Here is a 57,671-nt window from a genome sequence, read left to right on the forward strand (position 1 = left end):
AAATATAATGACTGACTAGTACCGTGCTTTCGTGCGTTTGAAGCGAACGCTCTGCCAACATGGCATAAAGCGTATCCAGCATCAATTGTGGTACAATAAGCTGTTCGGATTCTTCTTTTGTCGTCGCTACGTCATCATCTTCATTTGCAGAAAAAGCAAACGTGAGTTGGCGAATAACATTGCGCACCGCATGTTGCTGCCAATAATTAACCGAGTATGATGATGAAGAAGAAGAACGCTGAGAATTTTGCTGCGCAAATAAGTTATCAAATGCATTAACCGCTTGGTTTTGGCGGTTCGCAGGTGATGAGTTAACTTGCGTAAGCTGAGATTCGGAAAGAGCATTTAAAATTGTAGGCAAGCCGACACCCGTGGCAACCACACCAAATAATAGGTGGGACCAAAAGTATTTTCTACCAAGTTGTCGCCAAAAATTTAAAATGCCCATTAAACTCTTTTATAATGAATAAATGACAATATTATTATCTGTACATTAGTTTTCATCATTGTTAGCCGGAGCCAAAAATGAGAGATAGTCATCCACAAGCACTTTTCGATGTTCTTGAGGGATCATTGGCAAATTCATCAAATACTTTACAAACTATTCAGCGAAATGCAAAAGCCATTATCAAGCTGAACCGCACTGTAAAGGGCTTATTGCCGGCTGAAATTAAGCCAATGTGCCGTGTTGCAAACTACCGTAATAATATTATGGTCATTGAAGTGGCAAATGCCAGTTGGATGACCCGTCTTAATTATGAAAAATTAAACTTACTTTCCGCATTAAGAACTTCTATTCTACCATCATTATCGTCTATCGACATCAGAATCAATCCTGATTTAATGCGAAAAACCAAACAAAATAGCTCAGTAAATAACCGAACAGCTGCATCAACACAAAAAATGAACGAAAGGCAGATAAGTACACAAACAGCACAAGTATTATTAAAATTAGCGGAAAATAGCCCGAAAGGATTAAAAGAAAGGTTTGAGCGGCTGGCTGCACTAGCCGGAGAGAGTACTAGTGCAACCAACAGAAAGCGCTAACCCAGATTTGGGCTAGCCGCATAATAGTTATGCGTATACAGCTGAAGGCGCTTTGAATGCCACAGGCAATTCAGCTTCATCTTCAAAGGTGACCAGATCCCAAGCTGACTCTTTAGCAAGAACCGCTTGCAGAAGTTTGTTATTCAGTGCATGGCCAGATTTGAACGCAGTGAATGCGCCAATAATGTTGTGCCCACACATAAATAAGTCACCAATTGCATCCAACATTTTGTGACGAACGAATTCATCTTCAAAACGTAAGCCATCTTCATTGAGGACTTTATAGTCATCAACAACGATAGCGCAGTCGAAACTACCGCCTAAGCATAAGCCTTGGGATTGCAGATATTCGATATCACGCATAAAACCAAACGTACGTGCACGGCTGATTTGGTTCACAAATGATTCCGCAGAGAAATCAAGTGAATAGCGCTGAGTGCTGCTATCAATCGCCGGGTGTTGGAAATCGATAGTGAAATCCAGGCTGAAACCATTGTAAGGTCGCATTTCTGCCCACTTATCGCCATCTTCAACACGAACAGTTTCTTTAATACGTAAAAATTTCTTCGCACAATTTAACTCTTCAATACCGCCATCAAGCAGTAAGAAAACAAACGGTGCAGCACTGCCATCCATGATCGGGATTTCAGGCGCATTGACTTCAATAACAATGTTATCGATACCTAACCCTGCTAATGCAGCATTCAAATGCTCAACGGTCGAAATACGTACGTTATCTTCATTGACTAAGCAAGTACATAACATCGTATCGCGAACGGATTTCGCATCTGCCGGAAAATCAACCGGTGGATTAAGGTCAGTACGACGGTAGATGACCCCGGTGTTTGCCGGCGCTGGACGTAAAGTCAGCGTAACTTTTTTGCCGGTATGTAAACCAACACCAGTCGCTGTAATAATACGTTTTAATGTCCGTTGTTTGATCATCGTCTATTTCTCGCAATGTTATAAGTCCTACTGATCATCATACAAAATAATCAGTAGGAAATTTTAGCACAAAAAGCGGAGAATCCAATATAAATAAAATTAATCGGCTTGCTTACGCAAGAACGCAGGAATATCGAGATAATCTGGTTCTTTGTTTGTTTGCGTATTTTGGTCATTGACCGCTTTAGCCGCTGCTGGTTTCTCTTCGGTTAATGAAGACATGCTATTTTGCATTTGCTGATAGCGTTGTTCCATTGACGCCTGCTGTGACATTTTGTTGCTAACTAAGGTAATTTCAGGGCGTTTGTCCATACCAATACCTGTTGCAACAACTGTAACGCGCAGCTCTTCATGCATTTCTGGGTCGAGAGAAGTACCGATTACCACAGTCGCATTATCAGATGCGAATGCACGAATAGTGTTACCTACCGTTTCAAACTCATCCAAACGCAGGTCGAAACCAGCGGTGATGTTGACTAACACACCACGAGCGCCTGACAGGTCGATGTCTTCCAGTAATGGGCTAGAAATTGCCATTTCAGCAGCTTCTTCGGCTCTATCTTCACCGCGTGCCACACCAGACCCCATCATCGCGTAGCCCATTTCTGACATAACGGTACGCACGTCAGCAAAGTCCACGTTCATTAAACCTGGGCGAGTAATCAGCTCTGCAATACCTTGTACTGCGCCTTTAAGTACGTCGTTTGCCGCACCAAAAGCATCCAGTAATGAGATACCACGACCAAGAACTTTTAATAATTTGTCATTTGGGATGGTGATCAAGGAGTCAACGTGTTTTGATAACTCAGTGATACCCGCTTCTGCAAATGCCATACGCTTTTTGCCTTCAAAATTGAAAGGCTTAGTCACGACCGCAACTGTCAGAATACCCAATTCTTTCGCCACTTCGGCAACGACTGGCGCTGCACCTGTGCCTGTACCACCGCCCATACCTGCTGCGATGAAAACCATGTCAGCACCATCTAATGCATTACGTAGCGCTTCGCGATCTTCTTCCGCAGCATTGCGGCCGACTTCAGGGTTTGCACCTGCACCCAAACCTTTTGTAATACCCGTACCGATCTGGATAGTTTGTCCGACTGCGGTTTTACGCAGTGCTTGTGCGTCCGTGTTGACGGCGAAGAATTCGACGCCTTCAATACGTTCACGCACCATGTGTTCAACGGCATTACCGCCGCCGCCACCAACACCGATGACTTTAATCACCGCATCGTTAGTGAGCTCCATTGGTTCAAACATAATGTCTCTCCGTTTTGTGCTTACTACTTTTGAAGCTAATAATAGGCTTCTTTATTAAAATTAGAATTCTTTTTTCAACCAACTGGTGATTTTACTGAACCAACCTGTGACTGAGGCACGCTTTTCTGTCTCGGTATCATCGCCAAGATGGCTTTCTTTACCGTAATGCAGAAGCCCTACCGCGGTAGAATAATATGGCTCCTGCGCGTAATCTGTTAACCCCGTAATATTTAACGGCGTACCAATCCTTACTTGGGTGTGGAATACTTTCTGGGCACATTCAACTAAACCGTCAATCTGTGCAGCGCCGCCCGTTAAGACAATACCAGCCGCTAAATGGTGTTTGACACCTTGTTGACGTAACTGTTCCTGTAAATTTAAAATTTCTTCATTTACTAAGTTTAACAGCTCAGTATACCGCGGCTCGATGACTTCTGCTAAGGTTTGACGTTGTAAACTTCTCGGTGGTCGACCACCAACGCTCGGCACTTCAACCGTTTCATCTTTACTCACAATCGAACCGACAGCACAACCGTGGCGAACTTTAATCGCTTCTGCATCACTTGGTGGCGTACCGAAGGCATACGCGATATCGCTGGTAACCACATTCCCTGCGTAAGGAATCACTTTCGTGTGGCGTAACGCACCGCCAGTATAAACGGCCATATCCATAGTACCACCACCGATATCCACCACGCACACACCTAATTCACGTTCATCTTCAGTTAATACGCTATAACTTGCTGCGAGACCAGCAAAAATCAGCTGGTCAACTTTTAGTCCACAACGTTCAACCGCTTTAACAATGTTTTTCGCCATATCATTATGGCAAGTAATTAAATGAACTTTTGCTTGCATGCGCACACCCGACAAACCTACTGGGTTTTTAATCCCTTCTTGGTAGTCGATCGCAAATTCTTGCGGGATTACGTGCAGAATTCGATGTTCATCACGCACACGCACTGATTTCGCCGTATGCACCACACTATCAACGTCTTCTTGTGTCACTTCTTCTTCAGAAACTGGCACCATACCAATTTCATTTTGGCAGCTAACGTGTTTACCTGAAAGCGCCAAATAGACAGAGGAAATTTGGCAATCTGCCATCAGTTCTGCTTGGTCGATAGCCCGTTGAACACATTTTACAACAGACTCTAAGTCGTTTACGCCGCCTTTATCCATTCCACGAGATGGGCAGCTTCCCACCCCGATAATATTAACCATACCATCGGGCAGAATTTCGCCAACAAGGGCTGATACCTTGGAAGTTCCAATTTCAAGGCCTACCACTAATTTTCTGTCCGTTGCTTTAATCATTTCTTCTGCCTAATTTGAGTTATTAGCAATATTTTTTATTGTAACCCCGGTGGTGCATCGACCAAAACTGGCGCCCAGCCCACCGCAGCACCACTGGTATAACGTAAGTCAACGTAGTCGACGCGTTTGTCCGTTGTTTGCTGCAAGATCGGATAAAGTTCAAGGAACCGATTTAACCGCTCTGAAACATCTTTTTTACCCAGTTCGATTCGGGTGTCGTTATCCAAAATGATCTGCCATGCATGACGGGCTGTCATTGATAACGATTTAAGCTTTAACTTATTTGTCGCAAGCGTATTTTTAAAGTTAGCGAGCTCTTTTAGTACCTCTTTTTGGCTACCTTGTGGGCCATAAAGCAATACATAATCCCCTTTACCATTTTCGCTTGCTGGTAAGTTAAACACCCTACCTTCTACATCCACCATATTTTGATCGTTCCATCTGGCGAATGGTTGATACTCAACAATATGAATTTTTAATTCATCTGGCCATTGTTTACGCACAGTAACTTGGCGTATCCATGGCATCATACTTATTTGGTTTTGGATAGCGTTGACATCGACAGTCATAAACGTACCCGGTTGCCCTAACGATAAAATCGCCTTTCTTACATCATCGTTCTTGGTGTAATGCCGCTCACCTGTTAAGACGAGCTTTGACATCGGTAGCCTGTCAGCATCTTTCATCCACGTCATCACCATCCAACCACTCCAAACGATGGTACCGACAACGATGAGAAAGAAAAATAATCCGCCTAAAAATGCCCCATTACTTGGGCCTGAACGTGGGTCATCATCATTGTGATGATTATGATGCCTGACGTTTAACGCTGCTTGTGACATATCAACGAGCCAATTCTAAAATTCGCACAACTAACTGCGAAAAATCTAAACCTGCCTGACGCGCGGCCATTGGTACTAAGCTGTGGCTTGTCATACCTGGCGAAGTGTTCACTTCCAACAAGTAAAACTGGCCATCGCTATCTTGCATCACATCAACACGCCCCCAACCATCACAACCGACCGTTAAATAGGCGTTCATCGCTAACTCAGCAAGCTCAGACTCACGTTGTGTATCTAAACCACTTGGGCAGAAATATTGGGTCTCATCAGACAAATATTTTGCTTCGTAGTCATAAAATATTCCTGGCGGCTGGATACGAATCGACGGTAGAGTTTTATCACCTAATACCGCGATGGTGTATTCAGGACCACTGAGCCATTTTTCAATTAATACGGTTTCGTCGAAACGAAACGCTAATTCAAGTGCCGCAGGTAATGCATCTAAGCTGTCCACCTTACTCATACCAACACTCGAACCTTCTAAGCTTGGTTTTACAATTAATGGCAAATCCAGAGCCTTAACTTTTGCAGTGATTTGTTCACTGCTCATCTGCAAATGTTGCTGTTTAGTTAAGTATATATAAGGAGATACACTTAGTCCCGCACCTTGCCATAATTGTTTTGTTCTGAGTTTATCCATACTCAGTGCCGATGCCATTACGCCACTTCCAGTATAAGGCAAACCAAGGTATTCAAGCATCCCTTGGATCGTACCATCTTCACCACCTCGACCATGTAATGCGATGAAAACTTTATCAAAACCTGCTTCTTTTAGTGTAATAACAGGGAAAGTTTTGGTATCAATAGGATGCGCATCAACTCCGCCTTGGCGAAGCCCTGCCAATACGGCATTTCCTGACTGAAGTGACACTTCACGTTCAGCTGATGTCCCACCAAATAGCACCGCAATTTTCTCTGCCATGTTTATTCCTCGACCATTGGCGGCTGTAATTTCGTTTCCGCGAGCGTTTTGGCTATTTTACCAATATTTCCTGCGCCTTGAACTAAAATTAAATCATTTTCATCAAGAGTTTGAGCTAAAAGGTGAGAAATTTGTTCCGGTTCTGAAACATAAATCGGATCAATCTGACCACGACCTCGAATTGTGCGGCACAATGAGCGGCTATCAGCCCCTGCAACATGCTTTTCACCCGCTGAATAGACATCCAACATCAGCAATACATCCACTTGCCCTAATACATTGACGAAATCGTCGTATAAATCACGGGTACGTGTATAACGATGAGGTTGAAAAATCATCACAATGCGTTTATCTGGCCAACCTGCTCGTGCTGCTTTAATGGTGGCATCCACTTCTGTTGGGTGGTGACCATAGTCATCCACTAACATGACCTCACCTTCTTTGCCGTTGACATTGCGTAATGCAAAATTACCCAAGAAGTCAAAACGGCGCCCTGTACCTTGGAATTCCACCAATGCAGACAAAATGTGTAAGTCATCAATGCCTTCTTCCGTCGCAACCGCAACCGCAGCTGTGGCGTTTAATGCATTATGGCGACCTGGTGCGTTCAACACGACCGTCAATTCCGGCATATTTTCACGTGCAATAGTGAAAAATCCTTGATTGCCTTTTTGTTCGTATTTGGTGATGCGCACATCGGCGTCCTCACTAAAACCATAAGTGGTGATGTAGCGGCCAATTTTTGGTAGCAATGTACGAATAACAGGATCATCAATACACATCACTGCTCGGCCATAAAATGGCAAGTTATGCAGAAAATTAATGAAAGTGTCCGTTAAATTATCAAAGTTACCTTGGTAAGTATCCATGTGGTCAGCTTCGATATTGGTCACTACTGCGACTAATGGCTGCAAATGCAAGAACGATGCATCACTTTCGTCCGCTTCTGCAATCAGATAACGGCTACTCCCTAAGCGTGCATGTGTTCCCGCTGATTTCACTAACCCGCCGTTAACAAACGTAGGGTCTAAACCTGCTTGTGCATAAATGCCTGAAATCATCGCCGTCGTGGTCGTTTTACCATGTGTTCCCGCAACAGCGATACCGTGACGGTAACGCATTAATTCAGCCAACATTTCTGCACGACGAATAACTGGAATACGGAGTTCTTTCGCCGCTTGAATTTCAGGGTTTTCACTTGAAATCGCCGTTGAAACGACAACCACACTGGCATTCTCAACATTTTCTGGACGGTGATTAAAATAAATCGTTGCACCTAATTCAGTTAATTGTTGAGTCACAGCATTGGGTGCCAAGTCTGAACCACTAATTTCATAGCCTTCATTTGCCAACACTTCAGCGATACCACCCATGCCTGCACCGCCGATGCCGACAAAATGGATGTGCCTGACTCTTCTCATTTCTGGCACTGATGTTCTTAATTTCGCTAATTGTTGTGTATTCACTCTGTTTTCGCTTCTTTATAAAATCGGTATCAAATGTGACTAAAACTATTTAGCCACTTCGCAAATCACGGCTGCAACACGTTCAGTTGCATCACTAATTGCACAATCATGGGCTTTTTCAGCCATCGACAACAATTCTGCTCTATCCCACTGCTCAAGCAAGTTTGCTACCGCTTCAGCGGTAAATTGTGGTTGCTCTAAGATCTTCGCAGCGCCCGCTTTTTCCAGTGGTAATGCATTCCAATATTGTTGGCGGTCTTTGTGCTGAAAAGGAACAAAAATAGCAGGTAAACCTGCGGCTGCAACTTCACTGACGGTCAATGCGCCAGAACGGCATACAACAATATCTGCCCAAGCATAAGCTTGCGCCATATCGTCAATAAATTCAGTAACTTTATACTCAGAATTGCCTGAAACTTGCAGCTGTTCATTATACAACGCTTCAGTGGATTCCTTACTGCCTTTTCCCGCTTGGTGCCAGATATTTAACTGTTTGCCTACTTTTGCAGCAACTTGCGGCATCACTTGGTTTAAAATCCGTGCGCCTTGGCTACCACCGACAACTAACACGCGTATCGCGCCTTCTCGGCCTGCTAAGCGAACCGCTGGCGTAGGAAGTGCCAGTACATCTTCACGAACAGGGTTACCAACTACAGGCGCATCAGGGAAAGCCCCCGGAAACGCTTGCAAAACCCGTTTTGCGATGCGTGATAACCATTTGTTCGTCAAACCCGCGATGCCATTTTGCTCATGCAGAACAACCGGAACACCACACTGCCATGCCGCAATACCGCCAGGCCCTGAAACATACCCGCCCATGCCTAATACCGCATCGGGCTGATAACGCTTGATGATTGTTTTCGCTTGTCGTATCGCTTTATAAATACGCCATGGCGCGCCTAACTGTGCGGCAATACCTTTGCCTCTTAAACCTGAAATCTGAATAAACTCAATATCTATGCCATGTTTTGGCACTAAGGTCGCTTCCATTCTATCGGCAGTACCTAACCAGCGAATTTCCCAGCCCTGAGCCTGCAAATAATGCGCCACAGCGAGCCCTGGAAAGACATGCCCTCCTGTTCCACCTGCCATGACGAGTAATTTTTTGGGCTGACTCATTTGGTACTCCTTACAAACGCCTGCGCTTTTTCTAGGCGTGTTTCAAAATCAATTCGCAGTAATACCGCTATCGCTGCGGCCATCACTAATAAACTGGAACCACCATAACTAATTAGGGGTAACGTTAACCCTTTCGTTGGCAGCATACCTGAGGCTGCACCAACGTTAACCAAAGCTTGGAAAGTAAACCAAATACCAATAGAGCAGGCCATATAGCCGCCAAATAATTGGTTAGACATCAACGCACGACGCCCAATCATCATCGCCCTAAATGCCAACATGAACACCATTAACAGGACTAATACAACTCCGACATACCCCAATTCTTCCGCTAACACGGAGAAAATAAAGTCAGTATGCGCTTCAGGGAGGTATTCCAGTTTTTGAACTGAATTTCCTAACCCTTGGCCTAACATTTCACCACGACCAAATGCCATTAATGACTGTGTTAACTGGTAGCCACTACCAAATGGGTCATCCCATGGGTTTAAAAACGAGGTCACACGGCGCAAACGGTAAGGCTCAAACCAGATCAGCGCTAATACCCCCACCGCACAGGTGGCAATACCGATAATAAACGGTGCCAGCCTTGCGCCCGCTAAAAACAGTAAGCCTAATGTTGTGACGACTAATACAATGACTGTACCTAAGTCAGGCTGTAAAAGCAGTAATGATGCCATCACAATCAAAATACACATCGGTTTGATAAACCCGAGAAAGCGAGTACGAACTTCTTCTGACTTGCGTACTAAGTAGCTTGAAACATAGCAAAATAGAGTGAATTTCGAAATTTCAGCTGGCTGAATTTTCACTAACCCGACGTCAATCCAACGAGATGCCCCGTTAACCGAACTCCCTGCCACTAATACCACGACTAACATGCCCAGTGAGCCCATCAAAAATAGGAAATTATACTTTTCCCAAAAAGCCATCGGTATGCGCATGACCGCTAATGATAAGGCGAAAGCAATAACGAGATAGACCATGTCGCGTTTTGCAAAGTAAAACGGGTCTTCTGTCAAACGCTGCCCTACTGGCATCGACGCCGAGGTCACCATAATGAAGCCGATAGCCGCTAAACCGAATGCCAACCAGACCAATGTACGGTCGTACAGCGTTGAGCCTGAAATTACGCCATTTTTTTCACCAATGACCCAATTTTTTAAACGCATCGCACCCGGTATGGTCATTACCCAAGCTCCTTCGCTAATTGAGCAAAAATAGCGCCACGCTGCTCAAAGTTTTTAAACTGATCTAAACTGGCGCAAGCTGGCGATAATAACACCATATCCCCTGCTTTTAATTGCGGTGCAATTTGACGTAAGCTTTGCTCCATCGTGTCAGTTAATACTGATTTTTCAGGGGCTAAAGCGGCTAATGATTTACCATCACGACCAAAGCAATATAAATGGTAGTTATCCGCGGCAATATATTGTTTTAACGATGAAAAATCAGCCGACTTACCATCACCACCTAACAATAGATAGACTGAGCCGTCAACATGCAACCCATTCAATGCGGCTTCAGTACTGCCCACATTAGTGGCTTTGGAGTCATTAATCCAACGTACTCCATTGTTAAATAATACCAATTCAAAACGATGTGCTAACCCAGCGTAGGTTTTCAACACCTCAATACAAGCAGGGCGCGGAATATTTACCGCATCCGCAAGGGCTAACGCAGCCAGTGCGTTCAAATAGTTATGCTGGCCCGTCAAGCGCATCTCATTCACGTCTAACAATGTTTTACCGTTGACCACCAACGCACGATTTTTCGTGTCAAAGCAATACTTGCCACTGTTCACCCCAAAACCAATACATTCATCAGCGGATTGGTTTTCAGGCAGCGTTAACGCATCTTGCATATTCACGATACAGTTCTGTGCACCATGATAAATTTTTAATTTCGCACCGCGGTATTGTGATAAGCCCAGCGGATATCTGTCCATATGGTCTTCGCTGATATTCAGTACCGTTGCTGCTGCCGCTTTTAGGCTTGATGTGGTTTCGAGTTGGAAACTGGATAACTCTAGAACGTACAATGCATGGCCTGAATTGAGTAAAGACAGCGCTGGCGTGCCAATATTGCCACCCACACCGACAGAAATCCCTGCCGCGCTCGCCATCTCCCCGACTAATGAGGTAACAGTGCTTTTCCCGTTTGACCCTGTAATCGCCACAATTGGCGCATCCGCTTCACGACAAAACAGCTCGATATCACCGACGATTTCAATACCGTTTTGCGCAGCTTCCTGCAATTGTGGTGTCGCTAATGCAATCCCTGGACTTGCAACAATCAAATCGGCTTCTTGAAGCCATGCGTTGTTCAAACTTCCGCTATGGCACTGCACATTTTCAGGCAGTTTATCCACACCCGGAGGTGTTGCACGGGTATCCATCACGCGTGGCACAGCACCACGCTCAATGAAAAATTGAACGCACGATAGACCTGTGACGCCCAGACCTATAATGACAACGTTCTTACCCTGATAATCAACCATATTAACGCACCTTCAACGTTGCTAGCCCAATCAGCACTAGCATCAAGGAAATAATCCAGAAGCGCACGATAACACGAGGTTCTGGCCAGCCTTTCAATTCATAATGGTGGTGAATTGGTGCCATGCGGAAGATCCGTTGACCACGTAATTTAAACGAACCGACCTGTAAAATAACGGATAAGGTTTCAACCACAAACACCCCACCCATAATCACTAATAGGAATTCTTGGCGCAGTAAAACGGCGATTGTACCTAATGCACCACCGAGCGCCAGTGAGCCTACATCCCCCATAAAAACTTGTGCTGGGTATGTGTTAAACCAAAGAAAACCTAAACCTGCCCCAACAATAGCCGTGCAAACAATCACCAACTCACCTGCGTGTGGTAAGAATGGAATATGCAAGTAGCCCGCAAAATTGACGTTACCTGTCGCCCATGCCACTAATGCAAAACCAGCTGCAACAAATACCGTTGGCATGATGGCTAAGCCATCAAGGCCATCCGTTAAATTCACCGCATTACTGGTACCGACAATCACAAAATAGGTCAGTAAAATGTATAACATGCCCAGTTGTGGCATCACATCTTTGAAGAATGGCACAACAAGTTGAGTGGCTGGCGTGTCTTTGCCTATCGTATACATAGAAAAAGCAACAACTAACGCGATAACGGACTGCCAAAAATATTTCCAACGAGCGATTAAGCCACGCGTGTCTTTTCTTACTACCTTGCGGTAATCATCCACAAAACCAACGATGCCGTAGCCGATTAACACCAGCAATACACACCAAACATAAGGGTTATCTAAGCGCGCCCACAGTAAAACTGACACTGTAATTGAAAACAGGATCAACAGACCGCCCATAGTTGGCGTGCCACGCTTACTGAAGTGTGACTCAGGGCCTTCGCTACGCACGACTTGCCCAATCTGCATTTTTTGCAGATAAGCAATCAGGTGCGGCCCCATCCATAACGCAATCGCAAGTGCAGTCAGCAAACCGACAATGGCTCTGAACGTCAGATATGAAAAGACGTTCAAGACGGAAAACTTGTGGACCAACATTTCGGCAAGCCAGACTAACATTCGAAGCACTCCTTCAATGCATTCACCACATCTTCCATCGCGGAGCTGCGTGAACCTTTAACTAAAATGGAAACAACATCATTCTGCTGTGCTAGCGGAATTAGTCGGGTTAATAAATCGCTTTTTACCGTAAAGTGCTCACCACACTCACTAAATTCGCTGATCAACTTACTGAGTTGACCAACGCTGAATACTTTATCTAAACCAGCCTGTTTAGCCGCAACGCCAACACGTTGGTGGCACTCTTCTGCGTAATCGCCAAGCTCGCCCATATCACCGACAACTAAAATGCGGTAACCTGGCATTTTTTCCAGTACGTGAATGGCGGCAATCATGGAGCCATCATTGGCATTGTAGGTGTCGTCCAACACCACTTTGTGTTCTGCTAAGCGAACAGGAAACAAACGGCCTGGCACGGCTTTGGTATTTGCTAAGCCATTCTTGATATCTTCAAGGCTTGCCCCAACCGAAATGGCTAATGCACTCGCCGCTAATACGTTGGCAATATTGTGGACGCCTGGTAGTGGTAACGTAATATCAACGCACCCAACTGGCGTATGTAACACAAAATCTGTTGTTAGCTGTTTGATTTGAATATCTGTTGGGTAAAAATCAGCTTTAGGCTGTTGTGTTAATGAGTAATACCACACCGTTTGGCGTGGTTGGAACTGCCATTTTTCACTGTAGCTATCTAAATTGACAATTGCCGTCCCTTCTTCTGGGATACCTTGGTAAATTTCACCTTTGGCTTTTGCCACGCCTTCTGGCGAACCAAACCCTGCTAAGTGCGCACCAAATAAATTGTTTACTAATGCCGTTTCTGGCTTAACAATATTAGTGGTGTAAGCAATCTCATTTGGGTGGTTAGCCCCCATTTCAATCACAGCAAAATCGTACTCTGGCGTTAAGCGAAACAGTGTTAACGGCACGCCGATATCGTTATTTAAGTTACCTGCGGTATATAAGGTTTTGCCTCGCTCAGCCAAGATAGATGCCGTCATTTCTTTCACAGACGTTTTGCCCGATGATCCTGTTAAACCAACAATGCGAGCACTCACTTGCTGGCGAACCCAGGCAGCCAGTTGCCCCATTGCAATACGGGTATCATCAACAACCACTTGTGGGCAATTTACGGCCAGTTGGCGATCGACTAATAAGGCTTTTGCACCGCCTTCCACCACTTGCTCAGCAAAATCATGAGCATCAAAACGCTCCCCTTTAAGGGCAATAAACAAACCGTTCTCACCAATTTTACGGCTGTCTGTGCTAACGCTTTCAAGCACAAATTCGCAGTTAGATGCAAACTCAATCCGCCCTGAAGTGATTTTTGCGAGTTGCGTGAGGGTTAATGGGATCATGCTATCACCCCCAATAACCGTGCCACCGTTAAGCGATCTGAATAATCTAACTTACGATTACCTATAATTTGGTAATCTTCATGCCCCTTCCCTGCAAGGACAATCACATCATCTGGTGAAGCTTGCAAAATAGCATTAGTTACTGCTTCTGGACGCCCTGGTATCGCTAGAGCACGACTTGAATCCAGTAAGCCCGCCATAATATCGTTGATAATATCCATTGGGTCTTCACTGCGAGGATTATCGTCAGTGATAATGATTTTATCTGCCCACTCTTCTGCCACAGCACCCATAAGTGGGCGCTTACCTTTATCGCGATCTCCACCGCAACCAAACACACACCAAAGCTGCCCTTTACAATGTAAACGAGCTGCTGCAAGCGCTTTTTCTAACGCGTCAGGTGTATGAGCGTAATCAACAACCACGGTCGGTTTGTTTGGTGCACTAAAAACTTCCATTCGACCACAAACAGGGGAAAGGGAAGATGTGGATGCTAATAACGAGTCAAGTGGGTAACCCATCATTAACAATGTCGCCATCGCAACTAATAAGTTACTGACGTTGAACGCCCCCATTAATGGACTTTCAAATGCGCCGTTACCCCATGTGGAATCAAAATGAATAGTCGCGCCTTTATCGTGGTATTCCACTTCAGTAGCTTTTAACCAAGGCCCTTGCCAGTTGGCTGGAATACGATTTTCCATCGTTACCGCACATGCTTGTGGTAGGCGTTGTAACCATTTCAGCCCAACGTCATCATCTGCATTAATAATTTGATTTTTAGTTTGATGCGTCGAGAAAAGTAACCATTTTGCCGCTTCATAATTTTCCATATCACCATGGTAATCAAGGTGATCACGGCTTAGGTTGGTGAACACTGCGGCAGCGAATTGCAATGCAGCGACACGCCCTTGTACTAAACCGTGGGAGGACACTTCCATCGCAGTCAATGTGGCTTTTTTATTTAATAGCTGCGTGAGTTCTAACTGAATATCTACCGCAGAGCCTGTCGTATTCTCCGTTGGTGAAACCTGCCCTAATAAACCATTTCCAACAGTTCCCATCACAGCGCTTGTCTCGCCAAGACCTTGCGCCCACTGTGCAATCAGTTGGGTTGTTGTTGTTTTACCATTTGTTCCCGTCACGCCGACTAATTTCATTTTGGCAGAAGGCTGGTCATAAAACTCACCTGCCAGTGCAGATAAACGATTGTTTAAGTCATTGAGATAAATCACTGGCACACCATGAACAAAGCGAATTTCGCCTTCTTCAGCTTCACCTTGTGCCTCTGCAATCACAGCACCAACCCCTTGTGCAATCGCTTGAGGAATATAATGCCTACCATCCGACTGATGGCCTTTTATCGCAATAAACAGATCGCCCGCGGCAGCCTTTCGACTGTCTAGCGTCATCTCACGTAGTGAGATAGGAGTTGTGCTTACACCAAATGGCGCAAGAAGATCACAAAGATTACGATCTGCCACTTTTAACCTCTTTTTGACTGTTCACAATTTCATTTTTATCATCAGGTTGTAACGCATCTGGCTCAATATTCATCAGTCGTAAGACTCCGCCCATAATCGAACCAAACACAGGAGCAGAAACTGCCCCTCCGTAGTACTTACCACCGCTTGGCTCGTTGATTAATACAACAAGCGCATAACGTGGATTACTTGCAGGGGCTACACCCGCTGCATAAGCGAGATATTTTTCAACATATCGCCCTTCAGGACCGACTTTTTTCGCGGTACCTGTTTTAATTGCAATACGATAACCTTTAATCGCGGCACGAGCACCACCACCACCAGGCAGAGCTACACTTTCCATCATATGCACCACCGTACGCATAATTGGCTCAGGGAAAACACGAGTTCCTGGTACTGGTGGGTCAACTTTTGTGATAGATAGCGGCCTATAGATACCAAAACTACCAATTGTTGCGTAGGCTCGCGCTAATTGTAACGGTGTTACCATTTGCCCATAGCCAAAAGAAAAGGTGGCCCTATCTAAATCAGACCACCGTGTTTTTTTACTTGGAAAGATGCCACTACTTTCCCCGACTAACCCCAGATTAGTCGGCTTGCCAAACCCAAAGCGGCTATACACATCCACCAGCTCTGTGGCAGGCATCGCTAACGCCAGTTTAGAAACACCCACGTTACTCGACTTCTGTAAAATTCCAGTAATCGTTAATTCCGCATAGCGCGCAACGTCTTTAATTTCATGTCCACTAATACGATATGGATAAGTATTAATGACTGAATTTTCTTTAATAATTTTGTTGTGTAATGCGCTCATTACCACCATTGGTTTTACTGTTGAACCTGGTTCAAAAATATCGGTAATTGCGCGATTACGCATGGCATCCATTGCTGTGCCAGCAAGGTTATTTGGGTTATACGATGGGCTATTGGCCATCGCCAATATTTCCCCAGTGTGTACATCCACTAAAATCGCCACACCTGATTCCGCTTTATTTTCTTGCACGCCGCGAGTCAGTTCACGGTAAACAATTGATTGAATGCGTTCATCGATACTTAATGTCAGGTTATGCGCCGCTTGGCTATCGACTGATGAAATCGTTTCGATCACGCGACCATTTCTATCTTTACGAACAGTACGCTCTCCTGGAGCGCCTTTTAACCAGCGGTCAAAACTTTTTTCAACACCTTCAATACCTTCACCATCAATGTTTGTCACACCTAACAAGTGTGCTGTCACAGGGCCTGAAGGGTAATAACGGCGAGATTCTTTGCGCAGGTAGATACCTGGGATTTTTAATTTTTTAACGTAGTCACCGATAGATGGGTTAACTTGGCGCGCTAAATACACAAAACGGCCACGTGGATTGGCCGATATTTTCTTGGTAATTTGCTCGAGTGGAATTTCGAGTGCGTCTGCAAGCGCTTTCCAGTGCTCATCATTGCTAATTCCACCTTTCTCAAACACTTCTTTTGGATCTGCCCAAATTGCATTAACTGGCACGCTGACCGCGAGCTGCCGACCTTCACGATCACTAATCATACCCCGAGCAGTTGCCACTTCTTGAACACGCAAAGAGCGCATATCCCCTTCTTTAACCAGTTTTTCAGGGGCAATAATTTGCAGGTAAGCCACGCGCGTTAATAACCCTGCTAGCGCTAAGACAATACACCCGCACAGCAAAATAAAGCGCCAGCGGACAAAGCTGGTACTTTCTTCTTGTTTCTTATTTTTTGCTGTTTTTGGTGCTTTCATTGGGAACCTTTTTATTGTTGAGAAACAATAATTTTTTCTTGTGATGGCTCAACTTGAACCATCTGTAATTTATCAACGGACAAACGCTCAATACGGCTATGGCTCGCTAATGCGTTTTCCTCGAGGATCAGATTGCGCCATTCAATATCCAACGAATCTTTTTCTTCGTACAATTTGTCTTTAGCTGCAGTTAATAAGCGAGTTTCATGTGCCGTTGTAACCACAAACACGGCGCTAATAATAATCGCAGCCAATAAAATCAAAGGAACGATGCCGTAGCGAAATAAATCACGTCCAATTACGCGTGCTAGGCTGTGCCTTTCAGGAACCATTATTGCGTCGCCTTTTCTGCAAAACGCAGCACAGAGCTTCGTGCGCGTGGGTTTTCGTCAATTTCATTATCTGAAGGCTTCATTTTGCCTAAGTCACGTAACTGCGCGCTACCTAATGCTTTAATTTGCGTTTCTGTCAGTGGGATCCCAGCAGGCACACTTGGCCCTTTACTGTTTTTACGGATAAATTGTTTAACTAACCTGTCTTCCAAAGAGTGAAAACTGATCACTGATAAACGCCCTTCTGGTGCTAAAACCCTCATCGCACCGTTTAGTGCCTGCTCAATCTCTTCCAGTTCACTATTGATGTAGATACGAATAGCCTGAAAACTGCGAGTTGCAGGATGTTTATGTCGGTCTTTCATCGGGCTGACTTTTGAAATTAATTCAGCCAGATGGCGTGTCCGTGTTAATGGCTCTTCTTCGGGGTTATGATTGCGTTCCACAATCGCCCTAGCGATACGCTTCGAAAAACGTTCCTCGCCAAAGGTTTTCAGCACCCATGCAATGTCATCAGCCTCTGCGTTCATTAACCATTGCTGTGCCGATTGCCCTTTGGTTGGGTCCATGCGCATATCCAATGGTCCGTCTCGCATAAATGAAAACCCTCTTTCTGGGTCATCCAATTGCGGTGAAGACACGCCTAAATCCAATAAAACACCATCAATTTGCCCCGTTAACCCTTCTTCTTCCACATATTGTGCAATGTCAGAGAACGGGCCATGCTTAATCATAAAACGTGGATCATCAATGGCTTCGGCGGCTTTAATTGCCTCTGGGTCACGGTCAATGGCGATTAAACGCCCATGCTCACCCAATTGACTTAAAATTAAGCGAGAGTGCCCACCTCGACCAAAAGTGCCATCGATATAAATACCATTTGGCTTAATATTCAAGCCATTAACGGCTTCATCCAATAATACGGTTACGTGCTTAAATTGCTGTTGCGTCATTGTTATAGTGACAAATCCTGTAAGCGGGCTGAGAGTGGTTCAGTGGTGAGACGCTCCGCAGCGATATCATTTTCCACTTGTTTGTACCAAGTTTGCTCATCCCAAAGTTCAAATTTATTAATCTGGCCAACCAACATGACCTCTTTGGTTAGCCCTGCGTGTTGGCGCAATGTATTGGCTAACAAAAGACGTCCTGCATTATCCATCTGGCATTCGCTAGCATGACCCAGTAAAAGCCGTTGTACACGTCGTTCTGCTTCGTTCATGGTAGATAAACGAGACAGCTTTTCTTCAATGATTTCCCATTCAGGCAAGGTATAAAGCAGCAGGCACGGCTGGTGAAGGTCAATGGTACAGACCATTTGCCCTTTCGCTTCCTCGGTCAGCATTCCTCGATAACGAGTAGGCACGGTTAGCCGCCCTTTGCTGTCGAGATTAACCAGTGTTGCCCCACGAAACATACCCGATTAAACCCCTTTTATTTCCTAGCTACCCACTTTACCCCACAATTCTCCACATATAAAGTTTACGAATGGTATGAAAACCTTGTCAAGCCAGTCACACCTGGCTTTAGGTTTATTTACAGAACAATTCAGAAAATAGAAGGACGAGTAAAATCTTACTTGGAAAGAAAATAAGAAATAACAAATTGATATAATTAGCTTATTTTATAAATTTCGCACAAAATAGCAAAGTGGCTGTTTATTGTTGAAAAATCATACAAACGACGCTAAATCCAATCTCTATCTCATTTTTAATCAGTGTATTTCGTACCAATTCTTTACTTTTAATCTGTTCGTAAAACAGTGTTGATGCACTGTAAAGATAAAAACGCCTCTCCAGTAAAATAAAACCGTTATATTTCATTGAACTAAACAACTGTTTTAATAAACAGTATTAAAATTACAAAAGAAGTAACCAACCCAATGCAAACCTATGCAAAAACCTTTTTTATTTTTGTTTTTATCGCATTTAGCTTTTGTTACAAAATAAATAAATAATCGACTAGGATAATTCCTAAAGTTAAATATTTACTTATTTTTAGCCTATAAAAAAAGGGCGCCTACATTGTAGGGGCCCTTATATTACTCATAATCGTGATCAACATCACTCATTATTGAATGGCATTACACTGATCGCCTAAAGTTGCGGCTATTTTTTATTGCTTACGACCTAAACTTCCACGACGACATAAGTCACGACGAATTCGAGTGATACCTGCCTCGGGTTTTTGCTTTTCATCGAGGCTAGCTAATACTAGTTCTAAGATACGCTCTGCAATATCACGGTGGCGCTGAGCAAGTGATAGCACAGGGCAACCGAGGAAATCCAATAATTCGTTATCCCCAAAAGTCGCAATAACCATATGCTCAGGCAAACGGCCACTACGTTTAAGAGCCACATCCAGTACGCCTTGGAGTAAAGAAAAGGATGTTGTAAATAACGCATCTGGCATCTCATTACCGCTGTCGAGCCAATTCGCAAATACTTCTGCGGCAGCATCTCGCTCGTAGCTATTTGCATACAAATAGTCAACTTCACGTTCACGTGTATCGCCATTCCATGCTTTACGGAAACCTTGTTCACGTAAATAGCTGACAGACAGTTCAGGTAATGCCCCTAAGTACAATACCGATTCAGCTTTGAATTTACGCAATTCAGCTGAAATCATAAAAGCATCTTCTTGGTCATCCCCTACAACACTAATAAAGTGCTCTTTTTCAAGCGCCCTATCCAGTGCAATGATAGGAAGTGAACGGTTCGCCCAGCGCTGATAAAAAGGGTGCTCTGGTGGAAGTGCAGTCGACACAATAATAGCATCAACTTGGCGCTGCAAAAGGTGCTCAACACAACGGATTTCGTTGTCAGGTTGATCTTCAGAACACGCGATTAGCAGTTGGTAGCCACGTTGACGTGCCTGTCTTTCTAGATAATTTGCTATACGTGTATAGCTGGTATTTTCCAGATCAGGGATCACTAACCCAATGGAACGGGTGCGCCCTGCACGTAACCCCGCAGCAACTGCATTTGGATGGTAATTGTGCTCTCTGACAACTGCCATCACTTTTTCAACAGTTTTATCGCTGACTCGATACTGCTTGGCCTTGCCGTTGATCACATAACTAGCCGTTGTGCGGGAAACACCCGCTAGACGGGCTATCTCATCCAGTTTCACGTTAACCTCTTTTTAATTTCGGGAGCAGCCTCGAGTCATTCGAGGCCTTATATCCGAGTATTCTACCTTTGGAAGATAAATTTTTCACCGCATAATTTTGTCACCACGCGAAACACCGACAATACCCGAGCGTACAACTTCAACAATTTCAGCAACACCACGTACTGATTCGATGAAAGCATCCAGTTTATCGCTTGTTCCTGCGAGCTGAACGGTATAAAGCGTTGGTGTAACATCAACGATTTGCCCACGGAAAATATCTGCACAGCGTTTCACTTCATCACGCCCATAACCAGACGCTTGAAGCTTCACTAACATGATCTCACGTTCGATATGTGCTGAAGCCGTCAGCTCACTCACACGCAGAACATCCACCAGCTTGTGCAATTGTTTCTCAATTTGCTCAAGAACTTTCGCATCGCCTTTGGTTTGGATAGTCATTCGTGACAATGTTGGGTCATCAGTGGGTGCAACCGTCAAACTTTCAATATTATAACCACGTTGAGAAAACAGACCTATGACACGGGACAAAGCACCTGATTCATTTTCTAATAAAACGGATAAAATACGACGCATAATCAGGTCCTCTCTGTTTTACTCAACCACATTTCGTCCATTGCTCCACCACGGATCTGCATTGGATAAACGTGTTCGGTTTCATCAATATTGATATCAACAAATACTAAGCGTTGGTTTTCATTCACTTCCACAAGCGCTTGCTTGAGTTTTTCTTCCAGTTCATCAGGAGAAGCAATTGAAATTCCAACATGGCCATATGCCTGCGCTAATTTAATAAAATCAGGGAGCGATTGCATATAAGATTGTGAATGGCGGCCTTGATAAATCATATCCTGCCACTGTTTCACCATCCCTAAAAAGCCATTATTGAGGTTCAGAACTAACACAGGCAAGCCATATTGCAATGCCGTTGATAACTCTTGGATATTCATCTGGATGCTGCCATCACCCGTCACACAAACCACTGTTGAGTTTGGATGGGCTAACTTCACCCCTAATGCAGCAGGTAAGCCAAAGCCCATCGTGCCGAGACCACCTGAATTTATCCAATGTCTTGGTTTATCAAAAGGATAATACAATGCGGCAAACATTTGATGCTGACCAACATCAGATGTCACATATGCCTCACCATTTGTTAAACGGTAAATCATTTCAATGGCTTGCTGTGGTTTGACTTTTGTTTGATTGGTTTCATAACGTAGACACTGTTTTTTGCGCCACTCTTCAATGTCTTTCCACCAATCTTTTAATGCATTTTCATCTTGTTTTGCAACAGCTTGATCTAATTGCCCTAACATTTGTTTTAAGGTTGATTTCGCATCACCAACAATCGGAATATCTGCATTTACCGTTTTTGAAATTGAAGTTGGGTCAACGTCAATTTGGATCACAGTCGCATTCGGACAATATTTTTCTAAATTGTTCGTAGTGCGGTCATCAAACCGCACGCCAACAGCAAAAATGACATCTGAATTATGCATGACTTTATTTGCTTCATAAGTCCCATGCATACCTAACATCCCTACGGATTGCTTATGAGTTTCAGGAAATGCCCCTAAGCCCATCAACGTGGATACAACAGGCAATTTTAATGACTCTGCTAATTCAATGATTTCCGCTGAGCAATTGGCGTTAATCGCACCGCCACCAATATAGAAGACGGGTTTTTTCGCAGCGACTAATTTAGAAAGTGCTTTTTTGATCTGCCCTTTGTGCCCTTGCAGTGTAGGGTTATACGAGCGTAAAGAAACAGATTCAGGATAATGATAAGGAAACTTAAGTGCAGGGTTTACCGTATCTTTCGGGAAATCGATAACGACAGGTCCAGGGCGACCACTCGCCGCAATGTAGAAGGCTTTTTTAATCGTCTCAGGAATTTCTTCAGCACTTTTAATTAAGAAACTGTGTTTCACTATCGGGCGAGATATTCCTACCATGTCACATTCTTGGAATGCATCATTACCGATTAAAGAGCTAGCAACCTGCCCTGATAGCACCACCATCGGCACAGAGTCCATATAAGCAGTTGCTATGCCAGTAATCGCATTAGTTGCCCCGGGGCCTGAAGTGACGAGAACTACACCAACATCCCCTGTTGAGCGAGCATAGCCATCGGCCATATGCACTGCGGCTTGTTCATGACGCACCAGAATATGTTCCACACCACCAACGGTATGAAGCGCATCATAAATATCTAATACTGCACCGCCTGGATATCCAAACACGTGCTTTACTCCTTGGTCAATCAATGATTTGACGACCATTTCAGCTCCCGACAACTTCTCCATGAGTTTGCCCCCAGACATTATTTGCAAGTTAAGAGGTATTAATTACCCCTTTATTTTTATCGTTTAAACAGGTTAATGCGTGCTATTAACATATCTCTCTGGCTGAAACGAAGCAAACATCATTTCAGCACAAAAATAGCGAGTATTTCACATCATCTTAAACATTTATCGTTCACAGAGGGAATAACTGCATATGGAAAAAATGGAAGAAATATTGACTATTTTCCAACCAACTAACGACGTGAAATATTTTGTACTGCAGGCAGTAATGAATAAGAAAAAAGAACATGGATGAAATGAATATATAGAAATCAGGCTCACCTACCGAAATAGAAATAAGCCTGATAATAAAACGCTTAATTACTCTTGATACATAGATTCAATTTCTAATTGATAGCGTTCAGAAATAATCTTACGGCGCAATTTCAACGTTGGCGTTAATTCACCTTTTTCCATTGAAAACGTAGTGGGCAACAAGGTAAAACGCTTAACCTGATGAAAATTCTCTATATTTTTTTGCAGATCTTTTAAACGAGCTTCAAAAAGTGCCACAATATTAGAATCTTTCAGCAACTCAAGGCGATCACGATATTTTAAGTTAATCGAATGCGCGTACTCTTCTAGGCTGTCATAACAAGGAACTATCAATGCAGAAACAAACTTACGTGCATCGGCAATGACGGCAATATGCTCAATAAATTTGTCTTGGCCTAATACCCCTTCAATCATTTGAGGTGCAATATACTTGCCGTTAGACGTTTTCATTAAGTCTTTGAGCCTATCCGTAATATATAAATTACCTTGCTCGTCAATTTTCCCTGCATCACCTGTTTTTAACCAACCGTCGGAGGTAAACGTGTCTAAGGTTTCATTCGGGCGATTGTAGTAACCTTTCATCACGACAGGGCCCTTGACTTGGATCTCATCATCTTTACCGATACGCACTTCAACCGAAGATAATGGTGTACCAATCGAACCTAGTGGATATTTACCCTCTTCCCAACATGAAACCGTCGCGCATGTTTCTGACATACCATAGCCGTATTTAATATCCACGCCTGCGGATAAGAAAAAGGCAATAACATCGTCATCTAAACGCGCTCCTGCGGCGGGCATAAAACGAATGCGCCCCCCTAACCCCTCGCGTATTTTACTTAAAACCAATTTATCCGCTAATGGAAAGATAGCCTGATTGATTAATGATGGTGTGCCGCCTTTTGACAGCGCTTTAATGCGACGTTTACCAAGGGAAATTGCCATCTTAAATAGCATTCTACGTGCCCACGACGCTTTCGATACCTTACTTTGCACCGCACTGTAAACTTTTTCATAGAAACGCGGCACTGCACACATCACCGTTGGTTTGACATCAGCTAGCGCTTCTCGCACTAAATTGGTGTCCGTTAAATAGACGTTAAGTGCCCCCACGTGTATGACATAGAAACTCCAAGCGCGCTCAAACACATGAGATAACGGTAAAAAGCTTAACGAAATATCATCGGCGGTGAGTTGTAATCGTTCATCGTGCAGATACAGTTGGGCAGCCATATTGTAATAATCCAACATAACGCCTTTTGGCTCGCCTGTAGTGCCTGATGTATAGATAATCGTAAATAAATCACTGAGGTTATGGGCTGAAATTCGGGCATCCAGCTCCATTTGGTATTCAGGTTGTGCTTGTGCCATAAAAGTCGACAAGTGTAAGGTTGCCACTGAGTTATCAATCAACTCAACACTCTCGTCCATGACGACAATCATTTTTAATTGCGGGCAAAGCGCAGGCAATTGGCACGCAATGTCATATTGCATTTGTTCACCGACAAACAACACTTTAATGTTGGCATCGTTGATAATATAAGCGGCTTGTTCAACACTGCTGGTCGCATAAAGCGGAACCGTCACGGCTCTAATCTGAAGTGACGCTAAGTCAATCAGTGACCAATTCATGCTGTTATGGGCAAATAACCCAATATTTTCCTGTGTTGAAACTTCTAAGGCCAAGAGGTGGCGAGAAATCGCAGAGATGCGCTCCCCCACTTCATTCCATGTTAATGAGCTTTGTTGCCCATTATTCCATTGACTGAAAGCTATCCGGCTCGCTGATTCGTGTGCGTTAATTCTGCTACGTAAGCGATTGACTAAATGGTATGGATATAGATTTTCAGTAATCAAAGTTAATTCCCTATCGGTCATTATTGATATAAGTCACTCGGTATCTTCACAAGAACTTAACCGTTTCATTATTTCAGCTTACAAGTGTTAGCTGAATATCGGCAGTGTATCGACTAATAACGTAGGAGGAAAGTTTTTGTATGTAAATTTTCTGCAAATGTTATGTTTGCCGCAAAACTCATCATAGTATTCTCTAGAATGAGTGAATTAACTTGTCTTGGAGCCAAGAATCCTATAGTTCAAGGCTCCATTCAGAGTATTTACCTTAAGCCGCGACAGCTTGGTCCAAGAGTTCCGCAATCATTTGGCTGAATTGCGATTTCATCCATTGGTGGCCTTTATCCCTTGCAGTTGATTCATGCCATGTCAGATAACAAGGACGAGACTGACTTTCTAAAAGCAATGGTAAAGTACGTAATTTCAGTTGCCCTGTATAATGTTCAACTAACCATTTAGGCGCAATTGCAACTAAATCGGTTTGTGCAACGATATTTAATACACTACTGAGGTCAGTGCCTTGATAACTAATAGTATGGGACAATTCAGTATTGTAATAATAAGGTTTGCTGAATGAACCAATATTGTCCATTGACATGATTGCGTGTCGTTCATTCATTAAATCATACTCTTTAATAGAATTAACAATTCGTGGATGGTTATTCGCTGTAACTAATACCAGTTCATCATTAAATAAAACCTGATGTTGATATTCGGGTTTTTCGAATTGGTTATATCCAATAAAGAAATCTATTTCTTGATATTTTAACTGATGTGCAATGTTATTATCCAAAAATGAATGAATAAACACATTAATATTAGGTGAGGCCATTTTAAATTTTGCAACAATCATAGCAGCCAAGCGAATATCTAAAGGTGAACAAATCGATAAATTAAATATACGGTCGCTATCTTGTGGGTCAAAACCTGCGCCAGGTAATTCATTATGCACTAATTGCAACGCTTGTCTTACAGGCCCAAAAAGCTGTTTTGCCCGCGATGTAGGCTGGATACCACGGCCATAACGAACAAATAGTTCATCGTTAAACATTGACTTTAAACGTGAAACCGCATTACTCACCGCGGGTTGAGACATCCCCAAAACTTGTGCTGCTTTCGTGACATTTTGCATCTGCATAACGACATCAAAAACGGTTAATAAATTTAAATCAACATTACGTAGGTGAATATCGCTGCTTTCTTTTTTACCTGTTGAAATCGTATCAAAATCAGTCATTTTTTACTCCACTAAATATATTTATCATTTTTCATTAACGAAAAGACAAATTCACCTTAAAAATACCGACGAATATATAAACTCGTTAAATATTATTTCTGAAACAACTTATAGATAGTAAGCTATTTCGCTTTCCCTGCATTTATTAAAACGACGTTTCTATTACTTTACTCATTAATTATAATTCACAGAATAGATATCATTATAAAACGCAAACATTCACCAAGGTAATGAGTGATATTTTTGTATTAGAATCACGATTACTCTCAGTAAAAATAATAAAACAATTTCCCGAAGAAATCATAATAAATCGCATTTGGATTCTGTAATTATTCTTATTATCAGATTAATTTTTACTTATTCATTTATTAGACAACTAAGTTAATCAATAGCTATTGATTTTAGTAATTAATTTTATGTGTTTTATCTTTTTTACAAATCATTAAACCCAAAAAAAGCCAACAATAATTTAAAAAACAATAAGTTATATGAATCAAAGACACCAATAAAATTCATTGAAAGAATTTTACCCTAAGTTTAGACTCAAAAAATAGGCAAAAACATCATAGAAATTAGTGAAAATAGTCACATACCCTAACTCAAGGGCTTAATTCACAATTGGTAAAAAACAGTCAGAAATCCATGATTGACATTAACTTTAAGATCACGTATCAATAAATACAGTTTAATTTAGATATTGATGAGAGACAGTTTAAAATGACATTTTCTATTCGCCTACTAAGCCTACTACTACTCGCATTAAATTTGCGCGGTATGCTTATGGACGGAAAATAGAAAGGCACTGTCCACAAACATTAAGAACCCGCGCAACCCGCGGGTTTTTTTATGCCTGCGGCTTTGGAAGAACATAAAACTCAATTTATTAAAACAAAATTCGATATGAGGAACACAATATGAGCAACCAAGTCATTATTTTCGATACCACATTACGTGATGGTGAGCAGGCGTTACAAGCAAGTTTGTCCGTAAAAGAGAAATTACAAATCGCATTCGCATTAGAACGCTTAGGCGTTGATATTATTGAAGCTGGTTTCCCTGTGTCATCACCAGGCGATTTCGAATCAGTTCAAACTATTGCTCGTGAAATTAAAAATAGCCGTATCTGCGCATTGGCTCGTTGTGTTGAAAATGATATCGATGTTGCGGCAGAATCCTTAAAAGTGGCTGAAGCCTTCCGTATCCATATCTTCTTAGCCACCTCCAATTTACATATGGAGAAAAAATTAAATAAGTCGTTTGATGGTGTGATGGATATGGCAATCAACTCTATCAAACGTGCAAGACGCTACACGGATGATGTTGAATTTTCTTGTGAAGATGCAGGACGTACAGACCCTGACAATTTGTGCCGTATTGTTGAAACGGCTATTAATGCAGGTGCAACCACCATTAACATTCCTGATACCGTAGGCTATACAACACCTTATCAATTTGGCGGTATCATTACCGATTTGTATAACCGTGTTCCAAATATTGATAAAGCCATTATTTCAGTTCACTGCCACGATGACTTAGGCATGTCCGTCGCAAACTCTATTAGCGCCGTTCAAGCGGGAGCTCGTCAAGTAGAAGGGACTATTAATGGATTAGGCGAACGCGCTGGAAATACAGCATTAGAAGAAGTCATTATGGCCATTAAATTGCGCGAGCAAATGTTAAATGTCCACACCAATATTAATCACAAAGAAATTTATCGCACTAGCCAATTAGTTAGCCAATTATGCAACACCCCAATCCCAGCCAATAAAGCAGTAGTTGGTAGCAATGCGTTTTCCCACTCCTCAGGTATTCACCAAGATGGCGTATTAAAAAACCGCGAAACTTACGAAATCATGACGCCTGAGTCAATTGGTTTAAAAGCAGAGAAATTAAATTTAACCTCTCGTTCTGGCCGTGCTGCCGTGAAACACCGTATGGAAGAAATGGGCTATCACGAAGGCAAAGACTTCAAATTGGATGAGTTGTACACCGCGTTTTTGAACTTAGCCGATAAAAAAGGTCAAGTGTTTGATTATGACTTAGAAGCCTTGGCTTTCTTTACTAAGCAACAAGATGAAACCGACCACTTTGTGATGGATTATTTCAGTACACAGTCTGGTTCAAGCATTGTGGCAACCGCAACTGTCAAAATGCAGTGTGGCGATGAAGTGAAATCTGAAGCTGCAACAGGCAATGGTCCTGTAGATGCTATCTACCAAGCCTTTAGCAACATCACCAATTACCCAATGAAATTAGTTTCTTATCAGTTATCTGCAAAAGGTCATGGTGAAAACGCATTAGGCCAAGTGGATATCGTGGTGGAATGCCATAACCGTAAGTTCCACGGCATGGGATTAGCGACAGATATCGTTGAATCCTCAGCAAAAGCGATGGTTCACGTCTTAAACAGCATTTGGCGTTCTGAACAAGTCGAAATCGAAAAACAAAAAATAAACCAAGAATTACAATCAAACACAAAGGAAGCAGTGTAACCATGTCTAGTTATCAAATTGCCGTATTACCGGGAGATGGTATCGGTCCAGAAGTAATGGCACAAGCGCATAAAGTCTTGGATGCAGTGAGCAAACGCTTTGCTATTACGATTAACACTAAAGAATATGATGTCGGTGGTGCGGCCATCGATAATCATGGCGAGCCACTGCCACAAGCGACGGTAAAAGGTTGTGAAGAAGCTGATGCGGTGTTGTTTGGCTCAGTTGGCGGCCCAAAATGGGAACATTTGCCACCCGATAGCCAACCAGAACGAGGGGCATTATTACCATTACGTAAGCATTTCAAATTATTCAGCAACCTGCGTCCAGCGCGCTTATACCAGGCCTTAGAGGCATTTTGCCCGTTACGTGCAGATATCGCTGCACAAGGCTTTGATATTCTGTGTGTTCGTGAATTAACAGGCGGTATTTACTTTGGCCAGCCGAAAGGCCGCAAAGGCGAAGGTAGTGAAGAATATGCGTTTGATACCGAAGTGTATCATCGTTACGAAATCGAGCGTATTGCACGTATCGCGTTTGAATCTGCGCGTAAACGTACACATAAAGTGACGTCAATCGATAAAGCAAACGTCTTGCAAAGCTCTGTATTATGGCGTGAGGTTGTCAACCAAATCGCCAAAGAATACCCAGATGTAGAAGTTAATCATATGTATATCGATAACGCCGCGATGCAAATGATTAAAGCACCATCGCAGTTTGATGTAGTTTTATGTTCTAACTTATTTGGCGACATTATCTCTGATGAGTGTGCAATGATCACAGGCTCAATGGGCATGTTGCCATCGGCGAGCTTAAATGCAGACGGTTTTGGTTTATATGAACCTGCAGGCGGTTCAGCACCTGATATCGCGGGTAAAAACATTGCAAACCCAATTGCCCAAATTTTATCTGCCTCAATGTTATTACGCTTTAGCTTAAACCAAGCCGATGCTGCTGATGCAATAGAGCGCGCAGTTAACAAAGCATTAGAAGATGGCCACAGAACATCCGATTTAGCGGGTGCGGGCAAATCAATCAGTACCAGTGAAATGGGCGATGTTATTGCTCGTTATATTGCACAAGGGGTTTAATCATGGCCAAAACTTTATATCAAAAATTATATGATGCTCACGTGGTACGTGAAGTCGAAGACGAAATCCCTTTGATTTATATCGACCGTCATTTGGTACACGAAGTCACTTCTCCACAAGCATTTGATGGGTTAAGAACCAAAAACCGTCCATTGCATCAACCAAGTAAAACGTTTGCTACGATGGATCATAACGTATCCACCCAAACCAAAGACATCAATGCTTGCGGTGATATGGCGCGTATTCAAATGCAAGAACTGATGAAAAACTGCAAAGAGTTTGGTGTCACCCTGTATGATTTGAACCACCCATACCAAGGGATAGTTCATGTAATGGGGCCAGAACAAGGGATCACCTTACCAGGTATGACGATTGTGTGTGGGGACTCACATACCGCAACCCATGGCGCTTTCGGTGCATTAGCGTTTGGTATCGGTACGTCAGAAGTTGAGCATGTTATGGCGACCCAGACACTGAAACAAGCTCGTGCAAAAACCATGAAAATTGAAGTGGTCGGCAAGGCGCCTGCAGGCATTACAGCAAAAGATATCGTTTTGGCGATCATTGGTACAACAGGCAGCGCAGGTGGTACAGGCTATATTGTTGAATTTTGTGGTGAAGCCATTGAAAACCTGAGTATGGAAGGTCGCATGACGGTTTGTAATATGGCCATCGAATTGGGTGCAAAAGCAGGTATTATCGCACCAGATGCGACAACATTTGATTACATGAAAGGCCGTCAGTTTGCACCAAAAGGCCAGCAATGGGATGACGCCGTTGCTTATTGGAAGACCTTAAAAACGGATGATGATGCTAAATTTGATAAAGTCATCACCATTCAAGCTAGCAGTATTGCACCACAAGTGACTTGGGGAACCAATCCAGGACAAGTGATTGCAATCAACCAACCGATCCCTGCACCAGAGTCTTTTGCGGATCCTGTTGAGCGCGCATCTGCTGAAAAAGCGTTAGCTTATATGGGGTTACAATCAGGTATTAAGTTATCTGATGTCAAGATCGATAAAGTGTTTATCGGTTCATGTACTAACTCACGTATTGAAGATTTACGTGCAGCCGCAGCAATTGCTAAAGGCAAAAAAGTGGCTGATGGCGTACAAGCTATTGTGGTTCCAGGATCGGGGCCTGTAAAAGTCCAAGCAGAACAAGAAGGTTTGGATAAAATTTTTATTGATGCAGGCTTTGAATGGCGGTTACCTGGCTGCTCCATGTGCTTAGCCATGAACAATGACCGCTTAAACCCAGGTGAACGTTGCGCGTCCACCAGTAACCGTAACTTTGAAGGTCGCCAAGGCCGAGCAGGTCGCACCCATTTAGTCAGCCCTGCAATGGCAGCTGCGGCGGCGATTAATGGTCATTTCGCTGATGTTCGCGATATTCAGATTTAAAGGAGAGAAAAATGGACAAGTTAATCACCCATGTGGGCATTGTTGCTCCTTTAGACGCCGCGAATGTGGACACTGACGCGATTATTCCAAAGCAATTTTTACAAAAAGTCACCCGCACAGGTTTTGGTCAACATTTATTTAATGACTGGCGTTTTTTAGATGAGAATGGTCAGCAGCCTAACCCTGATTTTGTACTGAATAAACCTGTTTTCAAAGGGGCGAGTATTTTGTTAGCCCGCGAAAACTTTGGCTGCGGATCGTCTCGTGAACACGCCCCATGGGCACTGACGGATTTTGGTATCCAAGTGGTTATTGCACCAAGCTTTGCAGATATTTTTTACGGCAACTCATTCAATAACCAACTGTTGCCAATCAAATTAAGCGAGCAAGAAGTGGATGAGATGTTTAACTACGTCAACAGCCACGAAGGTTGCCAGTTTACCGTTGATTTAGAAGCACAAACGGTCACTGCAGGGGATAAAACCTATCATTTTGATATTGATAGTTTCCGCCGTCATTGCATGATGAATGGGTTAGATAGCATTGGTTTGACATTGCAACATGTCGACCAAATAAAGAATTATGAGCAACAAATCCCAACCTTTATGAACTAAGATACTCGTCATATTTCACATGGCGTGGGTGTTAGCATCGCTCGGCTACTCGGGTCACATACATATGTATGCTCCCCGAGGTATCCTTGCTTGCTGCCTACACGCCATATGAGCTATCTAGAGTATCCCCATTTTCAAACTTTCACGCACTCAAATGCGGAACTCTTTGTTCTTTACACTTCTCCCCCTCAAAGATCACTTCCCCATTAGTTTCTTCCTGTATAATTATTTAAACGAAATGCCATGATTAACGATTTTTTCTAAATAGTTCACGTTATGGCAAGGCGGCAAGAGAGGATATCCCTAGGAGCATACACTAGTATGTGACTAGGGTGTCCGAACGAAGCCAACACAGCCATAACGTGAAATATGACGAAAAAATAAAAAAAAGCCGGTAAAAACCGGCTTGGTGACAGACACCATTACTCTAAATGGGGGAGTCGGCTTGCAATTGCACGCCAAACGAGCTACTTACTGCCACCTATTATCCGCAGATATTAGGAAATTAAAATTGATGCAATTTTTGCCGGAGTTCCTCTTTTATGTCTAATACACGCTTACAAACACAATTCGTTCGCCTCTGGCAACATTTTCAAGGGCACGATAGTGAAACCACGTTGCAGGATATTGCTGATATCTTGTTCTGTTCGCGCCGTCATGTACGAACGTTATTAAATAACATGCAAGGCCATGGTTGGTTAAGTTGGCAAGCGGAATCTGGTCGAGGCAAGCGTTCTACACTTATTTTCCATGTGAATGGGTTAGAACTCCAGCAAGCCCAAGCAGAACAACTGCTTAAAGAGGAAAGCATTGAAAAACTCGTGGCGTTAGTGGGTGATAAAGAAACTATCCGACAAATGGTGCTTTCCGAATTAGAGCGTAGCTATCGGCAAGGAAAAAATCTCTTACGCATTATTTATTACCGTGATTTCCCCAATTTATTGCCGGGAGCCCCCATGCGCCGCTCCGAAATTCATTTAATGAGCCAAATTTTTAATGGGTTAACCCATATAAATGAGGAAAAAGGGGAAGTAGAAGACGGGCTAGCCCACCACTGGCAGGACATCAGTGACACCCATTGGCGTTTCTATTTACGCCCTGCTATCTATTTCCATCATGGGCGGGAAATGCTTGCGGAAGATATTATTCACTCATTATTACGTTTAAAACAGTGCTGGCCGCTATTTTCCCATATTCAATCTGTGAGTTCACCACTGCCTTATGTCATTGATATTCAGTTAAATCAGCCTGATAAACAACTGCCTTGGTTGTTAGGTAGTCACCATGCGGCTATTTTACCTAAAGAATGGGAAAGCCTAGAAAACTTTAACCGCTACCCTATTGGCACTGGCCCCTACCAAGTTGATAAAAACCTGCCTCAAAAGCTGACCATTACCGCCTTTGACCGCTACTTTGGTTATCGCGCGCTCTTGGATGAGGTCACCATTTGGGTTGTACCTGAACTTTCAGAACAAATGGTGTGTACCACTCTAAAAATGGATGGTGATAAACACCATAATGATTCCTTAGAAAGCCGTATGGAAGAAGGTTGTTATTTTTTATTGATGGATCAACGCTCTGAGTTATCACAGCGGGAAGACGTTCGCAAATGGCTATGCAGCTTTCTCACGCCTGTCAACCTACTTGCTCATTGTGAACCTTTTTACCAGCGCCATTGGGCACCTGCTTATGGTTTATTGCTGCACTGGCATCACAGCAAAATGCTAACGTTATTTCCCAAACCTGACGACCTCACAGAGCTAACGGTCACATTTTACCATCACCACCACGAGTTCTATGCAATCAGCCAAATTATGAAGCGAGTGTTGCATGAACAAGGAGTCGAGTTAAAAATCAACATTGTTGACTATGATGACTGGTTTAACGGCAATTCCCAAAGTGATATTTGGCTAGCCACCGCCAATTTCTTTAAACCCCTTGAGTTTTCTATCTTTGCCACCTTGTATGAAATGCCACTATTACGTCAGTGCCTTGGTGATAGCCTCGATACGCAATTAAATCAATGGCGAAATAATACTTTTGATGTCGAAGCGTGGTGTGAGAGCTTAATTGACTCACAAATCTTTCATCCTATATTTCACCACTGGCTTGAGTTGCAAGGTCAACGCACTATGCGCGGCGTTAGGATGAATACCTTTGGTTGGTTTGATTTTAAATCCGCATGGTTTAAGCCTTCTGAGGATAACCTGTCTAATTTATGATAGTTATAAACAGCCAAAGTGAATAATAAGGATGTTATTCACTTTTTCTGTGGATATCCATGTGAACAACCCTATAGCAATCAGGGTATATCCCCAAATCAGGTTTTTATCAAAAATAATTAAAATCTAATAAACTTTGATAAATCAACGGAATAAAGCCCCAAAAAACACGTTATCCACTGGTTAATTTTTTCACTAAAAAGCTTAGGACTTTAACTGAGCAAATATCAAACAACGCCGTATTTATCCACAACTAATGTGTTTAACTTACTCTATTTTTGTGATGAACGTCATAAAACCCCATTCGTCAAGGCTGTAAATACACACAGTAATCACTGTTTTACACAGTTATCCAGAAAACCTGTGGATAACCTAGTGTATGATCCTGTGATTATCTTGGGATGAACATGAATAACCCGATAAACAAAATTTAATACCGTTGGATAAAAAGCATTAACTACATATATATCATGCAGTTAAAAATAGTCATGAAAAAGTGTTATACTCTCTTAGTTATTTGAATTATTTCTGACTGTTTTTTATACATTTAATTTTTAGAGCACTATGTCATTTACGCCACCACAACCACCAGATAACGAAGCTACCTTAATGAGTCGGGCTCAAGCGCTTGCCGGCTATACTTTAGGTGAACTCGCCCAAATTGCCAGTGTCCCTATCCCCCCCGATCTAAAACGTGATAAAGGCTGGGTAGGCATGCTACTTGAATATTATTTAGGGGCGAGTGCAGGTAGTAAGGCGGAGCAAGATTTTGCCCACATTGGCGTTGAGCTCAAAACTATCCCTATCGACCGCCATGGTGTTCCTCTCGAAACGACCTTTGTCTCCGTTGCCCCTTTAACAGGGAACAGCGGTTTAACATGGGAAAATAGCCATGTACGGCGTAAACTATCGCGTATACTGTGGTTTCCTATTGAAGGTGAACGCCAAATTCCCTTAGCGGAACGTCGGGTCGCTAACCCAGTAATTTGGAGCCCATCCCCGCTTGAGGAACAGTTACTACGGCAAGATTGGGAAGAATTAATGGATTTGATTGTGTTGGGAAAAGTCGAAACAATTACGGCACGCCATGGGCAAGTTCTACAAATCCGCCCAAAAGCGGCAAACAATAAGGCTCTGACAGAAGCCATTGGCGAGTTTGGCCAACCCATTATGACGCTTCCTCGCGGTTTCTACCTTAAAAAAGATTTTACCGCCCCACTGTTAGCTCGGCATTTTAATCTCACTTAATCAACAAGGTGTCGCCTGTACCAAAGCAGACGATAAACATTTATCCCTGTTTCATAATAAAAGGTACACAGATGTTTGAATGGATACTCGACCCCAATGCTTGGATGGCACTTGCCACTCTAACCATTTTGGAAATAGTTTTAGGTATCGATAATATTATTTTTTTGAGTATCGTAGTGAGTAAGCTCCCCGCTCACCAACAAAATAGTGCCCGGCGTACAGGGCTAATTGCAGCGATGGTCATGCGCCTTGCCTTATTAGCCTCAATTGCCTGGTTATCACGCCTCACAACCCCGTTATTCACCATTGCAGACCATGTCGTTTCCGCTCGAGATATCATTTTATGTGCAGGGGGAATTTTCCTGATATGGAAAGCCAGCCAAGAAATTTTTGAAACTATTGAAGGAGAGGATGAAAACAATCTTGCGCAGCGGCAAGTGCATTCATTTTGGGGCGCTATTGTACAAATTGCCCTGTTAGATATTATTTTTAGCCTCGATTCCGTTATCACCGCCGTTGGGCTTTCTGATCACCTGTTTATTATGATGGCCGCAGTGATTATTGCAGTGCTTATCATGATGTTAGCCGCAAAAAGTATTGGTGACTTTGTCGAACGCTACCCATCCGTTAAAATTCTCGCGCTATCTTTTTTAATTTTAGTCGGCTTTACACTGATACTCGAAAGCGTACAAGTTCATGTTGCTAAAGGGTATATCTATTTTGCAATGTTCTTTTCCATGACCGTTCAAATGCTCAATATCCTGCGCAGCAAAAAATGGAAAATGAAACACAAAGTAAATTAACGCCCTAATTCAAGCGCTTGCTTTGCAGCTAAGATAGCCCCTTCAACTGCTTTCTTAGCTTGTGGGCTATTTTTCCAGCAACTTGAACCTGTAAGTGCAGCACCAGCAATTAAAATTTCATCATAAGATGCTTCACTAAGCTGAGCCAATGATGAAAACCCCATCTGTTCCAAACGGCTGATCACCATCGGGCCAACCCCTTTCACTGCCAATAAAACCTGCTTTTCTGACGCCGAAAATGCCATGAACACCTCTTTTCGTTAATTATTCAGCTAATATTTTGCAATTTACCTCTTTAATACTTTAAAATTGCAACCATAACAATGCCAGTTTGAATAATTATTAACTGAACTATCTTATCACCCAATCTTTCTTTGCCTGTTTTAGGAATTTACCATGTACAATGTGCCGTTGATTAACCCACGCCAACACTTCATGACGCTCTCTGATGGCCGTCAACTTTGCTGGTTTGAATCAGGGCCCAAAACAGGTTTTCCTGTGATTTTTTGTACTGGTGCAGGAATGAGTGGCAACCTTGGCTTTGGCTTAGATTTGCTGGAAAAATACAACATTCGCTTAATTGTGCCAGAACGTGCTGGCCTCGGTGATTCCACTTTTCACGCCAAAAAATCATTAAAAAGCTTTGCATTCGATATTCAAGCACTACTTGATAACCTAGCAATTAACCAATTTTCGGTACTGGGTTTTTCCCAAGGTGGTGTTTTCGCGATGGCGGTTGCCCATTATTGCCAGCCTGTTTCCCTTTCGATTGTGTCTGGGCAAGACCAATTCGAATACCCTGCGACTCGCGCTAAATTAACCGCTGACGTAGTGAATATGCAGGAACAAGCACTGAATACACCTGAGAACTTATCCGACTGGTTACAGAAAAATGTCACTGGCGAATGGTTACTAGCATTTATCCTCAATTGCAGTGCAGAAATCGACCAACAGTTATACAATGAAGCACATTTTTTAGAGGCCTATACCGATTGTATACGCCGTGCTTTTTCTCAAGGCAATCAAGGCTATGTGCAGGATTTATTGCTTTCCCTGCAGAACTGGGAGTTCACCCCTGAAGACATCACCTGCCCAACCTCATTATGGTATGGTGAATTGGATATGAGCACCGTGCATTCCCCTGATTTTGGCGATGTTTTGGCCGACCGTTTTTTCAACTGTAGCCATCATTTATACACACAAGAAGGCGGTTCCTTGCTTTGGACACAAGCCGACGCTATTTTAACTGACCTGCAAAACCACGCCGCATAACATAAAAAGCCGCGGTGAATAATTCACAGCGGCTATCATTGCCATCCTAATATTACTACCTTCTATTAACGGTAAACGATCCCGCCATCCGTCAGGATAGATTGTCCTGTAATATAGTCAGAGTCATCGCTTGCTAAGAACGCCACTAAGCCCGCGACATCATCAGGAGTTTGAGCACGGCCTAATGCGATACCTTCAACATATTTTTTGTAAGTCTCACCTTTTGGCGCGCCTGTAATTTCAGCAAAGCGCTCATCGATTTCCACCCACATGTCTGTCCCAACAATACCTGGGCAATATGCATTTACAGTAATACCTGAACTTGCGTACTCTTTCGCCGCCGCTTGTGTTAAAGCACGCACCGCAAATTTGGTTGCTGAATATACACCTAACATAGCGAAACCGTCATGGCCAGCAATAGAAGAGGCATTAATGATTTTCCCTTTGTGCTTACGCTCTTGGAATTTCTCACTGGCAGCTTGAATACCCCACATAGTGCCATCTACGTTGATTTTGAAGATTAAATCCATATCTTCTTGGCGAACATCAGCGATTGGCTTAACTTGCGCAATCCCTGCGTTGTTGATCATCACATCAAAACCACCTAACTCAGCTTCTGCATGAGCAACCGCTGCAAACACTTGGTCACGCTGGCTAATATCCGCAGCAAACGTCGTGACTTTACGACCTAATGCTTCAATTTCTTTAGCCACATCTTGCAGTTTGTCTTTTTTCAAATCAACCAGTGCAATGTCCGCACCTTCTTTTGCTAAACGCAGTGCAATACCACGACCAATTCCCTGTGCCGCTCCGGTCACTAAAATAACTTTGTTATTTAAAGCCATACTGTTCTCCTACTTATTCATAGCCAAAATGACTAGTCCACCATGACTTATAAGTTAACAATAATAACAATAAGTTACAAAGAAATGATTTTAATCTACCATTTGGAACTTATAAAAAACATTTCACTATCTGATAGCGCTATTTATTTTACTCACCAACGAAAAGTACACAAATTCGTAAATTAGCAGGTATTCGTTAATAAAAATCATTCTCAAACAAGTGAGCAAAAAGTGCGAAACTCCACTATTTAATACACGATTGTTGAATATACCAACATAAAAAAGCCACCAATTTGGTGGCTTCATGATAGCTAACTATATCGCTATAAGCGGATAATTATTTTTTAGACGCTTGAATATACAGCATTTCTAAAGCAATCGATGCCGCGGCTAATGCGGTGATTTCAGATTGGTCATAAGCGGGAGCCACTTCCACTAAATCCATCCCAACGATATTTAATGGCTGTAAACCACGCAGTAATTTCAGTGCACGGTCTGACGTTAAACCGCCAACGACTGGTGTGCCTGTGCCTGGTGCAAACGCAGGGTCAAGGCAGTCAATGTCAAAGGTTAGGTACACTGGCATGTCACCCACGATCTCTTTAATTTGCGCAACCATCTCGTCCACACCGCGGTCATTCACTTGCCCTGCATCGAGTACAGTGAAACCGTTGTCGCTATCGTGCTCAGTACGGATACCAATTTGCACTGAACGCGTTGGGTCAATCAAACCTTCTTTTGGTGCATGATAGAACATGGTGCCATGGTCATATTGACTACCATTGCCGTAAGTGTCAGTGTGAGCATCAAAATGCACTAGCGCCATTTTGCCGAAGTGTTTTGCATGTGCACGTAACAGTGGCAGCGTGACAAAGTGGTCACCTCCAAAGGTTAAGCAACGTTTGCCTGACTCTAACAGTTTTTCAGTATGTGCTTGCAGTTTATCGCACATGTCTTGTGCATCACCAAAAGCAAACACGACATCGCCGCAATCTACCACGTTTAAACGTTCTGTCAGTTTGAAGTTCCACGGCCAACGATGGCTTTCCCATGCTAGGTTAGTAGATACTTGACGGATTGCCGCAGGCCCATGACGGCTACCTGCACGGCCAGAGGTTGCCATATCAAATGGCACACCTGTAATAACCCACTCAGCGTCTGAGCTATATGGTTGAAAATTCAGTGGGAAACGTAAAAAACCAAATGCGTTAGAAACCAGTGAATTATCAACTTGATTACCTAAAGTACTATTAATCATTTTTTATTCCTCAAAATAGACCCGCCTATTAGCAAGCCCCTTTAATATTTGGTTCGAATGGTTTTTACCTAATCAACTTCGCACAGTATAAATAACAAGTCATGTTATGCGCATAAAGTTATTATCTATTCACCTTCTTGATGCGCTAAATAGTTCGCGTTGTGGCTAGGCGGCAAGAGAGGATATCTCAGGGAGCATACAAGAGTATGTGACCCGAGTAGCCGAGTGCAGCCAACACCGCCACAGCACGAAATATGACGAGCATTAAGTATTTATTCGTCTTCGAGATAAGTATAACCATACAACCCATTTTCGAACTCTGCCACAAAGTCTTTTTGCAGCTGCTCGCTCAGCCCCGTACCTTTGACTTGCTCTGTAAAACTGTCTAACAGTACCTCTGGCACCAGTTTGACGTATTGCAGCATATCTGCCACTGAGTCGCCTTCTTCACTTTGTAGGTAACGAATATTACCTTGGCTATCGACCCACACATCAATTGCTGCAGTATCTCCGAATAGGTTATGCATGTTGCCTAAGATTTCTTGATAGGCACCTATCATAAAGAAACCAATCATTGGTGGGTTTTCTGGATCATACGCTGGCATTGGCATGGTGGTTTCGACACCATCACCATCAACGTAATGGTCGATGATCCCATCAGAGTCACACGTGATATCTAAGAGCACCGCACGACGGTCTAACGGTTTATCTAAGCCTTCAATCGGTAACACAGGGAAAACTTGGTCAATCCCCCATGAATCTGGCAAAGATTGGAATAATGAGAAATTTACATAGAACTTATCTGCCATGCGCTCTTGCAGCTCGTCGATGATTGGACGGTGAGCGCGGTTGCTTGGGTCTAAGTCTTGCTGGATGCGACGGCAAATATTGAGGTATAGCTCTTCTGCCCATGCGCGTTGAGTTAAATCAAGTACGCCATGAGCATACTGGGTATGGGCTTCTTGCAAGTCGAACTGGCTATCATGCAACCATTCACGTAGCGAACGACTATTGCCTTGGTGCTGCATGGACTCCCATGTTTCCCACAGTGATACCAAAGAGCGTGGTGCGTCTTCATCTGGCGGTGAGGTTTTGGTAAATTCGTTACGCTCAACACCGATAACATTCGAGACCAACACAGTATGGTGCGCTGTCAATGCACGACCTGATTCCGTAATGACGGTTGGATGTGGAAGGTCAAATTCTTCACACGCATCGCCAATTGCCCAAATCACATTATTCGCGTACTCGTTCAAGCCATAGTTAACTGAACAATCGGACTGCGAACGTGTTCCTTCATAGTCAACGCCTAAACCGCCACCCACATCAAAGCATTGAATATTGACACCTAAACGATGCAACTCCACATAAAAACGTGCAGATTCACGAACCCCTGTCGCGATATCGCGAATATTGGCCATTTGTGAGCCTAAATGGAAATGCAGTAATTGCAGGCTATCTAAGCGATTTGCATTACGTAAAATTTCCACCAATTGCAGAACCTGCGTAGCCGCCAAACCAAATTTTGATTTCTCGCCGCCACTGGCTTGCCATTTGCCTGATCCTTGAGAGGCTAAACGTGCACGCACACCTAAACGAGGCGTCACATTCAAGCTTTCCGCTTCTTTTAACACCATCTCAATTTCAGACATTTTTTCGATCACAAGATAAACCTTATGACCCAATTTTTCCCCGATTAACGCTAAGCGAATATATTCACGGTCTTTATAACCATTACAGACGATGACAGTTTGTGTTTTGCCTGCGTTGGCGAGTACCGCCATAAGTTCCGCTTTCGAACCTGCCTCAAGCCCTAATGGTTCTCCTGAATTAACCAATGACTCAATCACGCGGCGCTGCTGATTTACCTTAATTGGATAAACCAAAAAATAGTCGCCTTTATAGCCATAGGATTCACGAGCGCGTCTAAATGCGGCATTAATTGAACGCAAACGGTGCTGTAAGATTTGAGGAAAACAGAACAATGCAGGCAAGCGCAAATGCTCTTGTTCTTCTTTGACTTGGTTAACTAATTCAGCAAGATCAACAAAAGTGTCAGGGTTTTCAGGATTTGGGCAAACACAGACATTTCCGCGCTCATTCACCTGATAGTAACCACCGCCCCAATACGCAATGTTATAGGTCTGGCGCATTTTGCGTGCGATATTATCATTCATAATAAACTCCTGTATGGAGGGGTGAGTGGCGCGCTCTCATTCCTGATATATGTCAGTAAAGACATAGCACTGGCAAGCAGTTATATCGGAGGAAACGGCAATACTCAGATTTTAATAAAAAGTGCTTAGAATTCTAAACAGTGACAATATACGACCTTAAGCTGACAAATTAATGACTCAGCCTTGAAGGTGTATTAAAGATGTGACGGTAACTTCGTGATGAAGTAAAGAATGACAGGAAAGTAAACGCCAAAGTCACACGGCGATCCGCATATGACGGTTGGATACTGTTATTCAGTAGATTATGGATCATTCCCCATTAACCCCCAATATAACTGTTTAGCCCCTTCAGATTTCAATGTTGTAGCACTATTTTGGCAGGCTGACCTGTTGATTTAAGCTATATCACCTTGTGTTTTATTGAAATTCAAAAGTTTATAAACATTCCTGATAGATAGTAGGCGCTTTATTTTGACCTACTGGTATATAACGGGAAAAAACAACCATCCGTTACGGTCGCAGTTTATACATCTATTGGACGCAAAAAGCAAAAGCAAAATGCCGAAATTGCGATAAAATTTTAACGGCAATAAATCGAGCTATTAATCACGGCGACCTATAAGCAAAAAATAGCTCATCGATATAATGCTATTCACCCTAAATGATTTTTAAGTGAAAAACAGCCAAATAAAATAAACCTCCCTTTCCTTAAGGATTTAAAGCGATTTTGCTTAGTTTATGACGTGTTAGTAGGGATTACGCCTAGGGGATGATAGTTAATTTGTGCCTCTATTCGTTTTTTGTATAAATACAGGTAGAAATTTTTACTTCATAGGACTAAAATAGCCGTCTAGATGTTAAAACATCCAATTATAAATTCTGCGAATTCTTAAGGTATTAAACTCATGGCTACACATCTCTTTACTTCTGAGTCTGTATCAGAAGGGCATCCAGACAAAATTGCGGATCAAATCTCTGACGCAGTACTTGATGCTATTCTTGAACAAGACCCAAAAGCTCGCGTTGCCTGCGAAACCTACGTCAAAACAGGTATGGTAATGGTCGGGGGAGAAATCACCACCAGTGCTTGGGTTGATATTGAAGAAATCACACGCAAAACGGTTCGTGAAATTGGTTACACCAGTTCAGATATGGGCTTTGATGCCAATTCTTGTGCTGTTTTAAGTGCGATTGGTAAGCAGTCTCCTGATATCAACCAAGGTGTTGACCGTACAGACCCATCAGAACAAGGTGCGGGTGACCAGGGCCTGATGTTTGGTTATGCAACCAATGAAACTGATGTGCTAATGCCAGCGCCAATTACTTATGCACACCGCTTAGTTCAACGCCAAGCAGAAGTGCGTAAAAATGGTACATTGCCATGGTTGCGTCCAGACGCGAAAAGCCAAGTCACCTTTAAATACGATAACAACAAAATTGTGGGTATCGACGCCGTTGTTTTATCCACTCAGCATTCTGAAGATATCCAACAAAAAGAACTGCATGAAGCGGTGATGGAAGAAATCATCAAGCCCGTTCTGCCAGCAGAGTGGTTATCAAAAGAAACGAAATACTTTATTAACCCAACAGGCCGTTTTGTTATCGGTGGGCCAATGGGTGACTGTGGCTTAACAGGCCGTAAAATTATCGTTGATACCTACGGCGGTATGGCACGTCATGGGGGCGGTGCGTTTTCTGGTAAAGACCCATCAAAAGTTGACCGTTCAGCAGCCTATGCAGCACGTTATGTTGCAAAAAATATTGTTGCGGCTGGCCTGGCTGATCGTTGTGAAATCCAAGTGTCTTACGCGATTGGTGTTGCTGAGCCAACCTCTATTATGGTGGAAACATTTGGTACAGCGAAAGTTGATGAGACTTTACTTATCCAATTAGTGCGTGAGTTCTTTGACTTACGTCCTTATGGTTTGATCAACATGCTTGACCTACTACACCCTATTTATCAGCAAACTGCGTCTTATGGCCACTTTGGCCGCCCACAATTCCCGTGGGAAAAAACAGACAAAGCAGAAGCTTTACGCGAAGCTGCTGGTCTGTAATACATCGAACTAAAACGTATTACACAAAAACCCATCATAGTGATGGGTTTTTTTATTGCTTGTGACTTAAACCCTATAAAATGGCTTAGGATTTTTGGCTAAATTGGTAAACGGACATCCCTGCAATCATTGCCAGCGTAAAAATAATTCCTTGAGTGATCCCCAAGCCAGTTAATAATAATGCAGGTCCTGGGCAAATCCCTGCAAGTCCCCAACCAAGGCCAAATACCGCACTCCCAGCCAACAACTTTTTGTCTATTTTTTGATTAGTTGGAATTTGCAACGGGCAATTTAACACACTCACACGGCGCTTTTTCACCCATGCATAAGAAACTCCGCTAATCGCCATCGCAACAGCCATCGTCACCAGTAATGAAGGATCCCAATTTCCAGTGATATCTAAGAATGCTAAAATTTTGGCTGGATTTCCCATCCCCGCAAGCACTAACCCCAAGCCAAATAAGACCCCTGAAATTAAGGCAATAAGAATTGGCATCAGTTTATCCCCCTAACCCAAAATGATTAGAAATCGCAACGGTCACAAAAGCAACAATCATGAAAATCAACACCGCGACAATTGAGCGACGGGAAAAACGCGCCATCCCACAAATGCCGTGTCCACTTGTACAACCGCTCCCTAAGCGCGTGCCAAAGCCAACGAATAAACCCGCGATGATCAAAATAGGCGTACTTGCCGCGATATTGACTTCAGGTGTATAAGCAAACCACGTAAATAAAATCGGCGAGATAATAATGCCCAAAATAAAGGCAACCTTCCATGCGGTGTCCCCTTTAGTCGGTTTTAAGATCCCTCCCAAAATACCGCTAATCCCAGCAATTCTGCCGTTAAAAACCAACAAAATTGCCACAGCAACACCAATGAATACCCCACCAATTGCTGCTGAGACTGGTGTGAAATTTGCCCAATCAATACTCATCTTATTTCTCCTGCACGGGGCAATAAAGTTGATATAACGTATTGAGTAACGTGAATAATTTTTCATCCGCAATTGCATAATAAATGCGTTTGCCCTCACGGCGAGTTTTCACAAGCCCATCATTACGCAACACCGTAAGTTGCTGGGATAATGTAGGTTGTTGGATACCGAGTTGTTGCTCCAAATCGCTGACGCAAGCCTCCCCTTGAGTCAATTGGCACAATAAAATTAGCCTATCTGGGTTACCCAACGTTTTTAATAAGGAAGCCGTTTGTGATGCCGCCTGTTTCATAGCTGAAAGCTGCTGTTCCGATGTGATATTATTCATACAGTCACTTATACTTAACAATATTATATATAAATACAATATATTATTTAATATAATAACTGTCAATTTTTACTTGTTTGAAAGCAACTGCATCACGTATTCTTAACTAATGAAAACCATTCGAGTCCCCATATTCCTACAACAGCACGTTATGCGAGTTCTACGCGAAAAGCTGGCCCTTGCTGAACAAAAACTGGAACAAACATTTCCTGAGCCCGCTGTTAACTACAAACAGCGAGGTACCACGGCGGGTAGCGCTTACCTGAAAGAGTGGGAAATTCGCCTCAATGCAACCCTACTGATTGAAAACACAGAAAAATTTATCGATGAAGTCATCCCTCACGAACTTGCACACTTGTTGGTATACCATGTGTTTGGGCGTAAAGGTGTTGCCCCCCATGGGAAGGAATGGAAATGGATGATGCAGCATGTATTAGAGGTTGATGCGAAACGCACACACAACTTTGCCGTTGCAACGGTAAAAAGCAAAACATTTGCCTATCACTGTGCTTGCCAAACCGTACATCAATTAACCATTCGTCGCCATAATAAAGTGGTACGAGGGGAAAACCAATATTTGTGCCGTCAATGTGGGGAGATTTTAAAACAAGAAAAATTAATCGAAACTGCGGCAGAAAACTGATTTCCTGCCGCATCAAATTTGAGGCGTGTGCTTAAGCGAACTCCGTCATCACTAATTTAGCAATTTCAAAGTAAATGATTAAGCCAGTTCCATCGATAAAGGTCGCGATAAACGGTGCAGATACCACGGCTGGGTCAACTTTCATTTTCTTTAAAACCATTGGAATAATTGAAGAAACAATCGCACTCCACATTGTAATCGCGACGATAGTTAAGCTCACCACGATAGTCACTTCATGGCCAACACCTAAAATCCAAGCACGGATTAGGGCTGCTCCGCCAATAGTAATTGCAACTAAAAACGAAGTTGAAACCTCTTTCTTCAGGACTGTGCCTAAATTACGCAAACTCACCTCGCCCAATGCCATCGCACGGACTAACGTTGAGGTAATTTGTGTTCCACTGTTACCCCCCGTTCCAATTAATAATGGAATAAAGAAAGCCAGTGAAATTGCGGCTTCAAGTTGTTCTTCAAATGCTTTTAGTACTGTTCCTGTGTATGCTTCCGCCACAAACAACATTAATAACCAAACCACACGCTTACGCCATAATGTGACTGGGCTTGTGGTTAAGTAAGGTTCATCAAGTGGTGTGGTTGCGCCTTGTAACTGCGCATCAAGTGTATTCTCATCTTCAATCAGTTCTGCGATATCTTGCGGACGCAAAACCCCCATTAACTTGCCAAATTGCACCACTGGGATCATATCTAACCCACTATGGTTAATCAGGTCATAAACATCATGACGAGATTGTTCAGGCGCAACTGAAAAATAATTGTGACGCATAATATCTGACACAAATAAGTTTTCAGGTGATGCTAATAATGATTTAACTGAAAGAATACCATTTAAATAATTGTCGTTATCGACAACAAATAAATAGGTGGGGATTTGCTCGCCCTCAAGGTGCTCAATAAGGTTTTGTTTTACACAAGCAATTGAATCTGCGACAGAAACTGGCAAATATGATTGGCTCATATATGCGCTGACTGTGGCGTCATCGATTTTTGGTTGTTGTGTATTGTTGCCTTTGAGGCGTGCGTCTTTCATCGCGGATTGAGCAATGGCAACTGCTCCCGCTTTGTTCTGGGTAGTGAATGTCATTTTTTTAGTCCCTAGTTACTGTTGGTTACTCAAACAGTACTCACATAGGGGCGAAACCAGATGAGAGAATGCGAAAGCTATCTCTTCGTCTCGGTTTTAGCACTATACAACGTATCCTGTCTTTAACAGGAAGTTACATGGGGATATACCTTCGGTCGATATATCCTGTCCTAATCTTGGGCGTCTCTCGACGTCGTCAGATCAGTAACCTATGTTTGTATAGGAGCCTCGCCTAACGAGATACTGCACTTTGGATGCGGCGCGAATTATACCCACTGAGAAATTAATTACCACCCTATTCCTACGGTTTTTTACGCATTGAAAACTTACCGTTTAGGTCTCGTTTAAGTTAATGTTTAAAATAAACTAATAAAGTAACAAAATGTAATTTTAAATAATTTTCATTACTTTTCTATTAACAGTTAGCATAAAAAATAAATAATCATGTGGAAAATTAAAAATGTATTTAAAATAATCGTTAACGTTTTTTATATTATACAAAGAAAACAATGACCAAACTTCATGACTACAGCCTATTTCAGCTTTTCAAGATAGATTCGCCCCATTTAATATAATGTGAACTCATATAGCGAGTAAGATAAATCACTCATACTATTATATCTTACAATCCTTTCTTTCACCAAGGTGAAAAAAACAGAAATTTAGGTATGGAAATTTACTTATGGCGATATTTAACTCCAAAAAATAATATGAGGGCACTTTTTTAATTTTATATAAATGTTTTTTTATTTTAATTCAGAATTAAATATCAACGGATTTATCTTAAAATAAATCAAGATTTATTAACCGTGAAAATTTTATTATGGATAAAGTAATTGTAGGAATGTTAACTAGCTTAACATTTCGTGTAAATGATGAAATAAAAATCGCGGCGATTTCCGCTTTAGGAGATTTTAAAGCAACGATTGAATATAATGATGCTATTATAAGAATCATAGACTTGTGCCAAGACCCAAATAAGGAAGTTGCTGTTTCAGCGATCAATACATTAAGTAAGTTATCGGTGTATTTTATACAAACCCCGCTATTAGAACATTAAATTTTACTCTTATTTTATGTATTGTAAATTTTAAATACCTTTTATATGGAATACTGTCCCATTAAATAATACATGAGACAGTATATTATTATTTAAATAACATTAGGCTATTTCAGTGTCGCCTTGTAATTGACAACTACATGCTAAAACATACCCTTCTGCTATTTCAGCGGCGGTCAATGTCATTGTACTTGTTGTTGTATAATTGCCTGATAATACTTTTGTCTTGCAACTTCCGCAAACACCTGCACGGCATGCAGCAATAACAGGTTGTTTATTTTGTTCTAATGCAGATAATAACGAAATCCCCACAGGCACTTTAAAATCAGCGAGGCGCTGGCGAATTTTAAGCGTCAGCACATCTTCGCTATTAGCCACTTCTGGCTCAGTTGAAAAACGTTCCATAAAAAAATGTTCGGCAGGTACACCTAAATTAGCCGCAAATTGCTGAGCATTTTTCATATAAGGAACTGGCCCACAAGTCATCACTACCCGTGAAGCAATATCGGGGACTAATGCTTGTAGTTTTTCTTCATTTAATCGACCTTGGGCTAACTCCCCATTATCTGGCGTTTCAGCCATAATACATAACTGTAAACGTTCTGGGTATGCACGTGTCAGTTGTTGCCATTCCTGCGCAAATATAACTTGCTTGTCGTCTCGCACATTAAATAATACTTTAACATGCGTTTCTGGACGATTGGCCATCAACCAGCGTGTCATTGACATAATTGGCGTCACGCCACAACCCGCAGCAAGCATTAGATATTGTTGGCTTTTCACATTTGCACAGGTAAATTCCCCTTGAGCTTCAGACAACCAGAGGTAATCCCCAGGCTTCACTGCACGAGTTAACCAGTTAGAGCCCATACCATCCTCTAATCGCCTAACGGTAATTGAAATATAACGGCTTTGACCTGGTGATGAAGAGAGAGTGTAAGCCCGCATGACATCATCACTATTTTTAATACTAACCAATGCATATTGCCCTGGTGAATACATATAAAAATCATGATTAATTAAGTTGATCGTCCAAACATCCGATGTTTCTTGGATAATCGAATGAATTTGCATTCTATTTGGACATAAACTACTTGGCATTGTCATCGCACGACTCCTTTAAAGGGGCTTTCGCCCCTCTCTTCTCATATCTGTGTTTAGGCTTGTTATATTTTTCTGGCTAATTATGCAGGTAAGATTTCAGCCAAATCTTGCTCAACTGTCGTAATGCTACGCATTCCAAACTTCTCATTTAATACATTGAGTAAGTTTTCAGTTAAGAAACCAGGTGCACTTGGGCCGGTATAAATGTTTTTCACGCCAAGGGCCAGAAGGGTTAATAAAATCACGATGGCTTTTTGCTCAAACCACGACAAAATTAAGCTCAGCGGTAAATCATTGATACCACATCCCAGTTTTTCTGATAAATTCACAGCAAGCATAATCGCTGAGTAGGCATCATTGCACTGACCCACATCAAGTAAGCGTGGTAAGCCTTCTAGGGTACCAAAATCTAATTTATTGAAACGATATTTACCGCAAGCCAGTGTTAAAATCAGGCAATCTTCAGGTACTGCACGTGCAAAATCAGTGTAATAACTTCTTTCATCACGGCTGCCATCACACCCTCCAACAAGGAATACATGACGTAATTTTTTCTGTGATACTAAATCAATTACCGCGTCTGCTGCACTTAACAGGGTTTGGCGACCAAAACCAACCGTAATTTTGTGTTCGATTTCGGTATATGGGAAACCCGCTAATGATTGTGCTTGCGCGATCATTTCTGCGAAATCATCACCCTCGAGGTGTTTTGCTCCAGGCCAACCGACAATACTGCGAGTCCAGATCCGGTCTTTATAATCCCCCACATCTGGGTCAATAATACAGTTTGAAGTCATCAATACAGGGCCTGGGAACTTCGCAAACTCCACTTGCTGATTTTGCCAACCGCTACCGTAGTTACCCACTAAGTGTGCGTATTTTTTCAGCTCAGGGTAACCGTGAGCAGGTAACATTTCACCGTGGGTATAGATATTAATCCCTGTTCCTTCCGTTTGTTCTAATAGCATTTTTAAGTCTTTCAGGTCGTGACCTGAGATTAAAATACATTTCCCTGCAACAGGGCGAACATTAACTTCCGTCGGCGTTGGGTGACCAAACTCGCCAGTTTCACCTGCATCTAAGATTTCCATGATTTTGAAGTTCATCAAACCAATTGCCATGGAATTATTGAGCAGTTCATTCATATCAGCAGGTAATGTACCAAGCCAAGCCATAATTTCATGATATTGACCATAAACATCATTATCATATTGGCCTAAAACATGTGCGTGCTCCATATACGCTGCCGCACCTTTTAAACCATACAAGCAGAGCATACGCAGACCATGGATATCCTCACCCACTTGTGCTTTATCGATATCTAATGCAAATTTTGCCGCTTGTGCTTGTAGTGTTGGGATGTCAGACCCATCTAATTGTAAATTAATGAGTGGATGATTAAATGCGACTGCGCTATTCACAGATTGGCAGTGTTTAATTAATTTATCGCGTAAATAAATCGCTTCACGTGCATAACCAATAATACGGTCTGAATCAAAGTTCACGTTGGTTAACGTGGAGAAAAATGCGCGGGGTGCAAAGCTATCGATATCATGATCAATAACGCCTAAAGTCCGTGCAGTAACCGCACTCGCAGATAAACTTTGCAATACAGCAACTAATAAATCTTGTAGATCAGACGTTTCAGCTGTTTTACCGCACATACCCTGCGCGTATGCACAGCCATTTCCAGCTGGAGTTCTAATTGTTTGTTCACATTGCACACAGTACATGTTGTTCGCCTCTTAAAGTTGCATTTCAAATACAACATTAAGATTACGCTCTTTATTAGAATAAAAAAGAGACATTTCAGGTTATCTAACCATTTATTGATCTATATTAATATTCAATGTTAATGAGAACTATTCACATCAATTAAAGTATGCTAAATAAACAAATTCGCCTTTTTCTGTGTTACTTTTTGTTCCTTTCAGCCTACCTTATGAAAAAAAATCATTTCCTATGATGGTTTTCGAGTAAGCCTTGGTATACTAAATATAAGTGGTTGTTATTTGGTCGTAATTAGAGAATCCAATAAAGATGATACAGGCAAACGCGTCCCAAAAATCTCCCCCTTCTTCAGCCAAAGGGTTATTCACACGAATAAAAAGCTCAGACAAGACGCCATTAAAGATCCTATTACTGTCCGCCATTATTGGCGCATTTGTAGGATTAGTCGGCTCTTTATTTGAAATGGGCACAACATGGGTCAGCAACATTCGAGTTCAATCGGTAGATGAACTTGTTGATAACAAGTGGCTGGTTGTTGTAACCATGTTTTTTGTTTCCGCCATTTTAGCGATGATTGGCTATTACCTCGTAAAACGCTTTTCTCCAGAATCTGGAGGGTCAGGGATCCCTGAAATTGAAGGCGCTTTACAAGATTTACGCCCTGTCAGGTGGTGGCGAGTGATCCCCGTAAAATTTATTGGTGGCCTTGGCACATTGGGTTCAGGAATGGTTTTAGGCCGTGAAGGCCCAACAGTACAATTAGGCGCAAATATTAGCCAAATGTTCTATGACCTTTTTCGCTTAAAGGATAATGAATCCCGCCATACTTTATTAGCTTCAGGGGCAGCAGCAGGTTTGGCCACTGCGTTTAATGCCCCCCTTGCAGGCATATTATTCATTATCGAAGAGATGCGCCCACAATTTAAATACAGTTTAATCTCCATTAAATCGGTGTTTATTGGTGTAGTGACTGCCACAATTGTTTACCGCTTAATCAACGGTGAAGCTGCTGTACTCAATATTGGACAATTTTCTGCTGCTCCGATGAATACCCTGTGGTTGTACCTTATTTTGGGTATGTTATTTGGCATTATCGGCATTTGTTTTAACCACTTCCTGCTGTTCTTACAAAGCCAGTTTCAACGTTTTTACCAAAATAAACTTTCTCGTTTTGTCATGATGGGCGGTTTAATCGGTGGCCTTTGTGGCGCAATTGGTGTTTACATGCCTGAAATTGTGGGTGGCGGTTATGCCGTGATCCACCAGATGGTTGCTGGTAGTTTTACCGTCACCTTATTATTATTGTTTTTTGCACTGCGTTTTCTGACGTCGACCATTAGCTTTAGTTCAGGTGCACCTGGTGGGATTTTTTCACCTTTACTCGCTTTAGGTACATTATTTGGAGGGATTTTTGGTTACAGTGCATTAGCGCTTTTTCCTGAATACCAAATCGAAGTGGGCACATTTGCCATCGCTGGAATGGGTGCTTTATTTGCAGCAACAGTAAGGGCCCCATTAACAGGGATAGTCTTAGTTTTAGAAATGACCAATAATTACCAGTTAATCCTACCGATGATTATTACCTGTATTGGCGCCACTATGATGGCTCAATTCTTAGGCGGTAGACCGCTATACGCTGTCTTATTAGAAAGAACCTTAGCACGTAGCGAGAAAGAAAAAGCGGCAAACTCATAACTCTTGTGTAAAAAGGGGGCTTTAATTAGCCCCCTCATCTTAATTATTTCTTTTTAGCAATTAGCGTCGCAAAATTTAATTTAATGCGGTTACCTTGTGCATCTGTACGATGTAAATGCCCAGGATTTTCATTGTATTTTAAGATATCCCAATCTTGGTAATAACCCTCTAATTCACCTGGTTTTAAGAAACACTTGAATGGTACTAAATCCAATGGTGCATCTGGCGTTTCAACTGCGCAGACAATCACATTGACTCCACCAGATAACGTGTGTTCTTGCATGTTTCTCACCACATCAGTAATTTTTTCTCGCTGTAAGAACATCAATACCACAGTAGAAATAATTAAATCGTAATCACCTTGAATTTGGTGACTATTGATGTCATAAACTGCGGTATTAATATTATCAATACCTGCTTGTTTTTTAACAAAATCAATTGCCTGAATATGTTGCGGATTGATATCAACCGACGTGACATCATACCCTTGCAATGCAAGATAAAAACTGTTTCGCCCACGTCCTGAACCAAGATCCAGCGTTTTACATGGCTTAGCAAGATTATTTTCACACAGATAACGCACTTCAGAATGTGGGGTTGTTAAACCGTATTCTTTATAAAACTTAAGTTCAGGCTTACACATAAATGAAAGCTGGCACTGCATATCATCGCTACATTTAGAAATGCGGTGCCAAACTTGCGGCTCAATTATTGGTGGCTGGTTATTTATATCAAACGTGAAATGTTGTTCACTACCATCATCATTAAAAATGATGAAATCTAAAGAGCCTTGCAGCACCTTCAATTGCGCATAAGAATCTTCTTTTGTGTTATGACGTTCTTGAAACATTAAAGGAAGAGACGCTTTATCCCAGACAGGCATGGTCTTGTAACACACTAGCTCGTTCATATCATCACCAATAAGTTGCATTTTAAATGCATCTTATACTGTTAGTTTATTATCTGCAAAGTATTCATCAATAAATTACTGAGGCTTTGATACATATCAACCTACAGCAATTACCGTAGGTTGATACCCAAAGATTGGACACTAATAACCTAATTGTTTTGCGCTAAGCCCTAAGAACTCAAATGGTTTTGTCACCACATAATTATTAGTGGCATCCCCTGAATAGATATGACTTTGCTCTTCACCTAGATCCAACTTTTTCACTTTTCCAGTCTCAGCCGAAAAATCGATTTTCGCTAAATCCGTCCAAAAAATATTAGGCGTGAGTGCAGACTCAAAAAAGTATAATTGACGCTTATGATCTACAAGGGTACGCCAACGAGTTGAGGAGATTTCAGGGGAAGATTCAGAACTTAAACCATAAGGTACAGAGACGTTACGGATCACTCCAAACACACTCGCAACCGCTTTATTTGCCGTGGTATTTTGAGGGATGGCATTGACATAAAACTGAGCACGAGCGAACCTGTCTGCTGATCGGTTAGTACCTGGTAACATCACAGTGCCACCAATACCTTGCCAATATTCCTGCATTGCCAGTTGTTTTTCATAGGTTGGTGAGTTGGTCATGACTTGATATTGACGGCTGTGATGAATAACTTGCTTGCCATCAATATATTCAATGATTGCACTATCACCGCTAGCATCAGAAATCGATAGATGTAAGGTGGCTAAACGGTCTTGGCCAGGAACATTATCAGTGGCCACCAGCAATGGATTTTTTTCAAGCGCCTCAACGGCCTCGGCGACAGTCGCATAGTTGTCTAAAACATATTGCGCCCATAGTGAAATTGATAATGCAGGTTGTTTGTCATTGACTTGCGGATATTTAGATTCTGCTAGCCACAATAGATTGGCAACTAAACCTTCTTCATTAATACCATCAGTGGTCGAAATATCGTACCCTGAAGCAATCACACTGCCGTATTTTGATTTCCATTTCACTGAATTCGGCCCCGCTACACCATCCCGCACCATACCACGTGGAAAGATCCAAAGATTAGTGCCGATATCATATTTCCAGTCCATGGTTCGCCCTGTCATGATTTGCTCATTTTCCCCTAAATACACAACACGGGTACAAGCTTGGCTAACCACGGCTGGCAAAGAAATTGCCGCTAGGGTAATGAGCGTCACAATACTTTTTTGAACGAACTTCATGCCACCTCCAAAAGAGATAAAACTAACAGATTGATATAGTAAGCATACTACATAAATGCAGATAATAAGTTTTGCACAGATAAAGTATAAAAAATGGCAGGAGATGTGAATAAAATAAATGTAATAATTAATAATACGTAATAGCACCCCATTAAGAGGTGCGACTATTTAACCTAAAACTAATTATTCACCGATGAAAATAAAGAACGTAATAATGCGGCTTTTTTCCCGTTATCAGGGATAGCAAGAATTTCATCATAAAAACTGATGGATATTTGGCAAGCAAGTGCAGGGGATTTTTTACCTGCCTCTAAATTCCCAAGAATTGCAGCATCTGCACCATATTCAGCACTCAGACCAGCGGCTAATTGGCTGAGTGTTTCCGTATATTCAGTGGGTGACATTAACGCCTGAGTTTTACCTGCTTCACTGGAAATCAATAATTCATTGGTCGCTTGAATTTGCTTCAATAATACTGCTTGGCTTTTTTTCGGTGGAATGATTTCAGCCGTTTCTCTTAAATGTGGAAATAGTGAATAAAAACAGGTTTTCCCTGTAGGGTCTTCTTCCAATAAAACTTTAAGATAATCATTAACCTTACTGGTAAAATTAATCACTGCATCATCAGATGCGTATTCCATTCGTTCTAAGACCAGTTTCATCACACTACCGACAACTTGGTCGAATAATTGGCGACGAATATCTTCGTTTTCAGGGTAGTATTGTGTAATCAGGTGTTCAAAGCTTTGATAGGTTTCAGGGCTGATTTTTTTCACCGTCGCAATAATTGGCAGCTCTTTCTCAGCTTGCGCTAACGCTTCCGAGTGGATAGCGGTATTATTGTCTGTAGATAACACATTGTTATCTTTGCTTAACCAGTAAAAACCGACTGCAAATGCAATAAATATAATGCTAACTATCAATGCGGTTTTACGTGAACTATGTGTATTCAAAGTCGCCCTGCCTTTTCTTAATAAAACGAATAACTACTCTCATTTTCACGTTATTACGTTACCTTTTCGTCACATTCAATCACCCAAAGACATTAAGCCTCTTAGGTAATTATAGTGTGCATTACGATAACATCCTGAATTAACCTGAAAAAAGTGATATTGGCTATTTTAGCCTGTATCAATGCGGGCTAGCTATAGGAATAAGGGAAATTGCGAGGGAAAAAAGAGAGGAATTGCCACAAAAAATCAATTCGTTCTTTTATGAAAAAACACCCTCAAGGTTTATTTCCCCGAGAGTGTTGTCATAGAATTATTTAGTCTGAACGCCTTCAACTGAAATTAACAGTTGAGCTTCTTGGGATTTAGGGCCCAAATCAGACTTAATATTAAACTCTTTCAACTTAATGTTACCTTGCGCTTCGAAACCTGCACGGTATCCACCCCATGGATCTTTACCTTCCCCCATGAGTTTTGCATCTAATGTAATTGGTTTCGTTACACCATTTAAGGTGAAATCACCCGTAATTTTGTAGGCTTCACCGTCTTTTTTCACTTCCGTTGAAACGAATTTCGCTTCTGGGAATTTAGAGGCATTTAAAAAGTCTGCGCTGCGTAAGTGTTTATCACGCTCTGCATGGTTAGTATCGATGCTGCCTGTTTTAATCGTCACTTCAACTTTGTCTTTTGATGGGTCTTTTGCATCATAAGTAAAGTTACCATCAAAATCTTTAAAACTGCCGTATACCCAGCTATAACCTAAGTGCTGAATACGGAATTCGATGAAAGCGTGTTGGCCTTGCTTATCAAATTGATAAGTTTCAGCAAGTGCAGAACCTGCCGTTAAAAATAGAGCACCAGAAGCCAGACCAAGAACCGTTTTCTTCAACATAATTATCTCCACGTTACTTATCGGGATTAAAACCCAACATTCTTTTTAATGTAATATCACGATCAAAGATGTGATGTTTAAATGCAGCAAACGCATGTAAAACTGACAATAAAACTACCGCCCAAGCGAGGTACAAGTGAATTTCACCTGCGGTATCCGCTTGTGTTGCAGCGCCAGTAAATAAAGCGGGAACATCAAACCAACCAAATACGCTGATTGGCTGTCCATCAGCGGTCGAAATTAAATAACCGCTAATCAAAATACTGAATAAAATAATATAAATCAGAATTTGAACAGTAATAGAACTGACTCTAGTTAATTTACTGTAACTTGATAATGGCTTTGGTGGCGGTGAAATAAATCGCCAAATCACACGAAATGCCATAACAATAAATAATAATATTCCTATACTTTTATGAATTTCTGGTGCTTGGTGGTACCAACTATCATAATAGCCCAGCGTCACCATCCATAAACCTAAAGCAAACATTCCATATACGACAATCGCGACTAACCAGTGGATGAGCAGCGAAATGTGCCCATAACGGGTTGTATTATTTTTCCATTGCATGATAAAAAACCAGTTAGAGATGAAGGTGATATTTAATTAACTAAGCCGTAATAATCATAAGGTGAAATTAATTTTATTCCTATCCCAAAGTTAGACAAATATTTTGTTGAAGATATTCAAATACGATCACCATTATAAAAAATAGTTTATTATTCCATTTTGTCTATATTAAATAATAAAATTTGAATAAAGTTTTTTCCAGTTTTGTAAATCACTATGACAGTTTATTTTTTAATAGTGTTATTCATTCTATCTTATTCTGATTCGTTATATTCTGTTTAGCGATAAAAAACATTTGTAGACCCATCATCTTCCTTTTACATTGGTATTCTCTCTTCCCTACTTTTTTGATGAGCAGGTTCGCCTATGTACACACTTTGGATTGCTAACAAAAATTACTCTTCTTGGTCATTACGTCCTTGGGTTTTATTAAAAACGTTGCAAATTCCTTTTGAGGAAAATATCTGTTTTTTTGAAAGCGGCAGAAGCAGTCATGATAAATTTAGCCGTTTTTCTCCGACGGGGTTAGTCCCTTGTTTAGTGGATGGGAAACAAACCGTTTGGGACTCTTTAGCGATTTGCGAGTATGTGGCAGAAGATCACCCCCAAGTGTGGCCAACAGGCCGTGCAGCTAGGGCTTGGGCACGTAGCGCTAGCGCTGAAATGCATTCAGGTTTCACTGCCTTACGCCAACAATGCCCAATGGATGTTTCTCGCAATGCACCATTAACTGAAATATCCCGTGAGTTGCAAGCAGACATCGACCGAATT

The 57,671-nt window shown here is 42.2% G+C and carries 51 protein-coding genes and 1 riboswitch (2 of these 52 cut by a window edge); of the genes, 14 read left to right on the plus strand and 37 right to left on the minus strand.

Translation table 11 applies throughout. The annotated features are described in order from the left end of the window. Nucleotides 1–448, minus strand: partial view of a secA translation cis-regulator SecM gene (gene secM, locus M1F05_RS14080; RefSeq protein ID WP_206082691.1) — the 5' portion only. Its footprint begins 80 nt before the window's first position; the window shows 448 of its 528 coding nt (coding positions 1–448); its start codon is at nucleotides 446–448; its stop codon lies beyond the left edge, outside the window. 77 nt (nucleotides 449–525) lie between these two features. Between secM and M1F05_RS14085 the strand changes: the two genes are divergently transcribed. After that, nucleotides 526–1,047: a DUF721 domain-containing protein gene (locus tag M1F05_RS14085; protein ID WP_206082692.1), complete on the plus strand. Its 522-nt coding sequence runs from the start codon at nucleotides 526–528 to the stop codon at nucleotides 1,045–1,047. Between the two features lie 27 nt (nucleotides 1,048–1,074). Here the strand turns inward: M1F05_RS14085 and lpxC are convergent, their stop codons facing one another. From lpxC to leuO, 21 genes are all read right to left on the minus strand, one after another. Then, the gene (lpxC, locus tag M1F05_RS14090; RefSeq protein WP_206082693.1) at nucleotides 1,075–1,992 is read right to left on the minus strand and encodes a UDP-3-O-acyl-N-acetylglucosamine deacetylase; all 918 of its coding nucleotides are present in this window, start codon (nucleotides 1,990–1,992) and stop codon (nucleotides 1,075–1,077) included. A gap of 99 nt (nucleotides 1,993–2,091) precedes the next feature. Further along, the gene (gene ftsZ / locus M1F05_RS14095; RefSeq protein ID WP_206082694.1) at nucleotides 2,092–3,252 is read right to left on the minus strand and encodes a cell division protein FtsZ; all 1,161 of its coding nucleotides are present in this window, start codon (nucleotides 3,250–3,252) and stop codon (nucleotides 2,092–2,094) included. Nucleotides 3,253–3,312: 60 nt separating this feature from the next. Then, the gene (ftsA, locus tag M1F05_RS14100) at nucleotides 3,313–4,569 is read right to left on the minus strand and encodes a cell division protein FtsA (protein ID WP_206082695.1); all 1,257 of its coding nucleotides are present in this window, start codon (nucleotides 4,567–4,569) and stop codon (nucleotides 3,313–3,315) included. A 35-nt stretch (nucleotides 4,570–4,604) separates the two neighbouring features. Then, nucleotides 4,605–5,411: a cell division protein FtsQ gene (gene ftsQ / locus M1F05_RS14105; protein WP_206082696.1), complete on the minus strand. Its 807-nt coding sequence runs from the start codon at nucleotides 5,409–5,411 to the stop codon at nucleotides 4,605–4,607. Between the two features lies 1 nt (nucleotide 5,412). Next, entirely contained in the window at nucleotides 5,413–6,333 is a 921-nt protein-coding gene (locus M1F05_RS14110) for a D-alanine--D-alanine ligase (protein WP_206082697.1), read from the minus strand. A 2-nt stretch (nucleotides 6,334–6,335) separates the two neighbouring features. Next, on the minus strand, nucleotides 6,336–7,799 hold the full coding sequence (gene murC / locus M1F05_RS14115; protein ID WP_206082698.1) for a UDP-N-acetylmuramate--L-alanine ligase: 1,464 nt from the start codon (nucleotides 7,797–7,799) through the stop codon (nucleotides 6,336–6,338). Between the two features lie 45 nt (nucleotides 7,800–7,844). Beyond that, complete coding sequence (gene murG, locus M1F05_RS14120) at nucleotides 7,845–8,918, minus strand: undecaprenyldiphospho-muramoylpentapeptide beta-N-acetylglucosaminyltransferase (protein WP_206082699.1); 1,074 nt, start codon at nucleotides 8,916–8,918, stop codon at nucleotides 7,845–7,847. Continuing rightward, nucleotides 8,915–10,108 (minus strand): cell division protein FtsW, encoded by a 1,194-nt coding sequence (gene ftsW / locus M1F05_RS14125; RefSeq protein ID WP_206082700.1) that lies wholly within the window; start codon nucleotides 10,106–10,108, stop codon nucleotides 8,915–8,917. Before ftsW ends, murG begins: the two co-directional genes overlap by 4 nt. Continuing rightward, nucleotides 10,108–11,418, minus strand: coding sequence for a UDP-N-acetylmuramoyl-L-alanine--D-glutamate ligase (murD, locus tag M1F05_RS14130; protein ID WP_206082701.1), 1,311 nt, complete (start codon nucleotides 11,416–11,418; stop codon nucleotides 10,108–10,110). The genes ftsW and murD overlap by 1 nt, the downstream gene beginning before the upstream one ends. A gap of 1 nt (nucleotide 11,419) precedes the next feature. Beyond that, entirely contained in the window at nucleotides 11,420–12,502 is a 1,083-nt protein-coding gene (mraY, locus tag M1F05_RS14135; RefSeq protein ID WP_206082702.1) for a phospho-N-acetylmuramoyl-pentapeptide-transferase, read from the minus strand. Then, a complete protein-coding gene (gene murF, locus M1F05_RS14140) occupies nucleotides 12,496–13,860 on the minus strand; it encodes a UDP-N-acetylmuramoyl-tripeptide--D-alanyl-D-alanine ligase (protein ID WP_206082703.1) in 1,365 nt (454 codons plus the stop codon). The genes mraY and murF overlap by 7 nt, the downstream gene beginning before the upstream one ends. Continuing rightward, nucleotides 13,857–15,344, minus strand: a complete 1,488-nt coding sequence (gene murE, locus M1F05_RS14145) for a UDP-N-acetylmuramoyl-L-alanyl-D-glutamate--2,6-diaminopimelate ligase (protein ID WP_206082704.1) — start codon at nucleotides 15,342–15,344, stop codon at nucleotides 13,857–13,859. Before murE ends, murF begins: the two co-directional genes overlap by 4 nt. Next, entirely contained in the window at nucleotides 15,331–17,097 is a 1,767-nt protein-coding gene (ftsI, locus tag M1F05_RS14150; RefSeq protein WP_206082705.1) for a peptidoglycan glycosyltransferase FtsI, read from the minus strand. Before ftsI ends, murE begins: the two co-directional genes overlap by 14 nt. Before the next feature lie 11 nt (nucleotides 17,098–17,108). Further along, nucleotides 17,109–17,429, minus strand: coding sequence for a cell division protein FtsL (gene ftsL / locus M1F05_RS14155; RefSeq protein ID WP_206082706.1), 321 nt, complete (start codon nucleotides 17,427–17,429; stop codon nucleotides 17,109–17,111). Next, entirely contained in the window at nucleotides 17,429–18,382 is a 954-nt protein-coding gene (gene rsmH / locus M1F05_RS14160) for a 16S rRNA (cytosine(1402)-N(4))-methyltransferase RsmH (RefSeq protein WP_206082707.1), read from the minus strand. The genes ftsL and rsmH overlap by 1 nt, the downstream gene beginning before the upstream one ends. A gap of 2 nt (nucleotides 18,383–18,384) precedes the next feature. After that, a complete protein-coding gene (gene mraZ, locus M1F05_RS14165; RefSeq protein WP_206082708.1) occupies nucleotides 18,385–18,843 on the minus strand; it encodes a division/cell wall cluster transcriptional repressor MraZ in 459 nt (152 codons plus the stop codon). A 698-nt stretch (nucleotides 18,844–19,541) separates the two neighbouring features. Continuing rightward, nucleotides 19,542–20,558 carry a catabolite repressor/activator gene (gene cra / locus M1F05_RS14170; protein WP_206082709.1) on the minus strand — a complete coding sequence of 339 codons (1,017 nt, stop codon included), beginning with the start codon at nucleotides 20,556–20,558 and terminating at the stop codon, nucleotides 19,542–19,544. A gap of 84 nt (nucleotides 20,559–20,642) precedes the next feature. Continuing rightward, entirely contained in the window at nucleotides 20,643–21,134 is a 492-nt protein-coding gene (gene ilvN, locus M1F05_RS14175; protein WP_206082710.1) for an acetolactate synthase small subunit, read from the minus strand. A gap of 2 nt (nucleotides 21,135–21,136) precedes the next feature. Beyond that, on the minus strand, nucleotides 21,137–22,864 hold the full coding sequence (gene ilvI, locus M1F05_RS14180; protein WP_206082711.1) for an acetolactate synthase 3 large subunit: 1,728 nt from the start codon (nucleotides 22,862–22,864) through the stop codon (nucleotides 21,137–21,139). A 360-nt stretch (nucleotides 22,865–23,224) separates the two neighbouring features. Beyond that, on the minus strand, nucleotides 23,225–25,057 hold the full coding sequence (locus M1F05_RS14185; protein ID WP_206082712.1) for an AMP-dependent synthetase/ligase: 1,833 nt from the start codon (nucleotides 25,055–25,057) through the stop codon (nucleotides 23,225–23,227). A gap of 244 nt (nucleotides 25,058–25,301) precedes the next feature. Then, nucleotides 25,302–26,270: a transcriptional regulator LeuO gene (gene leuO, locus M1F05_RS14190; protein ID WP_206082713.1), complete on the minus strand. Its 969-nt coding sequence runs from the start codon at nucleotides 26,268–26,270 to the stop codon at nucleotides 25,302–25,304. A gap of 914 nt (nucleotides 26,271–27,184) precedes the next feature. Between leuO and leuA the strand changes: the two genes are divergently transcribed. The 7 genes from leuA (at nucleotide 27,185) to M1F05_RS14225 (ending at nucleotide 36,146) form a co-directional block, all read left to right on the plus strand. Then, nucleotides 27,185–28,762, plus strand: a complete 1,578-nt coding sequence (gene leuA, locus M1F05_RS14195) for a 2-isopropylmalate synthase (protein ID WP_206082714.1) — start codon at nucleotides 27,185–27,187, stop codon at nucleotides 28,760–28,762. A gap of 2 nt (nucleotides 28,763–28,764) precedes the next feature. Beyond that, complete coding sequence (gene leuB, locus M1F05_RS14200) at nucleotides 28,765–29,853, plus strand: 3-isopropylmalate dehydrogenase (RefSeq protein ID WP_206082715.1); 1,089 nt, start codon at nucleotides 28,765–28,767, stop codon at nucleotides 29,851–29,853. 2 nt (nucleotides 29,854–29,855) lie between these two features. Next, nucleotides 29,856–31,259 carry a 3-isopropylmalate dehydratase large subunit gene (gene leuC, locus M1F05_RS14205; RefSeq protein WP_206082716.1) on the plus strand — a complete coding sequence of 468 codons (1,404 nt, stop codon included), beginning with the start codon at nucleotides 29,856–29,858 and terminating at the stop codon, nucleotides 31,257–31,259. A gap of 11 nt (nucleotides 31,260–31,270) precedes the next feature. Continuing rightward, nucleotides 31,271–31,873 (plus strand): 3-isopropylmalate dehydratase small subunit, encoded by a 603-nt coding sequence (leuD, locus tag M1F05_RS14210; RefSeq protein WP_206082717.1) that lies wholly within the window; start codon nucleotides 31,271–31,273, stop codon nucleotides 31,871–31,873. 542 nt (nucleotides 31,874–32,415) lie between these two features. After that, on the plus strand, nucleotides 32,416–34,095 hold the full coding sequence (gene sgrR, locus M1F05_RS14215) for an HTH-type transcriptional regulator SgrR (RefSeq protein WP_206082718.1): 1,680 nt from the start codon (nucleotides 32,416–32,418) through the stop codon (nucleotides 34,093–34,095). Between the two features lie 564 nt (nucleotides 34,096–34,659). After that, entirely contained in the window at nucleotides 34,660–35,343 is a 684-nt protein-coding gene (mutH, locus tag M1F05_RS14220; RefSeq protein ID WP_206082719.1) for a DNA mismatch repair endonuclease MutH, read from the plus strand. A 71-nt stretch (nucleotides 35,344–35,414) separates the two neighbouring features. Beyond that, nucleotides 35,415–36,146 (plus strand): TerC family protein, encoded by a 732-nt coding sequence (locus M1F05_RS14225; RefSeq protein WP_206082720.1) that lies wholly within the window; start codon nucleotides 35,415–35,417, stop codon nucleotides 36,144–36,146. On the opposite strand, the gene M1F05_RS14230 is transcribed toward M1F05_RS14225, so the two are convergent. Next, on the minus strand, nucleotides 36,143–36,391 hold the full coding sequence (locus tag M1F05_RS14230; protein WP_206082721.1) for a helix-hairpin-helix domain-containing protein: 249 nt from the start codon (nucleotides 36,389–36,391) through the stop codon (nucleotides 36,143–36,145). The two genes, M1F05_RS14225 and M1F05_RS14230, sit on opposite strands and share 4 nt — an antisense overlap. A gap of 151 nt (nucleotides 36,392–36,542) precedes the next feature. Here M1F05_RS14230 and M1F05_RS14235 point away from each other — a divergent pair, with 151 nt between their 5' ends. After that, a complete protein-coding gene (locus M1F05_RS14235; RefSeq protein WP_206082722.1) occupies nucleotides 36,543–37,418 on the plus strand; it encodes an alpha/beta fold hydrolase in 876 nt (291 codons plus the stop codon). Between the two features lie 65 nt (nucleotides 37,419–37,483). Here the strand turns inward: M1F05_RS14235 and M1F05_RS14240 are convergent, their stop codons facing one another. The 3 genes from M1F05_RS14240 to speA form a co-directional block, all read right to left on the minus strand. After that, nucleotides 37,484–38,263 (minus strand): acetoin reductase, encoded by a 780-nt coding sequence (locus tag M1F05_RS14240; RefSeq protein WP_102137372.1) that lies wholly within the window; start codon nucleotides 38,261–38,263, stop codon nucleotides 37,484–37,486. A 337-nt stretch (nucleotides 38,264–38,600) separates the two neighbouring features. Beyond that, nucleotides 38,601–39,521 (minus strand): agmatinase, encoded by a 921-nt coding sequence (gene speB, locus M1F05_RS14245; protein WP_206082723.1) that lies wholly within the window; start codon nucleotides 39,519–39,521, stop codon nucleotides 38,601–38,603. Between the two features lie 272 nt (nucleotides 39,522–39,793). Continuing rightward, nucleotides 39,794–41,698 (minus strand): biosynthetic arginine decarboxylase, encoded by a 1,905-nt coding sequence (gene speA / locus M1F05_RS14250; RefSeq protein ID WP_206082724.1) that lies wholly within the window; start codon nucleotides 41,696–41,698, stop codon nucleotides 39,794–39,796. A 905-nt stretch (nucleotides 41,699–42,603) separates the two neighbouring features. On the opposite strand from speA, the gene metK reads away from it, so the two are divergent. Further along, nucleotides 42,604–43,755, plus strand: coding sequence for a methionine adenosyltransferase (gene metK, locus M1F05_RS14255; protein ID WP_206082725.1), 1,152 nt, complete (start codon nucleotides 42,604–42,606; stop codon nucleotides 43,753–43,755). 85 nt (nucleotides 43,756–43,840) lie between these two features. Here the strand turns inward: metK and M1F05_RS14260 are convergent, their stop codons facing one another. Genes M1F05_RS14260 through M1F05_RS14270 form a run of 3 tightly spaced genes read right to left on the minus strand, consistent with a single transcriptional unit; the run spans nucleotide 43,841 to nucleotide 45,021 of the window. Next, entirely contained in the window at nucleotides 43,841–44,251 is a 411-nt protein-coding gene (locus M1F05_RS14260; protein WP_206082726.1) for a DUF6691 family protein, read from the minus strand. Between the two features lie 4 nt (nucleotides 44,252–44,255). Continuing rightward, a complete protein-coding gene (locus M1F05_RS14265) occupies nucleotides 44,256–44,693 on the minus strand; it encodes a YeeE/YedE family protein (protein WP_206082727.1) in 438 nt (145 codons plus the stop codon). 1 nt (nucleotide 44,694) lies between these two features. Beyond that, complete coding sequence (locus M1F05_RS14270; protein ID WP_206082728.1) at nucleotides 44,695–45,021, minus strand: ArsR/SmtB family transcription factor; 327 nt, start codon at nucleotides 45,019–45,021, stop codon at nucleotides 44,695–44,697. 109 nt (nucleotides 45,022–45,130) lie between these two features. On the opposite strand from M1F05_RS14270, the gene M1F05_RS14275 reads away from it, so the two are divergent. Then, nucleotides 45,131–45,664 carry a SprT family zinc-dependent metalloprotease gene (locus tag M1F05_RS14275; protein WP_206082729.1) on the plus strand — a complete coding sequence of 178 codons (534 nt, stop codon included), beginning with the start codon at nucleotides 45,131–45,133 and terminating at the stop codon, nucleotides 45,662–45,664. A gap of 31 nt (nucleotides 45,665–45,695) precedes the next feature. Here M1F05_RS14275 and M1F05_RS14280 read toward each other — a convergent pair whose 3' ends face one another. Continuing rightward, nucleotides 45,696–46,766 (minus strand): magnesium transporter, encoded by a 1,071-nt coding sequence (locus M1F05_RS14280; RefSeq protein ID WP_206082730.1) that lies wholly within the window; start codon nucleotides 46,764–46,766, stop codon nucleotides 45,696–45,698. A 74-nt stretch (nucleotides 46,767–46,840) separates the two neighbouring features. Then, a riboswitch (M-box (ykoK) riboswitch) is annotated at nucleotides 46,841–47,013 on the minus strand. Between the two features lie 576 nt (nucleotides 47,014–47,589). Between M1F05_RS14280 and M1F05_RS14285 the strand changes: the two genes are divergently transcribed. After that, on the plus strand, nucleotides 47,590–47,826 hold the full coding sequence (locus tag M1F05_RS14285) for a HEAT repeat domain-containing protein (protein ID WP_206082731.1): 237 nt from the start codon (nucleotides 47,590–47,592) through the stop codon (nucleotides 47,824–47,826). 102 nt (nucleotides 47,827–47,928) lie between these two features. Here M1F05_RS14285 and hcr read toward each other — a convergent pair whose 3' ends face one another. After that, the gene (gene hcr / locus M1F05_RS14290) at nucleotides 47,929–48,933 is read right to left on the minus strand and encodes an NADH oxidoreductase (RefSeq protein ID WP_206082732.1); all 1,005 of its coding nucleotides are present in this window, start codon (nucleotides 48,931–48,933) and stop codon (nucleotides 47,929–47,931) included. A gap of 77 nt (nucleotides 48,934–49,010) precedes the next feature. Further along, a complete protein-coding gene (hcp, locus tag M1F05_RS14295; protein WP_206082733.1) occupies nucleotides 49,011–50,663 on the minus strand; it encodes a hydroxylamine reductase in 1,653 nt (550 codons plus the stop codon). Between the two features lie 307 nt (nucleotides 50,664–50,970). On the opposite strand from hcp, the gene clcA reads away from it, so the two are divergent. Continuing rightward, the gene (clcA, locus tag M1F05_RS14300) at nucleotides 50,971–52,356 is read left to right on the plus strand and encodes a H(+)/Cl(-) exchange transporter ClcA (protein WP_206082734.1); all 1,386 of its coding nucleotides are present in this window, start codon (nucleotides 50,971–50,973) and stop codon (nucleotides 52,354–52,356) included. A 43-nt stretch (nucleotides 52,357–52,399) separates the two neighbouring features. Here clcA and tehB read toward each other — a convergent pair whose 3' ends face one another. The 5 genes from tehB to M1F05_RS14325 form a co-directional block, all read right to left on the minus strand. Further along, complete coding sequence (gene tehB / locus M1F05_RS14305; protein WP_206082735.1) at nucleotides 52,400–53,287, minus strand: SAM-dependent methyltransferase TehB; 888 nt, start codon at nucleotides 53,285–53,287, stop codon at nucleotides 52,400–52,402. Nucleotides 53,288–53,407: 120 nt separating this feature from the next. Further along, nucleotides 53,408–54,487 (minus strand): linear amide C-N hydrolase, encoded by a 1,080-nt coding sequence (locus tag M1F05_RS14310; protein ID WP_206082736.1) that lies wholly within the window; start codon nucleotides 54,485–54,487, stop codon nucleotides 53,408–53,410. A 179-nt stretch (nucleotides 54,488–54,666) separates the two neighbouring features. Then, complete coding sequence (locus tag M1F05_RS14315; RefSeq protein WP_206082737.1) at nucleotides 54,667–55,440, minus strand: topoisomerase IV; 774 nt, start codon at nucleotides 55,438–55,440, stop codon at nucleotides 54,667–54,669. 310 nt (nucleotides 55,441–55,750) lie between these two features. After that, nucleotides 55,751–56,329: a YceI family protein gene (locus M1F05_RS14320; protein ID WP_206082738.1), complete on the minus strand. Its 579-nt coding sequence runs from the start codon at nucleotides 56,327–56,329 to the stop codon at nucleotides 55,751–55,753. A gap of 13 nt (nucleotides 56,330–56,342) precedes the next feature. Next, nucleotides 56,343–56,900 carry a cytochrome b gene (locus M1F05_RS14325; protein ID WP_206082739.1) on the minus strand — a complete coding sequence of 186 codons (558 nt, stop codon included), beginning with the start codon at nucleotides 56,898–56,900 and terminating at the stop codon, nucleotides 56,343–56,345. Between the two features lie 366 nt (nucleotides 56,901–57,266). On the opposite strand from M1F05_RS14325, the gene M1F05_RS14330 reads away from it, so the two are divergent. Continuing rightward, on the plus strand, nucleotides 57,267–57,671 hold the 5' portion of the coding sequence (locus M1F05_RS14330; RefSeq protein WP_206082740.1) for a glutathione S-transferase family protein. Its footprint extends 225 nt past the window's final position; only the first 405 of its 630 coding nucleotides appear in the window; its start codon is at nucleotides 57,267–57,269; the stop codon falls past the right edge of the window.

The organism is Providencia sp. PROV252 (assembly GCF_033676005.1).
In the GTDB taxonomy this organism is placed as follows: Bacteria; Pseudomonadota; Gammaproteobacteria; order Enterobacterales; family Enterobacteriaceae; genus Providencia; species Providencia vermicola.

Excerpts from the sequence above, each read along its gene's own strand:
- ftsZ (WP_206082694.1), bottom strand. The coding sequence starts at position 3,252 with ATGTTTGAACCAATGGAGCTCACTAACGATGCGGTGATTAAAGTCATC.
- ftsW (WP_206082700.1), bottom strand. The coding sequence starts at position 10,108 with ATGACCATACCGGGTGCGATGCGTTTAAAAAATTGGGTCATTGGTGAA.
- M1F05_RS14265 (WP_206082727.1), bottom strand. The coding sequence starts at position 44,693 with ATGAGTATTGATTGGGCAAATTTCACACCAGTCTCAGCAGCAATTGGT.
- speB (WP_206082723.1), bottom strand. The coding sequence starts at position 39,521 with ATGATTAATAGTACTTTAGGTAATCAAGTTGATAATTCACTGGTTTCT.
- hcp (WP_206082733.1), bottom strand. The coding sequence starts at position 50,663 with ATGTACTGTGTGCAATGTGAACAAACAATTAGAACTCCAGCTGGAAAT.
- M1F05_RS14320 (WP_206082738.1), bottom strand. The coding sequence starts at position 56,329 with ATGTTGAAGAAAACGGTTCTTGGTCTGGCTTCTGGTGCTCTATTTTTA.
- ftsA (WP_206082695.1), bottom strand. The coding sequence starts at position 4,569 with ATGATTAAAGCAACGGACAGAAAATTAGTGGTAGGCCTTGAAATTGGA.
- ftsQ (WP_206082696.1), bottom strand. The coding sequence starts at position 5,411 with ATGTCACAAGCAGCGTTAAACGTCAGGCATCATAATCATCACAATGAT.
- leuD (WP_206082717.1), top strand. The coding sequence starts at position 31,271 with ATGGACAAGTTAATCACCCATGTGGGCATTGTTGCTCCTTTAGACGCC.
- M1F05_RS14280 (WP_206082730.1), bottom strand. The coding sequence starts at position 46,766 with ATGACATTCACTACCCAGAACAAAGCGGGAGCAGTTGCCATTGCTCAA.
- speA (WP_206082724.1), bottom strand. The coding sequence starts at position 41,698 with ATGAATGATAATATCGCACGCAAAATGCGCCAGACCTATAACATTGCG.
- M1F05_RS14260 (WP_206082726.1), bottom strand. The coding sequence starts at position 44,251 with ATGCCAATTCTTATTGCCTTAATTTCAGGGGTCTTATTTGGCTTGGGG.
- murG (WP_206082699.1), bottom strand. The coding sequence starts at position 8,918 with ATGAGTCAGCCCAAAAAATTACTCGTCATGGCAGGTGGAACAGGAGGG.
- M1F05_RS14310 (WP_206082736.1), bottom strand. The coding sequence starts at position 54,487 with ATGAAGTTCGTTCAAAAAAGTATTGTGACGCTCATTACCCTAGCGGCA.
- leuC (WP_206082716.1), top strand. The coding sequence starts at position 29,856 with ATGGCCAAAACTTTATATCAAAAATTATATGATGCTCACGTGGTACGT.
- M1F05_RS14085 (WP_206082692.1), top strand. The coding sequence starts at position 526 with ATGAGAGATAGTCATCCACAAGCACTTTTCGATGTTCTTGAGGGATCA.
- leuA (WP_206082714.1), top strand. The coding sequence starts at position 27,185 with ATGAGCAACCAAGTCATTATTTTCGATACCACATTACGTGATGGTGAG.
- lpxC (WP_206082693.1), bottom strand. The coding sequence starts at position 1,992 with ATGATCAAACAACGGACATTAAAACGTATTATTACAGCGACTGGTGTT.
- M1F05_RS14185 (WP_206082712.1), bottom strand. The coding sequence starts at position 25,057 with ATGACCGATAGGGAATTAACTTTGATTACTGAAAATCTATATCCATAC.
- M1F05_RS14225 (WP_206082720.1), top strand. The coding sequence starts at position 35,415 with ATGTTTGAATGGATACTCGACCCCAATGCTTGGATGGCACTTGCCACT.
- M1F05_RS14230 (WP_206082721.1), bottom strand. The coding sequence starts at position 36,391 with ATGGCATTTTCGGCGTCAGAAAAGCAGGTTTTATTGGCAGTGAAAGGG.
- tehB (WP_206082735.1), bottom strand. The coding sequence starts at position 53,287 with ATGCAACTTATTGGTGATGATATGAACGAGCTAGTGTGTTACAAGACC.
- rsmH (WP_206082707.1), bottom strand. The coding sequence starts at position 18,382 with ATGACGCAACAGCAATTTAAGCACGTAACCGTATTATTGGATGAAGCC.
- murD (WP_206082701.1), bottom strand. The coding sequence starts at position 11,418 with ATGGTTGATTATCAGGGTAAGAACGTTGTCATTATAGGTCTGGGCGTC.
- leuB (WP_206082715.1), top strand. The coding sequence starts at position 28,765 with ATGTCTAGTTATCAAATTGCCGTATTACCGGGAGATGGTATCGGTCCA.
- M1F05_RS14270 (WP_206082728.1), bottom strand. The coding sequence starts at position 45,021 with ATGAATAATATCACATCGGAACAGCAGCTTTCAGCTATGAAACAGGCG.
- ftsI (WP_206082705.1), bottom strand. The coding sequence starts at position 17,097 with ATGAAAGCACCAAAAACAGCAAAAAATAAGAAACAAGAAGAAAGTACC.
- mutH (WP_206082719.1), top strand. The coding sequence starts at position 34,660 with ATGTCATTTACGCCACCACAACCACCAGATAACGAAGCTACCTTAATG.
- murF (WP_206082703.1), bottom strand. The coding sequence starts at position 13,860 with ATGATCCCATTAACCCTCACGCAACTCGCAAAAATCACTTCAGGGCGG.
- M1F05_RS14235 (WP_206082722.1), top strand. The coding sequence starts at position 36,543 with ATGTACAATGTGCCGTTGATTAACCCACGCCAACACTTCATGACGCTC.
- hcr (WP_206082732.1), bottom strand. The coding sequence starts at position 48,933 with ATGACAATGCCAAGTAGTTTATGTCCAAATAGAATGCAAATTCATTCG.
- ftsL (WP_206082706.1), bottom strand. The coding sequence starts at position 17,429 with ATGGTTCCTGAAAGGCACAGCCTAGCACGCGTAATTGGACGTGATTTA.
- ilvN (WP_206082710.1), bottom strand. The coding sequence starts at position 21,134 with ATGCGTCGTATTTTATCCGTTTTATTAGAAAATGAATCAGGTGCTTTG.
- leuO (WP_206082713.1), bottom strand. The coding sequence starts at position 26,270 with ATGACTGATTTTGATACGATTTCAACAGGTAAAAAAGAAAGCAGCGAT.
- M1F05_RS14285 (WP_206082731.1), top strand. The coding sequence starts at position 47,590 with ATGGATAAAGTAATTGTAGGAATGTTAACTAGCTTAACATTTCGTGTA.
- M1F05_RS14325 (WP_206082739.1), bottom strand. The coding sequence starts at position 56,900 with ATGCAATGGAAAAATAATACAACCCGTTATGGGCACATTTCGCTGCTC.
- clcA (WP_206082734.1), top strand. The coding sequence starts at position 50,971 with ATGATACAGGCAAACGCGTCCCAAAAATCTCCCCCTTCTTCAGCCAAA.
- mraY (WP_206082702.1), bottom strand. The coding sequence starts at position 12,502 with ATGTTAGTCTGGCTTGCCGAAATGTTGGTCCACAAGTTTTCCGTCTTG.
- mraZ (WP_206082708.1), bottom strand. The coding sequence starts at position 18,843 with ATGTTTCGTGGGGCAACACTGGTTAATCTCGACAGCAAAGGGCGGCTA.
- ilvI (WP_206082711.1), bottom strand. The coding sequence starts at position 22,864 with ATGGAGAAGTTGTCGGGAGCTGAAATGGTCGTCAAATCATTGATTGAC.
- M1F05_RS14275 (WP_206082729.1), top strand. The coding sequence starts at position 45,131 with ATGAAAACCATTCGAGTCCCCATATTCCTACAACAGCACGTTATGCGA.
- M1F05_RS14110 (WP_206082697.1), bottom strand. The coding sequence starts at position 6,333 with ATGGCAGAGAAAATTGCGGTGCTATTTGGTGGGACATCAGCTGAACGT.
- M1F05_RS14240 (WP_102137372.1), bottom strand. The coding sequence starts at position 38,263 with ATGGCTTTAAATAACAAAGTTATTTTAGTGACCGGAGCGGCACAGGGA.
- metK (WP_206082725.1), top strand. The coding sequence starts at position 42,604 with ATGGCTACACATCTCTTTACTTCTGAGTCTGTATCAGAAGGGCATCCA.
- sgrR (WP_206082718.1), top strand. The coding sequence starts at position 32,416 with ATGTCTAATACACGCTTACAAACACAATTCGTTCGCCTCTGGCAACAT.